General features: G+C 43.9%; 54 protein-coding genes, 1 other RNA gene and 1 riboswitch (2 of these 56 cut by a window edge). Of the genes, 24 read left to right on the top strand and 31 right to left on the bottom strand.

The genetic code is table 11. The features are described from left to right. The 5 genes from MSG35_RS18410 to MSG35_RS18430 all read left to right on the top strand — a co-directional run. Positions 1-712 carry the 3' portion of a LysR family transcriptional regulator gene (locus MSG35_RS18410; protein ID WP_048608012.1) on the top strand. Its footprint begins 185 nt before the window's first position, so only the last 712 of its 897 coding nucleotides appear in the window; the start codon falls outside the window, past its left edge; it ends in the stop codon at positions 710-712. A gap of 88 nt (positions 713-800) precedes the next feature. Beyond that, the gene (locus MSG35_RS18415; RefSeq protein ID WP_008223840.1) at positions 801-1094 is read left to right on the top strand and encodes a YebG family protein; all 294 of its coding nucleotides are present in this window, start codon (positions 801-803) and stop codon (positions 1092-1094) included. A gap of 155 nt (positions 1095-1249) precedes the next feature. Then, positions 1250-1334, top strand: a riboswitch (Fluoride riboswitch). A gap of 194 nt (positions 1335-1528) precedes the next feature. Then, entirely contained in the window at positions 1529-2221 is a 693-nt protein-coding gene (locus tag MSG35_RS18420) for a hypothetical protein (protein WP_248384709.1), read from the top strand. 23 nt (positions 2222-2244) lie between these two features. After that, on the top strand, positions 2245-3234 hold the full coding sequence (locus MSG35_RS18425; RefSeq protein ID WP_248384710.1) for a GGGtGRT protein: 990 nt from the start codon (positions 2245-2247) through the stop codon (positions 3232-3234). A 228-nt stretch (positions 3235-3462) separates the two neighbouring features. Continuing rightward, positions 3463-4104: a MarC family protein gene (locus MSG35_RS18430; protein ID WP_048614308.1), complete on the top strand. Its 642-nt coding sequence runs from the start codon at positions 3463-3465 to the stop codon at positions 4102-4104. Positions 4105-4187: 83 nt separating this feature from the next. Here MSG35_RS18430 and ushA read toward each other — a convergent pair whose 3' ends face one another. Continuing rightward, the gene (ushA, locus tag MSG35_RS18435; RefSeq protein WP_248384711.1) at positions 4188-5888 is read right to left on the bottom strand and encodes a bifunctional UDP-sugar hydrolase/5'-nucleotidase UshA; all 1701 of its coding nucleotides are present in this window, start codon (positions 5886-5888) and stop codon (positions 4188-4190) included. A 505-nt stretch (positions 5889-6393) separates the two neighbouring features. Between ushA and dapD the strand changes: the two genes are divergently transcribed. Further along, a complete protein-coding gene (gene dapD / locus MSG35_RS18440) occupies positions 6394-7425 on the top strand; it encodes a 2,3,4,5-tetrahydropyridine-2,6-dicarboxylate N-succinyltransferase (RefSeq protein ID WP_248384712.1) in 1032 nt (343 codons plus the stop codon). Positions 7426-7508: 83 nt separating this feature from the next. On the opposite strand, the gene MSG35_RS18445 is transcribed toward dapD, so the two are convergent. Together MSG35_RS18445 and purL are read right to left on the bottom strand one after the other, a co-directional pair. Further along, a complete protein-coding gene (locus MSG35_RS18445; RefSeq protein ID WP_048608024.1) occupies positions 7509-8042 on the bottom strand; it encodes a DUF3332 domain-containing protein in 534 nt (177 codons plus the stop codon). A gap of 254 nt (positions 8043-8296) precedes the next feature. Beyond that, complete coding sequence (gene purL / locus MSG35_RS18450) at positions 8297-12193, bottom strand: phosphoribosylformylglycinamidine synthase (RefSeq protein WP_248384713.1); 3897 nt, start codon at positions 12191-12193, stop codon at positions 8297-8299. 329 nt (positions 12194-12522) lie between these two features. On the opposite strand from purL, the gene mltF reads away from it, so the two are divergent. Both mltF and MSG35_RS24070 read left to right on the top strand, forming a co-directional pair. Continuing rightward, entirely contained in the window at positions 12523-14091 is a 1569-nt protein-coding gene (mltF, locus tag MSG35_RS18455) for a membrane-bound lytic murein transglycosylase MltF (protein ID WP_048614314.1), read from the top strand. Positions 14092-14407: 316 nt separating this feature from the next. Beyond that, positions 14408-14539, top strand: coding sequence for a hypothetical protein (locus MSG35_RS24070; RefSeq protein WP_017059878.1), 132 nt, complete (start codon positions 14408-14410; stop codon positions 14537-14539). Between the two features lie 61 nt (positions 14540-14600). Here the strand turns inward: MSG35_RS24070 and tadA are convergent, their stop codons facing one another. From tadA to MSG35_RS18490, 7 genes are all read right to left on the bottom strand, one after another. Beyond that, the gene (gene tadA / locus MSG35_RS18460; protein WP_248384714.1) at positions 14601-15152 is read right to left on the bottom strand and encodes a tRNA adenosine(34) deaminase TadA; all 552 of its coding nucleotides are present in this window, start codon (positions 15150-15152) and stop codon (positions 14601-14603) included. Positions 15153-15291: 139 nt separating this feature from the next. Beyond that, positions 15292-16581: a hemolysin family protein gene (locus MSG35_RS18465; RefSeq protein ID WP_248384715.1), complete on the bottom strand. Its 1290-nt coding sequence runs from the start codon at positions 16579-16581 to the stop codon at positions 15292-15294. A 222-nt stretch (positions 16582-16803) separates the two neighbouring features. Next, complete coding sequence (locus MSG35_RS18470; protein ID WP_019823905.1) at positions 16804-18366, bottom strand: AbgT family transporter; 1563 nt, start codon at positions 18364-18366, stop codon at positions 16804-16806. Positions 18367-18664: 298 nt separating this feature from the next. Beyond that, the gene (locus MSG35_RS18475) at positions 18665-19114 is read right to left on the bottom strand and encodes a prepilin-type N-terminal cleavage/methylation domain-containing protein (protein ID WP_172380643.1); all 450 of its coding nucleotides are present in this window, start codon (positions 19112-19114) and stop codon (positions 18665-18667) included. Beyond that, entirely contained in the window at positions 19104-20414 is a 1311-nt protein-coding gene (locus MSG35_RS18480; protein ID WP_248384716.1) for a hypothetical protein, read from the bottom strand. Before MSG35_RS18480 ends, MSG35_RS18475 begins: the two co-directional genes overlap by 11 nt. Continuing rightward, a complete protein-coding gene (locus MSG35_RS18485; RefSeq protein WP_248384762.1) occupies positions 20411-21037 on the bottom strand; it encodes a pilus assembly protein PilW in 627 nt (208 codons plus the stop codon). Before MSG35_RS18485 ends, MSG35_RS18480 begins: the two co-directional genes overlap by 4 nt. Continuing rightward, complete coding sequence (locus MSG35_RS18490; protein WP_248384717.1) at positions 21021-21569, bottom strand: GspH/FimT family pseudopilin; 549 nt, start codon at positions 21567-21569, stop codon at positions 21021-21023. The genes MSG35_RS18485 and MSG35_RS18490 overlap by 17 nt, the downstream gene beginning before the upstream one ends. 102 nt (positions 21570-21671) lie before the next feature. Between MSG35_RS18490 and MSG35_RS18495 the strand changes: the two genes are divergently transcribed. Continuing rightward, positions 21672-22109 carry a type IV pilin protein gene (locus MSG35_RS18495; protein ID WP_248384763.1) on the top strand — a complete coding sequence of 146 codons (438 nt, stop codon included), beginning with the start codon at positions 21672-21674 and terminating at the stop codon, positions 22107-22109. 118 nt (positions 22110-22227) lie between these two features. Here MSG35_RS18495 and dnaJ read toward each other — a convergent pair whose 3' ends face one another. The 5 genes from dnaJ to grpE form a co-directional block, all read right to left on the bottom strand. Next, complete coding sequence (gene dnaJ / locus MSG35_RS18500) at positions 22228-23376, bottom strand: molecular chaperone DnaJ (RefSeq protein WP_048608049.1); 1149 nt, start codon at positions 23374-23376, stop codon at positions 22228-22230. Positions 23377-23665: 289 nt separating this feature from the next. Continuing rightward, entirely contained in the window at positions 23666-25579 is a 1914-nt protein-coding gene (gene dnaK / locus MSG35_RS18505; RefSeq protein WP_248384718.1) for a molecular chaperone DnaK, read from the bottom strand. A gap of 388 nt (positions 25580-25967) precedes the next feature. After that, positions 25968-27005: a polysaccharide lyase family 7 protein gene (locus MSG35_RS18510; RefSeq protein ID WP_248384719.1), complete on the bottom strand. Its 1038-nt coding sequence runs from the start codon at positions 27003-27005 to the stop codon at positions 25968-25970. A gap of 256 nt (positions 27006-27261) precedes the next feature. Further along, positions 27262-28536, bottom strand: a complete 1275-nt coding sequence (locus MSG35_RS18515) for a dicarboxylate/amino acid:cation symporter (RefSeq protein ID WP_019823920.1) — start codon at positions 28534-28536, stop codon at positions 27262-27264. Between the two features lie 388 nt (positions 28537-28924). Next, a complete protein-coding gene (gene grpE, locus MSG35_RS18520) occupies positions 28925-29506 on the bottom strand; it encodes a nucleotide exchange factor GrpE (RefSeq protein WP_248384720.1) in 582 nt (193 codons plus the stop codon). A gap of 143 nt (positions 29507-29649) precedes the next feature. Between grpE and nadK the strand changes: the two genes are divergently transcribed. The 3 genes from nadK (at position 29650) to bamE (ending at position 33020) form a co-directional block, all read left to right on the top strand. Then, entirely contained in the window at positions 29650-30534 is an 885-nt protein-coding gene (gene nadK, locus MSG35_RS18525) for an NAD(+) kinase (protein ID WP_017066747.1), read from the top strand. Between the two features lie 294 nt (positions 30535-30828). Beyond that, the gene (gene recN / locus MSG35_RS18530) at positions 30829-32493 is read left to right on the top strand and encodes a DNA repair protein RecN (RefSeq protein WP_017059862.1); all 1665 of its coding nucleotides are present in this window, start codon (positions 30829-30831) and stop codon (positions 32491-32493) included. A 167-nt stretch (positions 32494-32660) separates the two neighbouring features. Continuing rightward, on the top strand, positions 32661-33020 hold the full coding sequence (bamE, locus tag MSG35_RS18535) for an outer membrane protein assembly factor BamE (RefSeq protein ID WP_004735159.1): 360 nt from the start codon (positions 32661-32663) through the stop codon (positions 33018-33020). Positions 33021-33203: 183 nt separating this feature from the next. On the opposite strand, the gene MSG35_RS18540 is transcribed toward bamE, so the two are convergent. Next, complete coding sequence (locus tag MSG35_RS18540; protein WP_017084430.1) at positions 33204-33515, bottom strand: RnfH family protein; 312 nt, start codon at positions 33513-33515, stop codon at positions 33204-33206. A gap of 3 nt (positions 33516-33518) precedes the next feature. Beyond that, positions 33519-33947 carry an SRPBCC family protein gene (locus MSG35_RS18545; protein WP_012603332.1) on the bottom strand — a complete coding sequence of 143 codons (429 nt, stop codon included), beginning with the start codon at positions 33945-33947 and terminating at the stop codon, positions 33519-33521. Positions 33948-34066: 119 nt separating this feature from the next. Here MSG35_RS18545 and smpB point away from each other — a divergent pair, with 119 nt between their 5' ends. The 3 genes from smpB (at position 34067) to MSG35_RS18560 (ending at position 36432) form a co-directional block, all read left to right on the top strand. Further along, positions 34067-34552, top strand: a complete 486-nt coding sequence (gene smpB, locus MSG35_RS18550; protein WP_004735156.1) for an SsrA-binding protein SmpB — start codon at positions 34067-34069, stop codon at positions 34550-34552. A 66-nt stretch (positions 34553-34618) separates the two neighbouring features. After that, positions 34619-34985, top strand: a transfer-messenger RNA (tmRNA) gene (ssrA, locus tag MSG35_RS18555). A gap of 196 nt (positions 34986-35181) precedes the next feature. Beyond that, positions 35182-36432, top strand: a complete 1251-nt coding sequence (locus MSG35_RS18560) for an integrase domain-containing protein (RefSeq protein ID WP_059021457.1) — start codon at positions 35182-35184, stop codon at positions 36430-36432. Between the two features lie 33 nt (positions 36433-36465). On the opposite strand, the gene MSG35_RS18565 is transcribed toward MSG35_RS18560, so the two are convergent. Then, positions 36466-37089, bottom strand: coding sequence for a hypothetical protein (locus MSG35_RS18565; protein ID WP_059021336.1), 624 nt, complete (start codon positions 37087-37089; stop codon positions 36466-36468). 169 nt (positions 37090-37258) lie between these two features. On the opposite strand from MSG35_RS18565, the gene MSG35_RS18570 reads away from it, so the two are divergent. Both MSG35_RS18570 and MSG35_RS18575 read left to right on the top strand, forming a co-directional pair. Further along, a complete protein-coding gene (locus MSG35_RS18570) occupies positions 37259-38686 on the top strand; it encodes a LysR family transcriptional regulator (RefSeq protein ID WP_059021338.1) in 1428 nt (475 codons plus the stop codon). Between the two features lie 339 nt (positions 38687-39025). Beyond that, on the top strand, positions 39026-39721 hold the full coding sequence (locus MSG35_RS18575) for an inovirus Gp2 family protein (RefSeq protein WP_248384721.1): 696 nt from the start codon (positions 39026-39028) through the stop codon (positions 39719-39721). Between the two features lie 897 nt (positions 39722-40618). On the opposite strand, the gene MSG35_RS18580 is transcribed toward MSG35_RS18575, so the two are convergent. The 4 genes from MSG35_RS18580 to radC form a co-directional block, all read right to left on the bottom strand. Next, positions 40619-41179: a tyrosine-type recombinase/integrase gene (locus MSG35_RS18580; protein ID WP_248384722.1), complete on the bottom strand. Its 561-nt coding sequence runs from the start codon at positions 41177-41179 to the stop codon at positions 40619-40621. 127 nt (positions 41180-41306) lie between these two features. After that, a complete protein-coding gene (locus MSG35_RS18585; protein ID WP_248384723.1) occupies positions 41307-41750 on the bottom strand; it encodes a DUF2787 family protein in 444 nt (147 codons plus the stop codon). Positions 41751-41760: 10 nt separating this feature from the next. Then, entirely contained in the window at positions 41761-42225 is a 465-nt protein-coding gene (locus tag MSG35_RS18590; protein WP_248384724.1) for a DUF2787 domain-containing protein, read from the bottom strand. Next, a complete protein-coding gene (radC, locus tag MSG35_RS18595; RefSeq protein WP_248384725.1) occupies positions 42222-42689 on the bottom strand; it encodes a DNA repair protein RadC in 468 nt (155 codons plus the stop codon). The genes MSG35_RS18590 and radC overlap by 4 nt, the downstream gene beginning before the upstream one ends. A gap of 455 nt (positions 42690-43144) precedes the next feature. On the opposite strand from radC, the gene MSG35_RS18600 reads away from it, so the two are divergent. Then, positions 43145-43333, top strand: a complete 189-nt coding sequence (locus tag MSG35_RS18600; RefSeq protein ID WP_098413491.1) for an AlpA family transcriptional regulator — start codon at positions 43145-43147, stop codon at positions 43331-43333. 166 nt (positions 43334-43499) lie between these two features. Here MSG35_RS18600 and MSG35_RS18605 read toward each other — a convergent pair whose 3' ends face one another. Both MSG35_RS18605 and MSG35_RS18610 read right to left on the bottom strand, forming a co-directional pair. Further along, positions 43500-44183, bottom strand: a complete 684-nt coding sequence (locus MSG35_RS18605; RefSeq protein WP_059021362.1) for a haloacid dehalogenase type II — start codon at positions 44181-44183, stop codon at positions 43500-43502. 61 nt (positions 44184-44244) lie between these two features. After that, the gene (locus MSG35_RS18610) at positions 44245-44832 is read right to left on the bottom strand and encodes a TetR/AcrR family transcriptional regulator (protein ID WP_059021364.1); all 588 of its coding nucleotides are present in this window, start codon (positions 44830-44832) and stop codon (positions 44245-44247) included. Between the two features lie 295 nt (positions 44833-45127). Here MSG35_RS18610 and MSG35_RS18615 point away from each other — a divergent pair, with 295 nt between their 5' ends. The 4 genes from MSG35_RS18615 to MSG35_RS18630 all read left to right on the top strand — a co-directional run bounded on the left by MSG35_RS18615 (position 45128) and on the right by MSG35_RS18630 (position 48065). Then, positions 45128-45682, top strand: coding sequence for a carboxymuconolactone decarboxylase family protein (locus MSG35_RS18615; protein ID WP_248384726.1), 555 nt, complete (start codon positions 45128-45130; stop codon positions 45680-45682). A 54-nt stretch (positions 45683-45736) separates the two neighbouring features. Beyond that, entirely contained in the window at positions 45737-46537 is an 801-nt protein-coding gene (locus MSG35_RS18620) for an SDR family NAD(P)-dependent oxidoreductase (protein WP_059021367.1), read from the top strand. 63 nt (positions 46538-46600) lie between these two features. After that, positions 46601-47263: a DsbA family oxidoreductase gene (locus tag MSG35_RS18625; RefSeq protein ID WP_059021369.1), complete on the top strand. Its 663-nt coding sequence runs from the start codon at positions 46601-46603 to the stop codon at positions 47261-47263. Then, the gene (locus MSG35_RS18630) at positions 47256-48065 is read left to right on the top strand and encodes a redoxin domain-containing protein (protein WP_248384727.1); all 810 of its coding nucleotides are present in this window, start codon (positions 47256-47258) and stop codon (positions 48063-48065) included. Before MSG35_RS18625 ends, MSG35_RS18630 begins: the two co-directional genes overlap by 8 nt. Here MSG35_RS18630 and MSG35_RS18635 read toward each other — a convergent pair. Next, positions 48062-48979, bottom strand: coding sequence for a LysR family transcriptional regulator (locus MSG35_RS18635; RefSeq protein WP_115896387.1), 918 nt, complete (start codon positions 48977-48979; stop codon positions 48062-48064). The genes MSG35_RS18630 and MSG35_RS18635 overlap by 4 nt on opposite strands. Before the next feature lie 146 nt (positions 48980-49125). Between MSG35_RS18635 and MSG35_RS18640 the strand changes: the two genes are divergently transcribed. Both MSG35_RS18640 and MSG35_RS18645 read left to right on the top strand, forming a co-directional pair. Further along, the gene (locus tag MSG35_RS18640; RefSeq protein ID WP_059021459.1) at positions 49126-49368 is read left to right on the top strand and encodes a DUF2798 domain-containing protein; all 243 of its coding nucleotides are present in this window, start codon (positions 49126-49128) and stop codon (positions 49366-49368) included. A gap of 42 nt (positions 49369-49410) precedes the next feature. Next, positions 49411-49911, top strand: a complete 501-nt coding sequence (locus tag MSG35_RS18645; RefSeq protein ID WP_240493362.1) for a hypothetical protein — start codon at positions 49411-49413, stop codon at positions 49909-49911. Positions 49912-50205: 294 nt separating this feature from the next. Here the strand turns inward: MSG35_RS18645 and MSG35_RS18650 are convergent, their stop codons facing one another. The 6 genes from MSG35_RS18650 to MSG35_RS18675 form a co-directional block, all read right to left on the bottom strand. Beyond that, complete coding sequence (locus MSG35_RS18650; RefSeq protein WP_248384728.1) at positions 50206-51687, bottom strand: hypothetical protein; 1482 nt, start codon at positions 51685-51687, stop codon at positions 50206-50208. A gap of 361 nt (positions 51688-52048) precedes the next feature. Further along, a complete protein-coding gene (locus MSG35_RS18655; RefSeq protein WP_248384729.1) occupies positions 52049-53050 on the bottom strand; it encodes a WYL domain-containing protein in 1002 nt (333 codons plus the stop codon). A gap of 672 nt (positions 53051-53722) precedes the next feature. Further along, positions 53723-55603 carry a RimK/LysX family protein gene (locus MSG35_RS18660; RefSeq protein ID WP_248384730.1) on the bottom strand — a complete coding sequence of 627 codons (1881 nt, stop codon included), beginning with the start codon at positions 55601-55603 and terminating at the stop codon, positions 53723-53725. A gap of 305 nt (positions 55604-55908) precedes the next feature. Continuing rightward, complete coding sequence (locus tag MSG35_RS18665) at positions 55909-56718, bottom strand: M15 family metallopeptidase (protein ID WP_248384731.1); 810 nt, start codon at positions 56716-56718, stop codon at positions 55909-55911. Positions 56719-56799: 81 nt separating this feature from the next. After that, entirely contained in the window at positions 56800-57528 is a 729-nt protein-coding gene (locus MSG35_RS18670) for a DUF429 domain-containing protein (protein WP_248384732.1), read from the bottom strand. Between the two features lie 58 nt (positions 57529-57586). Beyond that, on the bottom strand, positions 57587-57671 hold the 3' portion of the coding sequence (locus tag MSG35_RS18675) for a class I SAM-dependent methyltransferase (RefSeq protein WP_248384733.1). 1628 nt of this gene lie beyond the right edge of the window; 85 of the gene's 1713 nt are visible here — the last part of the coding sequence; its start codon lies off the right edge, out of view — the gene reads right to left on this strand; its stop codon occupies positions 57587-57589.

A 57671-nucleotide genomic window follows, 5' to 3' on the forward strand; every position in this document is an offset into this window, starting at 1 on the left:
GGAGGGACATAAGTTACTTCCATTGGCGGATGAGATATTACACCGTGCTGCTGGTATTGATGTCTTGTTCCGTGATGATCAACCTTTAAGTGGCAATCTAAAGGTCGGCGCGAGTGACACGATTGGTAATCAGGTCGCACCGTTTATTTTGTCAGGCTTTCGCGAACGAACTCAACATCAGGATCAAAGCTTGTTCATTTCAAACAGTGCACTGATCTGTCAAAAGTTGGTGGATTATGAACTTGATATCGCGCTAATTGAAGGAAAAACATTACACCCTGAACTCATTTCGAGTCAGTTTAGCAGCGATGAAATGTGTATTATTGTTAGTAATCAACATCCTCTCGTTTCAAAAGAAAAAGTAACTTTAAGCGATTTAGAAGACAGCCATTGGATTTTACGTGAATCAGGTTCAGGGACTCGTGAGTTTTTCCTACGAGCCGTCGCACCGCGTATCGAACATTGGTATGAATCCTTTGAACTCAACACCACAGAGGCGATCATCAATTCAGTTTCCGCCAATCTTGGATTCGCGTGTTTATCACGATTGGCAGCACAACGAGCGATTGATTCAGGCCGAGTAAAAGCGCTTGATGTGCCACTCGACATGAAACGACGTTTCTGGATGCTAGTACACAAAGACAAATACCAGAGCCCGCTGCTGAAATCTTTCATGAGTTATTGTGAAGACTGGGCTACACATCAAGATTGAGGCCGCATAGTTAGGGCTCCAACTGGACTTTTAGCATCAGAAACTGTATAAAAAGCCAGTAAAATTTATCAAACTTAGAGGATTAACCATGGCTGTTATCGTCAAGTACGTGGTGGAACGCAACGGAGAAGAGAAAATGACTTTTACCTCTAAAGCCGAAGCCGACGCATACGACAAAATGCTGGATATGGCTGATGAGCTTTTTGAACTTTTAGGCAAAAGCGATTTAGTTGAAGATGAAGGCAAGCAAGAAGAACTTGCAATGTACCTAGCGAAGAACAAAGAAGAAGTTCTTTACGCATTAGGTGCTAAGCGTAAACCAGCTCCGAAAAAAGCTAAGAAGCTTGAAGCTGTTGAAGACGCAGAAGAAGATGCAGCGTAACTAGCTGATCGCTTTCTAAAAAACGTCAATGACGCCTCTAATCAGAGTTCGTTATTGGCGTTTTTTTATACTTATCGAAATATAATGAAGCTTGTTTATAGTCGAAATTGCTCTAAACATTCGCTTGCATGAAAGTGTGATAAAGATCTAATCTATAGCCATCAGGTGATGGGGTTCCACCTAAGCTTTTGCTTCAACCGCCCGTTCTTTCCGAACAGTGCTAATGACTCCTACAGAATCGAAAACAGGTAATACTGTTGGATGTATCGCTATTCCTCCATTTTGAAATGGACTTAGTCTATTAAGACCAAGCTCCATGACGCCTTTGGATTATCGATACTCAAGATCTGTAGTGAATTAGCCGCACCTCTTCCAACACGTCCTGTTTTCTCAACGCCCTAGGTCTTCAATGACTCTAATAGTGAGAAAACATTATGCACTACTCTTCAGAAATTCAATCAATGTGCCCTATTCAAAGGGGTGATCTACACACTTCAGCACCAATTCCAGTTGAAGGCGCTATGGTTAGTCCAAAAGATGTCATCGCTATTTCTGGCTTAAGCCATGGCGTAGGCACTTGTGCACCACAACAAGGTGCAGCAAAACTAACGCTGAACGTAAAAAACGGCATCATCGAAGAAGCACTAATCGAAACGATTGGTTGTTCAGGCATGACTCAATCAGCCGCGATGGCAGCAGAAATCCTCACCGGAAGAACCATTCTTGAAGCCCTAAATACTGACTTAGTGTGTGACGCTATTAACGTAGCTATGCGTGAAATCTTCCTGCAGTTTGTTTACGGTCGAACTCAATCAGCTTTCTCTGAAGGCGGTCTAGAAATTGGCGCTGCATTAGAAGACTTAGGTCAAACGCAGCGCAGCCAAGTGGGTACCAGCTACTCAACCGCTGCAAAAGGCGTACGTTACCTGGAGCTTGCAGAAGGTTACGTGACCAAGCTTGCACTTGATGACCACAGTGAAGTGATTGGCTACGAGTATCTCAACCTCGGCAAAATGATGAAGGCGATTAACCAAGGCGTGCCAACGAATGAAGCGGCCGACCTTGCGACAGGGACCTATGGCCGCTTCGATGAAGCCGTGACCACTATTAACCCACGCCAACAGTAATTTTGCCAATTTAGAGGAAAGATATGATGAACACTCAATTTAATGAATCAGTAACTCGCGTATTGGCAGAAATGAACTTCGACTCTTTGGAGCAAGCTGAACAATACTGTAAAGCCCACAACGTTGATCCAAAAGCGTTAGTAATGGACACCCAACCTATCGCTTTTGAAAGCGCTGCCGACGCTTATATCCTTGGCTCAGCACTGGCGCTATTTCGTAAAGCTACCAGCGCAGAAAAAGCGGCAAACATTATTGGTGAAGGTCTTCAAGCATTCACCAAACCTGGCAGTGTTGCTGAACAACGCCAAGTTGGTATTGGACATGGCGCGCTAGCCGCTCGTCTTCTCAATGAAGAGAGCCACTGCTTCGCCTTTCTTGCTGGTCACGAGTCTTTTGCTGCAGCTGAAGGTGCGATTAAAATTGCGCTAAACGTCAACAAATCGCGTCAAAACCCATTGAAAGTGATCTTAAATGGTCTAGGTAAAGATGCGGCTTATCTCATATCTCGCATCAACGGCTTCACTTACGTACGCACTCAATACGATTACCAAACAGGTGAGCTTGTTGAAACAGAACGTCGCCGTTTCTCACAAGGTCCTCGTGGCGACATCTTTTGTTACGGCGCTGATGATGTACGTGAAGGCGTAGCGATTATGCACAGAGAAGAAGTGGATGTAAGTATTACGGGTAACTCAACCAACCCAACGCGCTTCCAACACCCTGTTGCGGGTATCTACAAAGCAGAACGTACTCGCCAAGGTTTACCTTACTTCTCAGTTGCTTCAGGCGGCGGTACAGGTCGAACATTGCACCCAGATAACGTGGCAGCAGGCCCAGCGTCTTACGGCATGACAGATACCATGGGCAGAATGCACGCTGATGCTCAGTTCGCAGGTAGCTCTTCTGTTCCGGCTCACGTGGCAATGATGGGCTTCATCGGTATGGGTAATAACCCAATGGTCGGCGCGACGGTTGCATTGGCTGTAGCAGTAAGCGAATCTCAAAACGCATAACGACAACGTTGGGCGCCACGATCTATCCATAGAATAGAGTCCGTTAACTGAGAAACAGCAATAACAGACGACCAAAACTCTACACCTATCACTAAAACCAAACAGCCAGCCTTATGCTGGCTGTTTTTTATTCACACTTGCTCTACTATCTATTTCTAATAATTATTTGTATCTAAGATTAAATACACAAACCATTTGTATTTAACTGCATCTTTTCAAAGGAATAATATGAAAGAGCTCATCATTCATACCATTACCGTGTTCATGGGCTTTTTTGCCATCATGAACCCTATCGCCAACACACCGATCTTTCTTGGATTAACGGGCGACAATGATAGGGAAACGGTCAAATCTATCGCTTTCCGCTCGGTGTTCATCGCCTTCATAATCGTCAGTACCTTTGCTGTGTCGGGTAAGCTCATCTTCGATCTATTTGGTATCACGCTTTACGCGCTTCGCATCACTGGCGGGATCCTCGTGTTCTTGATTGGATTTCATATGCTGCAAGGTGACTCAACGCACTCTAAAGCGAAAGAGAAGGTCAACTCAGACGCCCAACAAGATGCGGCGCTCAGTATCGCCGTCTCGCCACTGGCAATGCCAATATTAGCCGGCCCGGGAACCATTGCCACCGCGATGAACTTTGCCAGTACCGAAGGCATCTACGAAACCATCATCACCATCGTCGCCTTTGGTCTACTGTGCGCCTTAACCTACGTATTGTTTGTATTCGGCGAGCGCTTCGTTAAAGCCGTTGGACCAAGTGCATTGAATGTAATTACCCGAATGATGGGTTTGATACTCGCCGTTATCGGTATGCAGATGTTGATTGAAGGTATTGAACAAGCTCATAAGGCGCTGTTTGTTTAAGCCCAAACCACGAAATTCTGATACAAAAATAGCCAGCGTTTCGCTGGCTATTTTCTCTGGCGCTTTTGTTTACGAATTATAAATTAGTTCGCAGGGCAGCCTTTTACTTCTAAACCTTTACTCATGTAGATTAGATCACCATCCGCTGGTGCGTAATTCGCTGCAGTGACATCAGGGTTCTTAACAAAGAATTCACGCAGCACCGAGGCATCCGTTAACTGTGTAGATTCAACGTCAATTACTGGGTAGTCATCACCACCAGCAGCACTGAAACTTATCACGGAGAAAGTGTAGGTGTCTGCCAAGTCAAAGCCTTTGCCGTTGATGTCTCGAATGGTCACATCATTCAAATCGCAGTCAACCGTTAAGCTAATATTGTCGAGTTGGGCATAAGCACCTGATCCTGCAGTCTTCGTCGCAACAACGTCCAAATACGCTTTTACTTCAGCACCTGTCATCGTTGCTTTAGTCACGAAGTTCCCGAAAGGTTGAACCGTCAGTACATCACGATAAGCAATGTCTCCTGCCGCAATTGAGTCACGGACACCACCAGAGTTCATTACACCAAAGTCAGCATTCACCAATTCATAAGTGCGGTATGCTTCTCCTAACAAGTGACCAAGATTAGTTTGTTCTGAACGAACAACATCACGATCACCTTCCAGTTTTGCATCCGTCTTTGAGATGATGACATCGAGGAGGTCTTGTCCTTGTTGTTGATATGGGTAGAGAGTAGCTTTTACAGCTGCATCAGGCTTTATTTCAGATTGAATAAACTGATAATCACCGTTTTCATCCTTCTCTTTTAGGTTCACAGGAACCAGATCGTACTTCGCTAAGTGCAGTTTGCCGTCATAAAACTCAAAGTCAGCTCTACCGACATACTTACCCCACTCGTGAGCTTGCATGATGTAGGTACCATTTTGCTGATCAGGTTTACAGTCATCCCCTGGGTTGAAGTCAGCGTATTCATTGCCTTCCATACAAACAGGGTTTTGAGAGTGCCCACCAATAATTGCATCTAGCTGGCCTTCTTCTAGAGAGCGAGCAAGCAATACATCGCCAGGCGCTTCACTACCATGCTGACCATCTGCGTAATGCCCCATATGCGTGGTAGCAAAAATAAGATCAACAGTTTCATTGGCCTCAATTTCTTTTATGGCCTTTTTGATTTCAACTTGTGGGTCGGCAAAGTGAATTGTCGCGACGTTGTCAGGATTAACTAATTTAGCCGTGTCTTTGGTTGTTAGGCCAATAACAGCTACTTTTAACCCATTAATGGTGAATACTTTATATGGAGAGAAAAGGCGTTCATCAGTAACTGTGTCTCCATCTTTGATATAAATATTCGCCGCTAGCATTGGGAAGTCAGCTAATTCAGCCTGCATATCTAGCACATCCAAACTGTTATCGAATTCGTGATTGCCTAATGCCATCGCATCGTAACCAAGTAGGTTCATACCAACAAAATCGGGAACCGCATCCTGCATATCAGACTCTGGTACACCAGTGTTAATGTCACCACCTGACAGTAAGATCGTCCCACCACCGTTTTGAGTGACCTCTGCTCGAATGTTATCGATCAAAGTCTTGCGTGCAGCCATTCCATACTCACCGTTGCTGTTCTCCCAGAAGCGACCATGGTTATCGTTGGTATGCAAAACAGTAAACTTGGTACAAGAAGCAGCAGTGTCACATGTCACCGCGATATCGTCACTGTCCGAGCCACAGCCAACCATCGCTACGCCGATAGAGAGCACCAGTAAAGACTTAGTAAAATTCATAGAAGATCCTTTATTAATCGTTTTAATGTCGTTATGGCAGGCAATATACTGACATCTTGCAGGGTTTTAGTGATCGTTATCTTAATTACACGTCTGAAAAATTGAGTATTTACCCTAACTGTAGGCACAAACGATTAATCAACAGAAGTCGAACAATTCTGATAATAAACATGGATTTATAAAGAAAGTGTGACTCGCTCTATTGATACTGCTAACAAGAGGGTGGGCTAGAGATAAGTGTCAGGTGTGGAAATGAAATGGCACCGCGTTACTTAAGTAAGCACGCCCATATTTAAAAGCGAGGTATAATATCCGGATAATGAAAACTATCTCTCAAAAGACAAGCAATATCATTTTACAGACTTTATCCCAATGCGCCCTTTCATAACGAGGACGCTCTCTTTATGATGAACGCAATTAAATTAACTTTGCTAACGGCAGCGCTTGTTATTCGAGCCGTTGTTTTGGAATAGCAAAATCAAGACCCAACACATGGAGATTCAACATGGCTTACTTTTCACTAGCCTTCGGTACGGCAACCAAAAACCGCGACAATAAAATCATTGAAGCGTTCTTCCCTAACCCACTTCTAAACCCAAGCGATGCTCTTGTAGCGGCTGTTGCAGAAGTATCAGGTTACACTGAAGGCAACCAAGCTATCGAAATCTCTGCTGCACAAAGCGCAGAACTGGCGAAAGCATTCGCAGCAAACGATGATGCAGCTAACACATCTTTCGCAGAAAAAGCGGCAGCGTCTGAACAGTCACTTGTTCTTGTTGTTCTTGCAACTGACGAGAAGCCAGCATCGGTTGCTGAAGGCTTCCTTAAGCTACAACTTATCTCTAACCGCCTAGTACAACCACACGGTACGGTACTGGACGGCATCTTCGGTCTACTGCACAACATCGCATGGACAAACGAAGGCCCTATCGACCTTCCTGAGCTGGCTGAGCGTCAAATCGAAGCTCGCCTTGCAGGTCGCGCTTTGTCTGTAGATTGCGTAGACAAGTTCCCTAAAATGGTGGATTACGTGGTACCAACAGGTATTCGTATTGCTGATACTTCTCGTGTTCGTCTTGGCGCACATGTGGGTGAAGGCACTACAGTAATGCACGAAGGTTTCATCAACTTCAATGCTGGTACAACTGGCGTGAGCATGGTTGAAGGTCGTATCTCTGCAGGTGTTGTTGTAGGTAACGGTTCAGACATCGGCGGCGGCGCTTCTATCATGGGTACTCTGTCTGGTGGCGGTACTATGGTTATCTCTATCGGCGAAAACTGCCTACTAGGCGCAAACGCTGGTCTTGGCTTCCCTATGGGCGACCGTTGCACGGTTGAATCTGGTCTTTACGTGACTGCGGGTACTAAGGTTCGCATGCTAGATAAAGAAGGCAACGAAGTAGAAATCATTAAAGCTCGCGATCTAGCTGGCGTTTCTGATCTTCTGTTCCGTCGTAACTCAATCACTGGCCAAATTGAATGTCTTGCGAACAAGTCTGCTGTTGAACTAAACAGCGAGCTACACAGCAACAACTAATCTAAGCGCTAGATGCTAGAAATTACGAAGCCGTTGGGGTTAAATCCAACGGCTTTTCTTTTATATAGGCAGAACAGAGTGGGTTATGCTTTCTCTGCGGCTAGCTGCTCAAGAGCTTGAATAGAAGTCTCTGAAACTAGTGTCCCATCCATGTAGTAGCTGACCTTGTCACCATCACGAACGCCTGTCAGTACTGCTTTTTGACCATCGTTGTAAGTAATGTCCATACGAATGGTATTCTCGTCGATTTGCTGCATCTCACCCCATTCAATCTGACGATTGTTGAAGCCAAGTGGCGCATCTTTCAGTGAATCATCAAGGCTGTCGTTCACATCAATCATGGTATCGACTTTACTATCGAAGATGTGAGGCGCGCCAGTCAATGGGTTTTTACCCGCCCAGAATTCGATCGAGTTAAATACGATGTAATCGGCTGCGGTTGTTAGTGCATAAACCGGAGCAAGCAAGAAGTTGACCCCTGCACGAGCGTAACGGTTATCTACAACCTCAACGTTGAACTTCATTAATTTACCAGTAACGGCGTTACTACCGACACACCCAGCTAACGACATGACAATCGCTGCCACTGCAACTGCTTTTGTGATTGTTGTTTTCATAGTTCCCTCTTATGCCACGATGATTGATTCAGTTTTTGCATAGCCAAACCTGCACACATACAGAAATTCATGGCCTAACAAATTGATTCCATAACATTTAGCGTAGTGGAGATTTTTAGAACAGCAAACTGCAAACGTTAATTTTTTCGCTCTGGTTCCTAAATTTTGAAAATAAAAAAGCGCAGACCTTTCGATCTGCGCTTTTTTATTTTTGCATAACCTAGCCTAGATTAATGCGGCTAGTAAGAAAGTGATTAACCCACATTATTACGTGCGTTTTGGAACATACGCATCCAAGCGCCATTCTCGCCCCAACCTTCCGGAGACCAAGAGTTTGCAACCGTACGGAATACACGCTCTGGGTGCGGCATCATGATAGTCACACGGCCATCTGTCGTCGTTAAACCAGTGATAGCGTTTGGCGAACCGTTCGGGTTGTTCGGGTATTGCTGCGTTTGGTTACCGTTGTTATCAACGTAACGTAGTGCAACCGTACCTGAGTTTTCAATCGCGTTTAGATGGTCGTTGTCACGTACTTCTACGCGGCCTTCACCGTGAGAAACTGCGATTGGCATACGAGAGCCTTCCATGCCGTTGAAGAATACAGAATCTGACTTCTGAACCTCAACTAGGCTGAAACGCGCTTCAAAACGCTCTGATTCGTTGCGAACGAAACGTGGCCAGTACTCTGCACCAGGGATAAGTTCACGTAGGTTAGACAACATCTGACAACCGTTACACACACCTAGAGAGAAGGTATCTTCACGCTTGAAGAAGTTTTCAAACTGGTCACGAGTAGAGTCGTTAAACAGAACTGACTTAGCCCAACCTTCACCAGCGCCTAGTACGTCACCGTAAGAGAAGCCACCACAAGCCACAAGGCCGTTGTACTCTTCTAGAACCGCTTGACCCGTTAGGATGTCGCTCATGTGAATGTCAGTTGCTTCGAAGCCTGCACGGTCAAATGCTGCTGCCATTTCAACGTGAGAGTTAACACCCTGCTCACGCAGAATCGCCATCTTAGGCTTAGCACCTGTATTGATGAATGGCGCTGCAATATCTTCGTTTACATCAAAGCTTAGTTTTACGCTTAGACCTGGGTCTGAGTTGTCTTTCTTCGCTTCGTGTTCTTGGTCAGCACACACTGGGTTATCACGCAGACCTTGCATTTTATGCGTCGTCTCAGCCCAGATAGTACGTAGTTCAGTACGGTTACGTTCAATCACTACAGACTCGCCAGACTTAATCACTAGCTCATCAGAGGCTTCAACAGAACCGATTACGTGTGAACACGCTTCTAGACCGTTTGCTGCAAGAGTAGCAAGTACTGCGTCTAGGTCATCGTTGCGAACTTGGATTACAGCACCTAGCTCTTCGTTGAATAGTGCCGCAAGCGTATCTTCGCCTAACGCCGCAATATCAGCGTTAACACCACAGTGACCTGCGAACGCCATTTCAGCTAGCGTTACGAATAGACCACCATCGCCTTTATCGTGGTAAGCGACAACTTGGTCGTTAGCAACCAGAGCTTGAACGCCTTCGTAGAAACCTTTTAGCTGTGCTGCGTTGTCTACGTCTGCTGGTTTATCACCAAGCTGCTTGTATACCTGTGCAAGTGCTGTCGCACCCATACGGTTTTTGCCGTTACCTAGGTCGATAAGAACTAGGCTTGTATTACCTTTGTCAGTGCGCAGTTGAGGAGTGATTGTCTTACGAACATCTTCAACACGTGCGAACGCAGTGATAACAAGAGATAGCGGAGATGTGACTTCTTTCTGCTCGCCGTTCTCTTCCCACTTAGTCTTCATCGACATTGAGTCTTTACCCACTGGGATAGTTAGACCCAGAGCTGGACATAGTTCTTCACCCACCGCTTTCACCGCTTCGTAAAGACCTGCATCTTCACCTGGGTGACCCGCTGGAGACATCCAGTTAGCTGACAATTTAATGTGTTTGATATCGCCGATGTTAGTCGCTGCGATGTTAGTGATTGCTTCACCCACCGCTAGACGAGCTGACGCGCCGAAATCTAGTAGTGCTACTGGCGTACGCTCACCAAGAGACATAGCCTCACCGTGGTAAGAGTCGTAGCTTGCCGCTGTTACTGCGCAGTTAGCAACAGGAACCTGCCATGGACCAACCATTTGGTCACGAGCTACAAGGCCTGTTACCGAGCGGTCACCGATGGTGATAAGGAATGTTTTCTCAGCGACTGTTGGCAAGCGAAGAACACGGTCAACCGCTTCGTTCATCTCGATGCCAGAACGGTCAATCGCAGGGTTGTTAGCTTTTAGCGTTTTCGCGTCACGGTGCATCTTAGGTGTTTTACCTAATAGGATGTCCATTGGCATGTCGATTGGCGTGTTGTCGAAGTGTGAATCTTCTAATTTCAGATCACGTTCTTCAGTTGCTTTACCAACCACTGCGTACGGTGCACGCTCACGCTTACAAATCGCGTCGAATGTTGCCATGTCTTTATCAGCAACCGCCATTACGTAACGCTCTTGAGATTCGTTACACCAGATCTCAAGTGGGCTCATGCCCGGCTCATCGTTTGGTACGTCACGTAGGTTGAAGATACCGCCACGCTCACCGTCGTCTACTAGCTCAGGAAGCGCGTTCGAGATACCGCCCGCACCCACATCGTGGATGAATGCGATTGGGTTCGCATCACCTAGCTGCCAACAACGGTCAATAACTTCCTGACAACGACGCTCCATTTCTGGGTTTTCACGTTGTACAGAAGCGAAATCAAGATCTTCAGAAGAAGAACCAGAATCCATTGAAGATGCCGCACCGCCGCCAAGGCCGATGTTCATCGCAGGACCACCAAGAACGATTAGGCTTGCACCTACTGGGATCTCTTTCTTCTGAACGTGCTCGTCACGGATGTTACCAAGACCACCAGCTAGCATGATTGGTTTGTGGTAACCACGCACTTCTTCACCTGCGTGAGAGTTTACTTTCTCTTCGTAAGTACGGAAGTAGCCAAGTAAGTTTGGACGACCAAATTCGTTGTTGAATGCCGCGCCACCAAGAGGACCTTCAAGCATGATATCCAGAGCAGTCACGATACGGCTTGGCTTACCAAAGTCAGTTTCCCAAGGTTGAACGAAGTTCGGGATCTTAAGGTTAGATACAGAGAAAGCAACAAGACCCGCTTTTGGCTTACCACCAATACCGGTTGCGCCTTCATCACGGATTTCACCGCCTGAACCTGTCGATGCGCCCGGCCACGGAGAGATTGCCGTTGGGTGGTTGTGCGTTTCAACTTTCATCAAGATGTGTGTTTTCTCTTGGTGGTAGCTGTACTGGCGAGTTTCTGGATCTGGGAAGAAACGACCGACTTCAGAACCTGTCATTACCGCTGCGTTATCTTTATAAGCAGACAGAACGTGCTCTGGTGTCGTTTCAAAGGTGTTCTTAATCATCTTGAACAATGATTTTTCTTGTTTAACGCCATCGATAGTCCAATCAGCGTTAAAGATCTTGTGACGACAGTGCTCTGAGTTCGCTTGTGCAAACATCATTAGCTCGATGTCAGTCGGGTTACGACCTAGCTTCTCAGTGAAGCTTTCAAGAAGGTAATCAATCTCATCTTCTGCAAGTGCAAGACCTAGGGTAACGTTTGCTTTTTCAAGCGCTTTACGTCCGCCAGTTAGTAGGTCAACTTCCGCATAAGGAGCAGGCTCAGCAACGGTAAATAGTGCCGCCGCTGATTCAAAGTCAGTGAAAACCACTTCCATCATACGGTCGTGCAGGATTGCTTTCAGTTCAACAAGTTGAAGCTCAGAAAGTTCAGCAGAGGTTTCAATGTAGAAAGCAGTACCGCGCTCTAGACGTGACACTTTAGACAGTCCGCAGTTGTGTGCGATATCTGTTGATTTTGAAGACCAAGGCGAGATAGTGCCCGGGCGTGGCGTTGCAAGCAGCAGTAAACCTTCAGGTTCATGCTCTTCAATCGTTGGACCGTAAGTCAGTAGCTTTTCTAGCTTCTCAACTTCAGACTCATCTAGGTCTGCCGTTAGATCAGCAAAGTGGGCAAACTCAGCGTAAATACCTGTTACAGGTAAGCTTAATTCACGACAAAGCTCTAAAAGCTTGTTAACACGAAACTCAGATAGAGCTGGGGAGCCACGCAAAATTCTCATGTGCTTACGTCTCTTATGCAGTTGATTAAGGTAGTATTGGAATAAATTCAGTGGGTTATAGGAACAACCTAACTGTTTTCTTCGAAGCTATTCCCGAAGGTTGCCAAACCTATGCCGATTCCACCTCTTCAATGCGAGCGCATTATAAAGCATTTCTTTTTGTGACGTAACACCAAAAGCAACCGTTTGCGTGATTTTTTTTATCTTTCTGCGTAAATGGTACTTTTGCTGCATTTATCACCACTTTTACAACTGTTTAATTAAACCTGCTTTGCCAGCCTTGCGGGGTTTGGTATAAAGGGGCTTCCACTTTTCGAGATTTCATTTTGATGCCTAAATTTACGCTCATCTTTTCGTCTAAGTTCCTTCTGCTCGCCATCGCCCTATTTGGGTTGGCTGGATGTCAGATTGAATCTGAACCTAAAAGTGTCCTTGAGCAGATACGAGATCGTGGCGTTCTTCGTGTCGGCACCCTAAATAACCAACTCTCTTATTACATCGGTCCTGATGGTCCTGCTGGCTTGGATTACGAACTAGCTCGTGAATTTGCGCAGGAGCTTGGTGTAAAGCTTGAGGTTAAACCCGCTTACCGTTTGTCTGGCTTGTTCCCTGCACTGCAGAAAGGCGAAATCGATCTTATCGCGACTGGCTTAACGCAAAACAACAAACTGACACGCGCTTATCGCGCCGCGCCTGCTTATTACTATGTAAGCCAACAGGTCGTATACAAAAAGGGACAGTGGCGACCAAGAAACCTTGAACAACTGATCAATTTCGAGAATGAGCGTCAGGCTGACTTTGTTAAAGCACAAACTGAATCAGAAGAGGCGGCGTCTACTGACACATTAACGCCATCTTTGGTTGTGGTGAAAGACTCACATTTTGAGCCAACACTCAAACAACTGCAGAAAACACACGATGACTTTATCTATGATGCGGTCGGCAATGCTGATATCAACGACCTGTTAAAAGAAGTTTCGACTGGCGAGCGCTTATTCACTGTGGCTGACTCGATTGAGCTGTCACTAGCACAACGTTTATACCCAGACGTAGCTTTGGCTTTTGAATTGACAGAAGACCAACCTATCTCTTGGTATTTGCAGAAGTCTGAAGATGAAAGCCTGTATGCTCTGTTGATTGAGTTCTTCGGTAACCTAAAACAGTCTGGTGAACTGGCTTCACTGGAAGAGAAATACATCGGCCACATCGGCACTTTTGACTACGTTGATACTCGCGCCTTTATCCGCGCACTGGACAGCAAGTTGCCAAAATGGTCGCCGCTATTTCAAAAGTACTCTCAGGAATTTGATTGGCGTTTGATTGCCGCTTTGGCCTACCAAGAATCACACTGGAACCCTGTTGCGCGCTCACCAACGGGTGTTCGTGGCATGATGATGTTGACACTACCCACCGCGAAGAGTGTCGGGGTAACCAACCGTCTCGACCCGAAGCAGTCGGTACAAGGCGGGGTTGAGTACCTGCGTCGTATCGTTAATCGAGTACCTGATTCGATCACTCAGCACGAGAAGATTTGGTTTGCCTTAGCCTCATACAATGTAGGTTACGGACACATGATGGATGCTCGCCGCTTAACCAAAGCACAAGGTGGTGATCCTGACGCTTGGGGTGATGTGAAAGACCGATTGCCTCTATTGAGACAGAAGAAATACTACAGCCAAACTCGATATGGGTATGCGCGTGGTGATGAAGCGAGAAACTACGTTGAAAACATTCGCCGTTATTACCAAAGCATTATTGGCCATGTAAATAAGCGCAATAAAGAACAAGAAGCGACCCTTGAAGGTTTGGTGGTGATCCCACCTTTAGAAACCTCAGGTGCTGAATCGAGTATCAGCGCAGCTCAGTCGACAGTAAGCAGTTCTGAGCCTTCACAGTAAAACCCAAAAGAGCAATGCCATCTAGCATTGCTCTTTTTTATTGTCTTTTTTCGACTCTTCTTTCGTCGCTAAGGGATAAGGAAAGCAGGCAAGAAAATAATGATGAGATCTCGAGTGTCATATTGCAGTAACAATCGAACCTTATAACGGCACACCACAATCAAGATTATGCTCTGTTGCACTACGAGCCTGGCTTTAGACTAGAACTGCTCTTCTATTTAAGCCAAGCGTACGACAGGCCAAACAAACGAATAACACTATAATTAAATCGTTAGTCCAAACTAAAAAGTCAGACGACAAATAGGAAATCATTGAAATGATGAAGAAACTGAAATCGAAACGCCTTGATAAGACCGTTGCTGCAAACCGTCGTAAGCGTATGCTTTCAAATAATAAAAAGAAGATCATTTGGCGCAATCGCGCTTTCATGCAGATGATTGCTGAGTAAATGTAGTTACTCAGTCAGTTTGCTTGGCACTCTTGCGATTGAGAGTGCCGAAAGCACGCTGCTATTTCTTGTTGCTAGCCTTCATCTCTGCTTCTAAACGCTGCTCTTCCAACAGACGTTCTTGCTTTCGCTTCTCTTTTATCTCTTTTCTACGACGCTTGAAAAACGCCTGCAATTGTTCACGGCACTCTTCCTCTAACAAACCATGCTCGACGTCGGCATAGTGGTATGAGGCTTGGCTTTCAAACAAATTCAACACTGTACCTGCAGCGCCCGCTTTTAAGTCTGGAGCACCAAACACAATTCGCTTTACTCGGCTGTGTAGCAAGGCACCTGCGCACATTGGGCAAGGTTCTAGCGTGACGTATAAAGTGGTATCGAGTAGCCGATAGTTTTCTAAGGTTTGACCGGCTTTACGCAAGGTTTCAATTTCTGCGTGTGCCGTTGCATCATGGCTGCCAATCGAACGGTTCCATCCTTCAGAGATAATCTCCTCATCTTTCACTAATACAGCACCCACAGGAACCTCTCCCTCACTCTCTGCTTGCTTAGCTACCTCAATGGCGCGTCGCATGAAGATTTCATCTTGAGGGGTGAATTGATGGTCTGACAAAGGGAACTCCAGAAACAAAGGATAAAAACGAAAATAGGTATGCGGTGAAGCATACCTAATCTTCGTGATAATGAACAATAAAGAGATAATAGACAACAAGAGACAATGAACCATTGCCGCTTGCTGGTTGGTCGAACTGTTAGCTATTAGCGTCTTCTGTGTCATCGACTATTGGCGTCGCTTTGATACTCACAATGCGATTGTTCTCAACAGAGATGATTTCAAACTGCCACTGCTGGTATTGAACAACTTCGCCTGCATCAGGTAAACGCCCTATTAACCAAGTCACAAGGCCATTCAACGTTTGGAAGCTCTCGCTTTCGCCCTCAAAATCCGACAGCTCTAAACGGTTCTTCAGTTCACTGATAGGAATCAATCCATCCACCAGTAAACCGTCTTCCACTTGCTCGGTCCAAAGATCGTTCGGGTTATTCGATAGCTCGCCAGCAATCGCCTCAAGAATATCGTAATGAGTCACAAGTCCTTGAACATCGCCATACTCGTCGACAATGAATGCCATCTCGGTACCCGACTCTTTAAAGTAGCCAAGTAAACGCAGAGCTTTCATCGATTCTGGAACATAGATCGGCGAGCGAGACAGCCCCATGATCACTTGAATGCTCAAATTGCCCGCCTGATTCAGCAAAGCTTTGGCTGACACTGTACCCACCACTTTATTGAGGTGATCTTGGCACAATGGAAACACACTGTGTTTTGATGAACGTAGTTTCTTTAATATCTGCTCAACGGGTTGGTCGACATCCAGAAAATCGATGTCTCGACGCGGAGTCATCAATGAGCTCACAAGGCGATCATCAAGCTGCAAGATATTACGAATCATCTCTTGTTCGCCGCGTTCAATCACCCCCGATTCAGAGCCCTCTTTCACAAGTGCATGGATATCATCTTCAGTAACGCTATCTTCTTCACCGCCTCGGCCCATCAACTTAAGAATACCTTCCGTTGAAGCCGACAACGCAAACACAAACGGCGTAGCGATTTTAGATAACCAGAAGATTGGCAGCGCGACTAACACAGCAATGTTTTCAGCTTGAGACTGAGCAAAACGCTTTGGTACCAACTCACCGACAACGATGGCGAAATAAGTAATACCCACCACCACAACCGCAGTAGACAATATGTTCGCTTGTGTTGGGTCTAATCCCCACAATTCAAGTTGAACGGCCAGTGGAGCCGATAGCGTCGCCTCGCCAACAATACCGCTGAGTAGGCCGATTACCGTGATACCGATTTGGATTGTAGAAAGGAAGCGGGTTGGGTTTTCTTTGAGCTCTAGAGCAACCTGAGCGGAGCGGTGTTTTTCGGCTAAGCGTTTCAGCCGACTATTTTTTGCTGCTACCAATGCAATCTCTGACATGGCAAACAGACCATTTAAAACAATTAACCCTACTAAAAGCAGAATCTTCATGTGGCTTGGATTTCCTAAATTTACCGGCCAACAATTAGCCGTAATCCGGAGTATAAGCTGAGTGCCATTATTTTGAATATAAAAATTTTTGGATATAGAAAGTTTTGGATATAAAAACCTTGGATATAAAAAAACAGAAAAAATAGCGAAAAAAAAGCCCGCACATTTCGGTGCGGGCTTCGATGATTTTTATGTTACTTACTTTTGCTTTTCTTACTTCGCTTACATTGTGTAAGTGTAAGGTGCTTGGATACCTAGTGGGATACCAAGAGCCCAGTAAGCTAGCAAGAAGATAGACCAACCGATTAGCATAGCAATCGAGAATGGCATCATTAGAGAAGCTAGAGTACCGATACCTGTCGACTTAACGTAGCGCTGACAGTAAACAACAACCAGTGGGAAGAACACCATTAGTGGAGAGATGATGTTAGACACTGAGTCACCTACACGGTAAGCCGCTTGAGATAGCTCAGGAGAGATACCCACAACCATTAGCATTGGAACTAGGATAGGACCAATCAGTGCCCACTTAGCTGAAGCAGAACCAACAAGAAGGTTAACTGCAGCCGTTAGTAGAATCATACCAACAACCGTTGCTTCACCTGGAAGGTCCATCGCTTTCAAGCCTTCAGCACCGTAAAGTGCCAGCATAGTACCGATGTTTGATTGAGCGAATGCAGATAGGAACTGAGCACAGAAGAACGACATTACAATGTATGCGCCCATCGTTGCCATCGTCTCAGACATTGCTTTGATAACATCATTACTATTCTTGAATGTACCCGCTACACGGCCGTAGACGATACCCGGAATAATAAACAGGATGAAGATCAGAGGAACAATAGACTTCATCACTGGTGCTGAGAACGCCGTTAGTTCGCCTTCAGGTGAACGAAGTGCTGAGTTTTCAGGCATTAGAGCCGCGATAAGCAGACCAATACCGGCAACCATTGCCCAACCAGCGAATTTGAATGCTTTAGATTCAATGGCTGTGAACGTACCTAGATCAGGTGCTTGTTCTGCATCTTCATCTACAGGCGTATTAGCAAGACGAGGCTCGATAATTTTCTCTGTAACGTACCAACCAATTGCCACAATTAGAATTGAAGACAAACCAGTAAAGAAGATGTTCGCTAGAGGGTTGATCACATATGCAGGGTCAAGAACGTTTGCCGCTGTTTGAGTGAAACCAGCTAGTAGCGGGTCAATACCTGAAGGGATGAAGTTTGCAGAGAAACCACCTGATACACCAGCAAACGCTGCTGCAATACCCGCAAGAGGGTGACGACCCGCAGCGTGGAAGATGATACCGCCAAGAGGGATTACTAGAACGTAACCTGCATCTGCTGCTGTGTGAGACACGATAGCAACGAGGATTAGCATTGGCGTTAGTAGCTTAGCTGGCGTGAAGTTAAGCATCTTCTTAAGGCCAGTCGTAATGAAGCCTGAAGAGTCAGCAACGCCTACACCTAGCATAGCAACAAGTACGATGCCTAGAGGTGCGAAGCCTGTGAACGTGGTAACCATATTCGCTAGGAAGCTAGCAAGCGCTTCACCAGTTAGTAGGTTGTTTACTTCAAGAGCAGCACCCGTTTGAGGGTTGATTAAGTCGAATGAAAGATTCGATAAAAGTGCAGATGCTACCCATACAATAACTAGAGCCCAGAAGAACAGGATTGCTGGATCTGGAATTTTGTTGCCGGCGCGTTCAATGAAGTTTAGAAAGCGGTCCATACCACTGATCTTGTCAGTCGATGGTGCTTTTTTTACGGCTTGGTTACTCATGGTAACTCCATATGTGATGTTGTTTTGTTTAGGCCTAATATAAGTTTTGACCACGGCCTATTGGTACAGCACATATTCTATTAAAGTCGTTGTTAAAAAGCACAAGATTCCACCTGATTTTCCATAAATGGAGACATATTTTGCAAAAATACCATACAACCACAACAATATAAAAACACAAAAAACACCATTCCATATACAGAGTTTTAACTAGCACGTAAACAATGTCCGAGGAGTGAAAATTATCAGTAAAAGGAGTGGCATGAGCCTTGGCATGTAGTAAACGTTTGCTTGAGGGTCAATCAAACTCACTGTATTTGGAGAGCATAGTTTCGAGGTAAATACGTTGTGCGTGGTTCATACGATCTTGCCATGCAATTGTGACAGTAATGCTTTTTAACGCACTAGACAAAGCACCGTTTGCATCAGTCACTTCACAAGTCATGGCATAGGCAGAACCCGACAAACCAGATAAAGGATCTGAACTTGCTGTGTTGAGACAATGACTCGCCTGATTTAGTTCCGAAAAAGGAATTAAACCTACTGCCCCACTCGCATTAGACGCCCGAGTTCGATAATACTCCATCTGCCTTTCTGCAAAATGCAGCGCTTCGATACTCTGAATCGCATAGTCGGCTTTCTGCTCAGTGTAGGTCTGCAGCTTGACCATGCCTAACGCGGCCACGCCCACCAGTAGAAAAGAGATAAGTACTTCAAGTAAACTAAAACCACGCTGGTTAGAAATCACTCCATGAGCCCTTTTTCCACTGTATTTCGACAGGTTCATCATGCGGATTGTATTCTCCTCGATAATCTAGATTCATCGAGCCTTTAATCGTAGAAAGCCCCCCGATTGAATCCAAAAATATGCCTCCTTTAGGGAAGAAGGAAGCGTTAGCTATATAGGTACTATTTTCTTTAACCAATGAAGAGTAATCCATCGTTGCTGGTAACTTATCCCAACTATCAGCAAGAAAGTCCGTGTTGTTTTCAGCACCTGAAGCATCCTTGAAGACACTCATGTCATTCAAGTGATAAAAAGCACCATCAAGTACACTGGCGTTTCCATTTGCGAAAATCCCATTTTCGACCACTAAAGATCGTGGTGTGATCGTTCCTGCACTATCCACAATATTAATGGCTGGGTGCCAAACTACACAGTCCCCAATGACCCACACCTTAGTTTTACCAGCTGAAAAGGCATCATTGATTCGAGTACTGCACTCCTTGCCCACGTATTTATTTGTGTTTGAATCGAAATCTACATGCACGGTATTCCCGTGAGAATCCGTCTCTAATAGGTTTATCACCTCATATTCATTACTTTTAAGGGCGTTGATATTGTCCGTTGTTTTCTTTACCCCGAAGTAGTTTTCGAAACCATTTAGATTGGTGTCATGAACGTAATCACTCATAAAAGCACCGCTAGGATCACTACCCGATGCGGTAATCGTTGCGCTCTCACTCAAGTCAGTTACCGCATCTTTACAAGCGCTAAAATCTGCAGGTGCATTCTCAGGATGAGAAACGGTGGTTAAGCTCCCCCCTGTACCTTTAGTGTGTATAACAGAGTCGAAAAACCGAACTGCCACACACTCATATACACCGTTGTTACTGGTTTCACTGAGTTCAGGGTCGATATCCATGATGTCCTCGGAAATAATTTCGAGAGCCGATATTGCTTGTATGGCCCCCAAACCCGAATCATTAGAAAATCGAATTTCTTTATTAATCGATGTTCTGTTGGCGGTTGAGACAAGGATATTGGCGTTATAGGATGATTTATCTAATGAAGAAAGCTTGTTGCTACAGGAATCCAGGAGATCACCTGGGATCGCGGTACTGCTGTTTTCAATAATAACGCTTAGACCACACTCCAATCCCCCCTCGGCGGTCCAGTGTTCTTTGCGAGCTTGAACCTCGTTTTGAGCACGCTTTATTTGGTAAAAAGTGGTTTTAAAGCTACCAAGAGAAACGATCAGCACACCAATCAATAGAATACTGACTAGAAGTAGTGTTACCGCTCCATTTTGCTTTAATCGCATCATTGCCAATTCCTTTGTACCACTGAAGTCACTACTCTCTGACTTTCATCTGCATTCACAAGAGAAGCTTCTAGAGCGATATCGACTCTTTGCGAGGTTGCCAGACTGTTAGATAACTCAGTTACAGAAACCAAAAAATCGTCTACTTCTATTTGCTTTTCGAAAAACAAACTTTCACATGTCATTGCTCCCAAACCAGATGACGTAATCTGAGTGATATCTAATAAATAAGAAGATTCTTCTTGGCAGTAGTTCAGCTTATTACCCTTAAATTGATAGACAATGTTTCGATAGGCCGAAGATGCGCTGTTTTGTCGATAAACAAAACCAACGTAAGATTCACTGGCACTGGATTGAAAGGTATAAATCGTATTGGCAGCGCCCGATAGCTTCACTGATTGTCCAGAGTCTGCATCATAACCGGCTCGCCAGAGCTCCTCTTTCATCATTTGAGTAGTAGCGAATAGGTTCTGAGATAAGAGCAGCTCCAAGCTCTTTTCTGAACTCAAACGTTGGTTGGTAACAAATACCGAGCCGATAGTACCGATAACAATCACACCGATCACAGAGGCCACTAACATTTCGACCAAGGTACTACCTTGAACACTCCTAGCCACAGATCTCATAACCATAATGACCTATGCTATTGCGCCCATCACTGTTTGGGTCACTGCTGCAAATTCGGATCCGCCCTGTCGTTTTCGATGCGATGATTGAAAGTACATCCGACAGCGCATTCGTGGAGGCGAGTGAAACATTACCGTCTCGAAAACGTCCCCTGACGTTATCGATCGCAATTGAAGTACTATTGGAGAAATTAAAGTCTACTTGTATACCTCTATATGCCGAACCATCAAGATGCATAAGTACATTATCAGAAACGTAAGATGTTGAACTGCTCAACACCATATCCCAATCACCATCAGAACTTTCGGTTCCACCTAAGGCACCTGAAACCAAGAACAAAACATAAAGCTCTTGGTTACGAGTGACCGCTTCTGATCGGGCAGTAATAAGAAAACTATGAACCTCAGGGGCTAAGCGCTGCAGTTTAGAAGAAGCCAACAAAGAACTAAAACTAGGGGCAGCCGCAGCCAGTAGCACTGAAAGCACCACGACAGTAATCAGCAGCTCTAATAGCGTAAACCCGCGAGTCATTTCCCAAATTCCTATGTAATAACTTGAGCAACCGTACTCAATCTTGCGCATATGCTAACACTAAGGAAAAATAGCCAGATAAGTGAAAAGGAAGTCCTCGTGATGATTCGAAAAAATATATGCAACAGTAACAACACGCGCGTAAAAGGGATGACATTGATCGAGTTATTGATTGTGGTTGCCATCATTGGGATTTTGGGGGCTATCGCCTATCCGAGCTATACCAACCACGTAGTGACTGGACATCGAACTAGCGCACTCGCTGACATCGCTCGAATTCAATTAGAACTAGAAGCAGCCTATGACAGCGGTTATGACTGGAGTGGTATTGTTTCGGGAAGCGATTGTTTGATCTGCGATACCGAAGCGAGCCGTTTTGTTTTCAGTGTCACCAGTTCGGCTTCTACTGCCTATACGATTACAGCAACACCTCAGTCGGGAGTAGGTCAAGATAAAGACAACTGCTTCGATGGACAAAACCAGAAAGTGCTCACTCTCGACAGCGCTAATGTCGAATACCCAGAAGCCTGCTGGATGTAGTGTGATGAGGGTTTCAGGTGAAGAGAAAGAGAAAGAACCAGATTTGAGATACAAAAAAACCTGCTACATGAGCAGGTTTTTTTAATTTCATCAACAACTTAAAGTATCAACAACCTAATTACTTAGTTAGGTCATCGAAGAAGTTTTTAACGCCACTGAAGAAACCTTCAGACTTTGGCTTGTGCTTGCTTGCCGCTTCGCCACAACATGTTTCTTCGAATTCACGCAGTAGTTCTTTCTGGCGAGAGCTTAGCTTCACTGGAGTCTCAACCACTAGTTTAACGATTAGGTCACCCACACCGCCGCCACGAACACCTTTCACGCCTTTGCCACGCATACGGAACATACGGCCCGTTTGTGTTTCTTCTGGCACTTTAAGGTTTACACGACCATCCAGTGTTGGAACTTCAACTTCACCGCCTAAAGCAGCCATAGAGAAGCTTACTGGAACTTCACAGTAAAGGTTATTGCCGTCACGCTCAAAGATGTTGTGCTCTTTTACGTGTACTTGTACGTACAGGTCGCCAGCTGGAGCACCTTGCTCTCCCGCTTCGCCTTCGCCTGATAGACGAATACGATCGCCAGTATCAACACCTGCAGGGATCTTAACGTTAAGTGTTTTCGTCTTCTGTTTGCGACCTTGACCATGACATGAGTTACATGGGTCTTTGATGATCTTGCCTTTACCATTACAAGTAGGACAAGTCTGTTGAACCGCAAAGAAACCTTGGCGCATTTGTACTTGGCCGTGGCCATGACAAGTGCCACACGTTTGTGCAGAAGAACCCGCTTTCGCGCCGCTGCCGTCACAAGTATCACACTCTACAAGTGTTGGTACTTCAATTTCTTTAGAAACACCACGAACCGCTTCTTCTAGAGAAAGTTCCATGTTGTAACGTAGATCTGAACCGCGTTGTGCACGCTGTTGACCGCCACCACGACGACCGCCGCCGAAGATGTCACCAAATACGTCACCGAAGATATCGCCGAAGTCACCTTGGCCACCGCCGCCGAAACCACCGCCGCCGCCCATGCCACCTTGTTCAAAGGCTGCGTGACCGTATTGGTCGTAAGCTGCTTTCTTTTGAGAATCGGTTAGGATCTCGTACGCTACTTTTACTTCTTTAAACTTATCTGCTGCGGTCTCATCACCCTGGTTACGGTCCGGGTGGAATTTCATCGCTAAGCGTTTGTACGCTTTTTTAATATCGCGCTCTGATGCATCGCGGCTTACGCCTAATACTTCGTAAAAATCACGTTTTGACATGTTCTAGGTCACCAAAATAATTGCTACTACCGAATGATCACTTCAGTAGTCTGTGTATCAATCTAGATAAAAGTTCTGCCGGCTGAAATGCCGAATAAAGCTATTATCTAGATCGACAAGTCTAAATACAAATTTACGGGCGTGAGAGTTACCTCTGACGCCCGTATATTTAGAAATCGAAAAACGACTTTTCTAAGCTAAAACACGTTAGTTCAAGGAGAAGGCACGGAGCTTACGGATGTAAGTGAGTACCTTCGACGTAGAAATCACGTGTTATAGCGACGAAAAATTACTTTTTGTCGTCTTTAACTTCTTCAAACTCAGCATCAACAACATCGTCGTCTTGCTTAGGCTGTTCACCAGCGTCAGCACCAGCTTGTTCAGCTTGAGCTTTCTGTTGAGCGATTTCCATTAGCTTTTGAGCTGCTTGCATAAGTTCTTGAACTTTAGCGTCGATAGCTTCTTTGTCGTCACCAGACTTAACTGATTCTAGCGCTTCGATAGCTGCTTCGATTTTAGCTTTCTCGTCTGCAGGTAGAGCTTCACCAGCTTCTTCTACTTGCTTCTTAGTGCCGTGAATCATTTGGTCAGCTTGGTTACGTGCAGTTACTAGCTCTTCGAACTTTTTGTCCGCTTCTTTGTTAGCTTCTGCTTCTTGTACCATTGCTTCGATCTCTTCCTCAGACAGACCGCCTGATGCTTGGATAGTGATCTTCTGCTCTTTACCTGTTGCTTTATCTTTAGCAGATACGTTCAGGATACCATCAGCATCTAGGTCGAATGTTACTTCGATTTGTGGCATGCCACGTGGTGCTGGTTGGATACCTTCTAGGTTGAACTGACCAAGAGACTTGTTGTAAGTCGCTTGCTTACGCTCACCTTGAAGAACGTGGATAGTTACTGCGTTTTGGTTGTCTTCAGCTGTAGAGAACACTTGATCCGCTTTAGTAGGGATAGTGGTGTTTTTCTCGATAAGCTTAGTCATCACGCCGCCCATCGTTTCGATACCGAAAGATAGAGGAGTAACGTCTAGTAGTAGAACGTCTTTCACGTCACCAGCTAGTACACCACCTTGAACAGCAGCACCCATTGCAACAGCTTCGTCAGGGTTCACGTCTTTACGTGGCTCTTTACCGAAGAATTCAGTTACTTTAGCTTGAACCATAGGCATACGAGTTTGACCACCAACTAGGATAACGTCAGTGATTTCGCCTACAGATAGGTCAGCATCTGCTAGAGCAACTTTTAGTGGCTCAAGAGAACGTTGAACTAGGTCTTCAACTAGAGACTCAAGCTTCGCACGAGTCACTTTGATGTTCATGTGCTTAGGACCAGTCGCATCAGCAGTAACGTAAGGTAGGTTTACGTCAGTTTGAGTAGTAGAAGAAAGCTCGATTTTCGCTTTTTCTGCTGCTTCTTTAACACGCTGCATTGCTAGTGGATCAGCTTTAAGGTCGATACCTTGCTCTTTCTTGAACTCATCTACTAGGTAGTTGATCATGCGGTTATCGAAATCTTCACCACCAAGGTGAGTGTCACCGTTAGTTGAAAGAACTTCGAAAGTCTTCTCGCCTTCTACTTCATCGATTTCGATGATAGAGATATCGAATGTACCACCACCAAGGTCGTATACAGCGATAGTGCGATCACCACCTTGCTTGTCTAGGCCGTAAGCTAGAGCAGCAGCAGTTGGTTCGTTGATGATACGTTTAACATCTAGACCAGCGATACGGCCAGCATCTTTCGTTGCTTGACGTTGAGCATCGTTGAAGTAAGCAGGAACAGTAACAACTGCGCCAGTTACTTCTTCGCCTAGGAAGTCTTCAGCTGTTTTCTTCATTTTCTTAAGAACTTCAGCAGATACTTGAGGAGCAGCCATTTTTTGGCCTTGCGCTTCAACCCATGCATCACCGTTATCAGCTTTAACAATGTTAAAAGGCATGATTTCGATATCGCGTTGAACTTCTTCATCTTCAAAACGACGACCGATTAGACGCTTAATTGCGTATAGCGTGTTTTGAGGGTTAGTAACTGCTTGACGTTTCGCAGGTTGACCAACTAGCGTCTCGCCGTCAGTGTATGCGATTACCGATGCTGTTGTGCGTTCGCCTTCAGCATTTTCTAGTACGCGTGGTTTGTCGCCGTCTAAAACAGCAACACAAGAGTTAGTAGTACCTAAATCAATACCAATGATTCGACCCATCAGGCTATCTCCGAAATATAATCTATATTAGTTTTTGCTATACCCACATATGTGGGGGGCGGTAATCAGGGATTCAACCCTAATACACAAAATTTAAGTGCAAATGTAATTTGCTTTCGTATGCACCATAGATAAGGGCTGCAAACTGGTTTTCAAGGGAATAAGTAAAAAAAATCTATTTTTTCCCGTATCTTTTTACATAAAGGTAAAAAGTGACCGATCCCTTGCCAATTAAGGGTCCGATGTTGAGAAACTCTCGCATTTGTCGCCACATTGAAACTTCAACCCTATTCCAGATGCCATAAAAAAAGACCTTCATGTGGAAGGTCTTTTTCAAATAGATATTAATCAGTTAAATATCGTTCAAATGGTGACTGATTCAGCCATATTATTGGTTGAGCACTAACTGGTAGAAGCTCGCTTGAGTGTAATCACCCGCTTCCATACCACGCCATTCACAGGCTGAGCTCGACTTCTTGGTGTTGCATTGATTGTATGCGCCCGCCTTGAAGTACATCCAGTCCTGTCCATAACCAAGGTCGATATCATGCCCCTGATACTTACCCTTAGCCAAATCAACATCATACGTCTTCACAATAGGATCGGCTGAGTTTGGATTCTTAGTAAAGGTTAAGTGCATGATGTTATCTTTGATATTCACATCGTATGAGAACACTTCACCTAGCTTGATGCCATCAGCAGGGTCCGAGCTGCCTTTTTTCAGATTGTATTGACCAAATACATCATGGCGAATGTCTTTACGAAGTTTCTTTCCGTTTTCATCCTTCGCGTTTTTCATCTCTGTCGGCGGGTTTAACTCATAGTTCCACGTTAACGAACCATGCTCATGTTCTGGCAACTTGCGGTAAACAATTTTCAGTGGCTCATTGTCTGAACCATGAATTTGGCCAATAACTACCGAGAATGCGCCTGTTTTTTTGTAGCTACCGCTGGTACTTACTTGATCAACAGAAAGTGTTGCGGTCATTTGACCACCGATAGAACCAAACTCTTCTGCACTTTCATGGCTTGAAATCGCGAAGTTGTTGCTCGGCGCAGAGTAACTGTCTGCCAGCATCGCTCTTAGCTCACTACGCGTATTCTTACTGTTTGGTGTCGTTGGTGCTGTATTCGGAGCCACAAATACCATCGCGCCAGATTCTGCATCAGTGTAGAACCATTTAGGATGAACGTAAGGCGTGTCTACATTCGACAATTCTTGCTTACCGATCTCCAATGTTTTGCCTTTTCTAGAGCCTTCTGTTGTTAGCTCCGGTAGGTTAATTTTCCATTTAGATAAATCGAAGTTTTGTGCTGGCGCTTTTGCTGGATCAAGATTGAACTGCTGACCAATATCGTGATTAGAAGCAAGAGCGGGAGCTGCTAATAGGCTAGCAGTCAGTAGGCTAAGGTAAGACAACTTCATTATTTGGTTTCCTTTATGTCGTCATAATGTAGGTTGTCAGAACAATAAAATAATATTGTATTATTATATGTGATCTATATTAAATATTGAAAACTGATGACCCATTCAGCGCGAGTAAAAAGAAAAAATGAGACTTCGCACCAACACAGCCCCTCTTTTAACTCAGCAGCAGACAGCCCAAAGTACCCAACAGCAGAAATAAAAAAGCCCCGCTCTGGTTGAGCGGGGCTTCTAATTATCGAATCTTAATTAAGAATTAAGCTTCTGCTTTTTGTAGCTCAGCTTCTTCGTTAGCTTCAACGCCAATTTCGTTTTCAGATTTAGCAACGATAGTGTTCACCGCTGTATCACCGACTACGTTTGAAGAAGTACAGAACATGTCACAGATACGGTCAACAGCAGCGACAATCGCTAGACCTTCTGGTGGTAAACCTAGTTGGTGTAGTAGAACACCTACCATCACAACACCGCCACCAGGAACACCACCAGCACCGATAGACAGTAGCAGGATAGTTAGACCAAGAGTGAAGATATCAGCAGTGTTGATTGGCTGACCAAACGCGTTTGCTACGAACATAGTTGCTAGTGCGATGTAGATAGATACACCAGACATGTTCATTGTTGCACCTAGTGGTACACCGAAACCTGCTACTGACTTAGATACGTTTAGTTTGTCAGTAAGAGTACGCATTGTTACTGGGATTGTTGCATTCGAACTTGCTGTAGATAGTGAGAATAGAACTTGCTCACGCGTTGCACGTAGGAACTGCTTTGGAGAAATACCAGTGAATGAACCAACCATCATTGGGTAGAAGAAGAAAATCCAGAACACAAGCATTGCAACCACAAGCGCCACATAGCCAGCAACTGACATTAGCGTGTCTGCATCCAGTGTTGCGCCCAGTTGAATCATCAGAGCAAATACACCGTAAGGCGCCAAGCTCATTACTAGGCCGATAAGCTTCATCATGATTTCGTTAGCCATCTTGAATGTCTTGATAGCTGGGCCACCACGAGAATCAAGCGCTTGAATAGCAAGACCTGTCAAAATTGCCATGAAGATAATTTGTAGCATGTCGCCGCTTGCAAACGCTTCTACAGGGTTGCTAGGAACGATGTTAACAACAAGAGAGAAGATGTCTGGTGTTTCAGTTGTTGTAAGCGCAATTGTCTCAGAAACCGTACCCGCAAGGTTCGCACCTGCACCTGGTTGGAAAATAAGACCAATCGTTAGCGCTGCTGAAATCGCGATGATGGTGTTAATAATGTAAAGACCAAAGGTTTTACCACCAAGACGACCAAATGAACGAATATCTTTTAGCTCAACAATACCGCAAACAATAGATACGTACACAAGAGGAACTACAAGCAATTTGATAAGTGATACGAACATACCACCAGCACCTTCGGCAGCGCCAAGTAGATACGTATCAAAAATAGCAATACCGCTGAATAGGTACTGAATAGCAGTACCAATAAGTAGACCGGCGAACAAGCCTACAAAAATTTTACTTGAGAGCGATTTATCCATCGTTCTTCTCCAGTTTGTTGTGTTTAAAATTTGTACTTTTATAGTTATATATGCGACCAAAATCGCTATATGGCAGTGGATTTTACATACAAAGATAACAATTAAAAGTATTTATTTACAAAAACATCACAAATGTGACATCAAAACATTTACTCAATCACAACAAGTTTCATAACACAAAACTCTAAATTGCTGATCTGAATGAAATAAAAAGAACGACATTCTTAATGCGGTTTTGATGCTTATTTACGTGGACTCTCAAGTTATAGGCACAAAAAAAGAGAGGCCTATGCCTCTCTTTTTATTTTACGTAAACCAGTGATTTATTTTGTCGCTGTGACCAACTCAGTCAATGCGCCAGTCAATCACTTGGCAACGTAATTCGTCATTACTTAGCAACCATAACCATCGCTGGGCGAACCACACGACCGTTTAGTTCATAGCCTTTTTGCATCACAAACATAACCGTGTTTGATTCGTGATCTGGGCTTTCTTGAATAGACATCGCTTGGTGGAATTCAGGGTTGAACGCTTCACCTTCAGGGTTGATCTCTTTAAGACCAAACTTAGCAACTGTGTCTACGAACGTTTTGTGCGTTAGCTCAACACCTTCATACAGTGGCTTAACCACTTCGTTTTCAGAGTCTGCTGCTTGCATTGCACGCTCTAGGTTGTCGATTACAGGAAGCAGACCTTCAGCAAACTTGTTCAAAGCGAATTTACGCGCTTTATCAATTTCTTGTTCGCTACGGCGACGCATGTTTTCAACTTCAGCTTTCGCGCGAAGAACAGAATCTTGCTGCTCTTTCACTTTAGATTCGCTAGAAAGCAGTGCAGCTTCCAGTTGAGCGATTTTTGCTTCCTGCTCATCAGCAGCGTCTTCATTCAGTTCAGCTTCTTCAACTTTCTCAGCTTCAGCGATGATCTGATCTAGCTCTGCTTCGGTTACTTTGTTTTCTTCGTTGCTCATGATATCTCCAGAATTCGTTTTCAATGCAAGTGACAGGCGTGTTTGCGCCCCAAATTGATATAAAACACTCGCATAGACGTTCAACTTGCCTTTATTATGGGGATGAAGAATTTTGATTCAAGCCTAATTCGTTTGGAAACGTTATGAAAAAGCCATTTGAAGTCATCGCCATTATCGGTAAACCTCGAGATCAGCAAGCAATTCAGACTCATAGAGAGCTCTATCAGTGGTTAAGTGCTGAGGGTTATCAAGTGTTTGTTGATGACAGACTCGCCACTATTTTAGACGACATCCCAAAAGAACATTTTTCTAGCCTGATTGAGTTAGGTAAACGCGCCGATCTCGCCATTGTGGTCGGTGGTGACGGAAACATGCTCGGTGCCGCTAGAATCTTGTCACGTTTCGACATTTCAGTGATTGGTGTTAACCGAGGTAATCTTGGTTTCCTAACCGATCTCAACCCTGAAAACTTCCAGAGCGCGCTGACTGATGTTCTCAAAGGCGAGTTCATGGAAGAAGAGCGCTTCTTACTTGAAACGGAAATTCATCGTCACGGCCAGATAAAAAGCCACAATGCGGCACTTAATGAGGCAGTACTGCACCCCGGACAAGTTGCTCACATGATCGAGTTCGAAGTGTATATCGATGACAGTTTCGCCTTCTCACAGCGTTCTGATGGCTTAATCGTCTCAACACCGACAGGCTCTACCGCCTACTCGCTTTCTGGCGGCGGCCCTATCCTGTCATCAAGCCTAAATGCTATCTCACTCGTGCCAATGTTCCCGCACACCCTTTCAAGCCGCCCACTTGTGGTGGATGGAAAACGTCGTATCAAGCTGATTGTATCGCCTGATAACCGCGGAACTCAGGAAGTGAGCTGCGATGGTCAAATCTCACTGCCTGTTTCTCCTGGCGATGAGATCCACATTTACCAAAGCCCAAATGTGCTCAAACTGATCCACCCTAAAGACTACAATTACTACCATGTTCTACGTAACAAACTAGGCTGGTCGAGTAAGCTGTTCTAAGAGAATAAACGCTCCAGTGGTAACCGAAAATTTGAAAGGCTGACGACATTCGTCAGCCTTTTTTATTGCCGATTAAAAGCCCACCACCTCTATCTTTACGCCAATCCACTACATCGTCATTCCCAAGAAGGAGGGACGACTGAGTTGGGAATCTATAGCGGTTTCAGTGATCTACGGACGCACTCAATTCTGAGATCGGTCACAAAAAATTTTCACCTGTCGACTTTACTGTATAAAGAAACAGTATATACTGAGCTTATATACAGTATTGTTCAGTTATACAGGTAAATAAAAATGCTGGCTCATCTAAGTGTTAATAATTTCGCTATTGTTAAGTCTTTACAGCTAGAACTCTCTAAAGGCATGACAACAATCACCGGAGAAACGGGTGCGGGTAAATCTATCGCTATCGATGCTTTAGGCTTATGCCTTGGAGGAAGATCCGATGCAGGAATGGTTCGACAAGGTGAAGAAAAAACCGAAGTCAGTGCCGCTTTTTTACTTGAGAACAATCTGCATGCTACCCGCTGGTTAGAAGACAACGAACTACTTGATGGCAGTGAGTGCATCCTGCGCAGAACCATCTCAAAAGAAGGTCGTTCTCGTGCATTCATCAACGGTAGCCCTGTCCCTCTTTCGCAATTGAAATCGCTAGGACAACTGCTGATCAACATCCATGGTCAACACGCGCATCACCAGTTGATGAAAAGCGATTACCAAATGGCCATGCTTGATCAATACGCAGGCCACTTGAACCTATTGAAATCGACACGTAATGCTTATCAAGCGTGGCGACAAGCGGATAACCACTTAAAAGAGTTACGTGAAAATAGCCAGCAAAACCAAGCTCAAAAACAACTTCTTGAATACCAAATCAAAGAGTTAAATGAGCTGTCTATTGGGGAGGAAGAATATGAAGACCTCGAACAAGAGCATAAGCGCCTCTCCAATAGCGGAGAACTGGCCACAACCTGTCAGCAAGCTATCGAGCTTATTTATGAAGGCGAAGAAGTTAATGCGCTTGGTATTCTGCAATCGGCCAATAACTCCTTAATTCAGTTAGCTGAGCTAGATGAAAGGCTGGCTGAGTTACCGAACTTGCTTTCTGAAGCCATTATTCAGATCGAAGAGACCAACAACGAGTTAAGAACATACCTAGACAGCATTGATGTTGATCCCGGTCGTATGGCTTACGTTGAGGAGCGCTTCTCTAAAGTGATGTCGATGTCTCGTAAACACCACGTGTTACCTGAAGAACTGTATAAGCACCATCAAGACTTGCTACAACAAGTTGAAGCGCTTGATTGCTCTGATGAAAAATTGGAAGAACTGGCAAACGAGGTAGAAAACCAATACCAGTCGTTCGTTGCGAAATCCGAGAAGCTTCATAAATCTCGAACTCGTTACGCAAAAGAGCTCAACAAGCTGATCACGCAAAGCATGCACGAACTGAGCATGGAAAAAGCGCAGTTTGCCATTGAAGTGAACAACACCAACACACACCCTTCTCCATTGGGTATGGATAACGTGACCTTCATTGTTTCGACCAACCCAGGCCAACCAATGCAGCCGATTGCGAAAGTGGCCTCTGGTGGTGAGTTATCACGAATTTCATTAGCGATTCAGGTGATCACAGCGCAAAAAGTGGACACACCAAGCCTGATTTTCGATGAAGTCGATGTAGGTATCAGTGGACCAACCGCTGCGGTTGTCGGAAAAATGCTACGTAAGCTAGGCGAGTCTACGCAAGTGATGTGTGTGACGCACTTACCTCAAGTTGCCGGTTGCGGTCACCAACAGCTGTTTGTAGCGAAGAACACGAAATCAGGTAAAACCGAGACTCAAATGCACACGCTTGATGAACAACAACGCGTTTCAGAGCTTGCTCGATTGCTTGGTGGCAGCCAGATTACCGAATCAACGCTTGCCAACGCAAAAGAGTTATTAATCGCAGCTTAGGTTACATATTCAGCAACTTTCTGATAATTTACCGAAAAATCTTGGCAATTTTGCAACTTAATTCAAAATTGCCAGTCATAACAAGCTCAAAGCGCAAGGAGCTTTTTACTTCTTGCTGGAGCTTGTTTATTATCAGGCAGTATTTTAGCGAAGAAAGATCTCAAACTATGCGAATTAAAAAGTGGTTAGTTGCAGTTCCACTTGCACTAACAATGTTGACCGGTTGCTCTCTATTAGAGAAGTTGGTTTATCGAATTGACATCAATCAGGGTAACTATGTTGAACAAGAAGCTGTCGACCAGCTCAAGTTTGGCATGACAAAAACACAAGTTCGTTACGTTATGGGCTCACCTATGCTTATCGAAAATGGCTACCCAGATACGTGGTACTACATTTACCACCACCAAAAAGGCCATGAAGACCCGATTCAGAAAAACCTAGTCGTTAACTTTGATGCCACTGGCACTCTAGTAACGATCAATGGTGATTTTGAAGCCAGTGATGAGTTCTTCGAAAGCCTTCGCTAGCTTTCCAGTCAACAAAGCTCTCGGCCGATAAAGCTATCAGTCGACGGAACCAGAATTGCAAAAGCCTGCTCAATGAGCAGGCTTTTTAATATCTGCTAACAAATTAGGTCAGTTGTCTAACCCGCAGGCACAAAAAAGCTCGCCAATATAGCGAGCTCTCTTCTTAGTCAAACTTGTTTAGCACTACGATTTAGCTGCGGCCGCTTTTGCTTGTTCAGCACGCTTACGGCGAATTTCTTTGGGATCAGCCAACAATGCGCGGTAGATTTCGATACGGTCTTTATCGCGAACCGTCGCATCAAGCTTAACGTTACGACTGAACACGCCAACCTTATTTTTCGCTAAGTCAATTTCTGGATACAGCTCCAAAACGCCAGACTGCGCAATAATCTCTTCAACGGTTGCGTTCTTGTTCACTATCAAGGTAAACACACGCTGCTCGTGCGGAAGTGCAAACACAACCTCTACGTGGATCATATCTGATTCAATAGTCATGGCTTAGTAAACCTGTTTCGCGCGTTGAGTAAAAGCACTGACCATATTGCTCGTCAGCTCATTGAAAACCTTACCAAATGCCATTTCAATCATTCGGCTAGAGAATTCAAACTCCAACTTAAGTTCAACCTTACACGCTTGATCGTCGAGCGGAGTGAAATACCAACCACCCTGCAGTTTCTTAAATGGGCCATCCACCAGCTCCATCAAGATCTCAGCGCCATCCGCTAAGCGGTTAGACGTAGTAAATGTTTTGCTGATACCGGCTTTAGATACATCAACCGAAGCCACCATAGCTGAATCTGAAGATTCGATCACACGTGAACCAGAACACCCTGGCAAAAACTCGTGATAACGAGCAACATCATTGACCAAGCTGAACATCTGGTCGGCACTAAACGACACTAATGCTGAACGAGTAACCTTTGGCATATAGACTCCTGTTAAAGACAGCGTTACATTAACACAAACTGCAATTTTAATTGTATTGGGCCAGAGCGCAAATAAAAAGGATTCCCCAACTAGGGCGCAATCCGTATAATGAGGCCATTATGGCAAAGAATAAATCAAAATCAAAAGCCGGTAGTAATACCATTGCGCTTAATAAGAAAGCTCGCCACGAATATTTCATCGATGATGAGATAGAAGCGGGGCTTGAGCTACAAGGCTGGGAAGTAAAATCCCTACGTGAAGGCAAAACCAATATCGCAGAAAGCTACGTCTACATCCGAGATGGCGAAGCATTCATCAGTGGTATGACGATCACTCCGCTGACTCAAGCGAGTACTCATATCGTGGCGAACCCAACACGTATCCGTAAACTCCTGATGTCGAGAAAAGAACTCGATAACCTTATCGGTCGTATTAACCGTGAAGGCATGACACTTGTCGCAACCGCACTTTACTGGTCTCGCTCTTGGGCGAAGATTAAAGTTGGCGTAGCGAAAGGTAAAAAGCTGCACGATAAACGTACTGATATGAAAGAAAAAGATTGGGCGAGAGATAAAGCACGAATTATGAAGAGTAATTTGCGTTAATTTTAAGCACTTAAACGCACAGTGCTAGACAGGGTAAGCTTTTCTGGTACTATGCAAATAACACTTGGGGCTGATTTAGGATTCGACAGGAATTTTGAAGTCTGAGGTGCATGCCGTGGGGCGGTTGGCCACGTTAAAAGCCGCAAAAAAATAGTCGCAAACGACGAAAACTACGCACTAGCAGCTTAATAACCTGCTCAGAGCTCTCTTACCCTAGCTTCCGCTCGTAAGACGGGGACCAATAAGAGATCAAACCCAAACTAGCTAGCGTGGCTTCTCCCACCTGAGAGGAAAAGCGCGAATTATAATTCAGGTTAGCCTTTAACTAGCGTGTCGGTTCGCAGGTTGCTGGTGAAATTAAAGATCGACTAAGCATGTAGTACCAATGATGAATGATTTTTGGACGCGGGTTCAACTCCCGCCAGCTCCACCAATTCAACATTTAAAGACGTCCTAGGGCGTCTTTTTTTGTGCCTTTAACTTATTAAAATCAACAACTTACAATCCACCACTATCCACTGAGGTTTACTTTTGTTCGGTAACAGCTCAAGATAATAAACACCCAGATAGACACCCAAAGCAAAAAGGTGCCATTCTTGGGTGTCTATTTTTGTATGGGGATGTTGATTATGGCAAGAAGAGTTACACAACTAACTGCAACAGAAGTAAAACAAGCCAAACCGAAAGATAAAGATTACGACCTTTACGATGGTAACGGCTTACAGCTACGAGTGAGGAAGAACGCCAATAAAGTCTGGTGCCTGATCTATAAACACCCCGTCTCACTAAAACGAGTTCGTATGACTCTTGGCAACTATCCGGATCTATCACTTGCGATAGTAAGAAAAATTGCAGCAGAACATCGTGAATTGATTAGCCAAGGGATCGACCCCAAAGAACATAGGCAAAAGAAACAAGAAGAAAATATTGCCATCACTGTTCATACATTACGCAATGTATCTGAGAGCTGGTTTGACAAGAAAAAGAAGAAAGTCACTCCGGATCACGCTGATGATATTTGGCGCTCATTCGAGCTGCACCTTTTCCCGTCTTTGGGAAAAACTCCGATATCCCAAATATCTGCACCAATGGTGATAAAAGTACTACGCCCGCTAGAAATAAAAGGCAACTTAGAAACACTAAAAAGAGTCGCTCAACGACTCAATGAAGTGATGGTTTTTTCTGTGAACACTGGCCTTGTGCACGCTAACCCTCTTGCTGGAATTCGCGCAGCTTTCGATACACCATCCAAAAAGAACATGGCTACCATCGAACCTGCTGAGCTTCCAGACTTAATGAGCGCATTAAATCAAGCGAGTATTAAAATCCAAACACGCTGCCTTATTGAATGGCAACTACATACTTTAGCGCGACCAAGTGAAGCCAGTGGTACACGTTGGGACGAAATTGATTTTGAAAACAATCTCTGGATTATCCCTGCTGAAAGAATGAAAAAGCGCAAAGAACATAGAATACCACTAACAGACCAAACGTTGGCAATCCTAACAATCATGCAGGCATTATCTGGTCACTCCGTCTACGTGTTCTCTAGTGCTAGTGACCCCAAGAAAGCGATGAATAGCCAAACTGCAAACATGGCACTTAAACGTATGGGTTATGCAGGAAAACTTCACGCTCATGGACTAAGAGCCCTCGCTTCTACAACTCTTAATGAACAAAGCTTTGAGTCCGACTTAATTGAAGCCGCTTTGGCTCATATCGATAAAAATGAAGTACGCGCTACGTACAATCGAACTGATTACCTAGAACGTCGCCGTCCTATGATGGACTGGTGGAGTGAACATATCGAAACAGCAGCTCAAGGAACTGGCTCACTAACGGGTAGGAAAGCCATTAAAGTTGTTGGTGGAAACTTTTAGCTTTAAAGCTTCAATCACAGTTTAATAAACTGATTAAAACTGACCGACAGCCTTTCTATGTTTGCTTACATAGATAGCTTTCGGCTCTTCAGCATCTAACGATTGATTCCCATTCTTCATTTTTTCTATTGCTAACTGTAGCTCGTTAATCTCAGAATTTTTAACAATAATTTCTTCTGCATGTTTTGTTTCTAACTTTTCAACAAGTTTATCCAATCGCTCAATTTCTTGATTCATATTGTCAAACTTATCTTTAATCGATTCCGCTTGTTGAATCATGTGCACGTCATTTACCGACCTATTTAATAGATTCTCAACCACGTTTTTTATTGATGAATTACGACTTCTTGACATTACCTCTACTAATGAGTAGGTCTCATTTGATATAGATACAGACTTTGGTTTTATCTTCTTCCTTGCTACTTTCGTGCGCCACGCACTTCGAGCACTTCTCAATAGCTCTCGATGAGATATATCACTAACACTCAAACCTTTAAGGAACTCCTGCGCACTCGTTCCTTCTAACCACGATCTAGCAACATCAACCCCATATACGCCAGAGAGCCCTTTGGCCTTTTTTAGCAAGTATCCCTTAGCCCACTGCTCTTGAGTCTTAGATTTGGTTAACCAAGATTGTAAGTCATCTTTACCATTCATACTCATTCCTCAATTATTCATATCACATCATCTTAACTTACTTAAGAAATTTTAACGTGACATTATCATCAGATTTGTTGAATACTACTTTAAATACCATGTGAAGTACGTAGTATTCGATCTCTATTTAATACCTATCATAGTCCCTTTATATTAATAGGTTTACCTAATGAACAACCTAAAACTGATACTGAACTTCTTATTAAGTCTTGATAATATTCCTAACGTCACAGCCTTATCACCTGAAGCTAAAATGGTTTGGATTAAGCTGCTTCTATACTCAAACACCTCCTCCTTTGAGCTAAAGAGCACAACTAAAGAAATAAGACTTTCATTGGGGCTAAGCCAGAGCACGTTAAGTAAAGCCATCGAGGAACTTGAGCATGGAGAACTTCTGGTAAGGAGAGATAGGAAGACACCAAAGGGTAGTCACAGTTATCATTATAAAGTAACGCCGCCTATCGATAGAGTTAACAACATCGATAAAAGCTCACCATTCTGCAAACTAGCACCTCAGATCATATCGGGCACAAATTTACCAAGCAAAATTAACCTCGCTAATAGATTAGTTTTACTATTGCTAATTCATCACTCTAATGACTTTGGCTACGTTGATACACTCAGTAGAAAAAAGATTGGAAGACTCGCAGGAATGAGCCCGGTTCGAGTAAGGAGCCATCAAAAAAAATTATATAATTTTGGCTTTCTAGATTTAGTCATAAATGGCTCAGTAATGAATGGAATGGCTAAAAAGATTTGTAGCCAATACTATTTGAACCTTTGGCATCCAGCCTTTACTCAACGAGTTCAATGCACTCACCTATGGGCAATCGACAGCATAAAAGATCTCTATCATTTTGAAATCGATGTCATCAATGGGCTTAAGAATAGTAAAAAAAGGAGTGCCTATAATCTAGCTATGAGCGTGAGCTTTGATCATGCAGGCATTAAAAGCACCCAAATAGAATCAAGCGATACAAAGTTAGCTCAGTTTCTTTCTAACTACTCACCTGTGCACTTAGCTACGAAAACAGATCACTTAGCCAACCATCTATTGAATAATCACAGACAGGAATTAAGCGCCATAGGTAATGAATTGGATTCTTTGCCAATACCACTTGATAGCAATCTGATTTTTCGGGCACTTATTGAAAGCGAACACTTTTTTCCTGAAGTATTTAAGTATTCTGAAATCGCTGAGCGAGCTTCAAATAAGCAGCGCCAGCTAGAGTCACATTGGGCGAGTGAAGCACTAGGGTATGAAGTCAGCCTTGATGAAGAGGTAAACAATAAGGGTAAGAAAAATAACCCATTACTTTTAGCTATCGCCTATATTTCTTGGGCTAAAGCTGCGGAAGCGTATAAGTTCATAGAGCAACATTTTGGTGCTCCTATTGAGCAGCCTTGGAGATACAGTATCCGTCCTAGAACAATGACTGATGGGATACTGGGATACTATGTCATTGGTATTCCCTTCAGTGATTCTGTTCTAACAGAAGAACCGATAAAAGAGAGCCTCATTATATGTGGTGAAGAAACAATACAATTCGATCAGCCAAGACCAGTTAATTACTTTTCGATAATGGCATTGCAGTAACATAACTTCAGAGTGACTACGATTAAGAACACACTAGCTAGGCCCAATCTTTGATTATCCATAGGCATGACTCCGGTACTACAGCCTAGAAAGAAACAATGCCCTCGGTGGATTAGTAATATAGCTACTTAACAAACACTCTTTATAAGAGCATGATTATCAGTACAACACTCAGTAGCCACACTACTGATGAATACAGTACATGTTGTTGTGTCGGTTAAGATCTCTAGCCATAGGCAATAGAGATTCACTCATTGCTGCGGCAGAACGGTTTTATGTAAATTGTTATGCATCATTCCCTTTCTATGTGAAATCAAATAACACATAGGAGAGATTTTCATGAACATGTTTCAATTAGCTCAAATCCCAGCTCAGTATGGTTCTTTAAACCAACGTCACCTTGGCCGTATGAACGACACTGTTATGGGAGCCCTAGCACTCCATCCTAGGGTTCTAATTGCTCGAATTGATCTACGCATACCTAACAATGGCTTGAACTCTGACAACCCTTTAGAGCGTGATGTGCCGACCTGCTATGTGAATACCGATGTTGATTTGATGAAACGGTTTATAGCCTCTTTGAAAACTCAGATGAATTTCGACCAGAGAAATAAAGCCAGACAAGGGAAGCGTATCTACCCGTGTTCGTTAAATTACGTTTGGGTAAGGGAACGTAACACCAGTCACAATGAACATTACCATGTGGCATTAGCGGTCAATCAGGATGCTTACTATCCATTTGGTAGGCTTCATTATGAGGGGACTCTTGCTTGTATGGTAAACAGAGCATGGGCTAGTGCATTAGGGCTTACCGTAGATGAGATTGAAGGGCTAGTTCATATCCCCGAGCGTCCAATGTATACCTTGAACCGTAATCACCCACCAGCACGATTTCAGAAAGATTTAGGGGAAGTAGCGGTTAGGCTGGCTTACTTGGCAAAGAATGAGACGAAGATACTTGGTGATGGTCGCCGTAATTTTGGATGCAATACCATCGTACGACTGGAGCATTTGACGGGACTCGGAGTCGGTTAGTGTTGATAGTTACTCAGGCATGACCTTGAGTTTTGAACCTCGATGACTTTGACTAAAGTTGGTTGGTACATTTTTGAGCATTCACTAAACGGACTGTGCGTCAACAATCTCAACAATCACTTAGCATACGCTGGTTGTTTCTATCGGCTGAGTTCTGTAGCGAAGCCAGAGTTGAAGAAAGGGCTTATAGCCCTTTACTTTAAACTAGAATTACTATTAGTAACGAAATGAGAATATTTGAAGCCACCATCATTTTTAATATGGTGAAATCTTTTATTATGGAATCAATCATATCTTCTAGTTTCTAGAATTTCGACAGGTAAGCGATGCGCCAGATGTTGTATAACTTCGAGCGAGGAGTGTAGCCGTCTGTACTTTGCTGTATCACCTGCTTTCGGACCATACGAAGCTTTCTTGCCAAGAAGGATATGATAAAATTTATCTGGCTTGCTAGTATTCTCAGCGAGTATACGTTTTGGATCACCAGTATCCCTTAGGACGAAGACAGTGCATGAGGGTACTTTATCGAGTTCCTTGTTGAAACTCTCCTCTGTGCCTGTAGTGAGAGTGATTAATCTTAAATACTCTAGAGTGACGGTTGTAACGTTAGATTTCATTTCCATGTAGCTATCCTTATGATAACAATTTAGCCTCACCAACGATTTTGAGTCTGTGGTTTCCACCCCAAAGATGGGCTTAGATGCTAGCAATATATTTTCGAGACATATTGCTTCATGGGTGCTGCTTTCATGAACTGAAACTCAAGGTAAACCTAACCTATTTGTTCAAAAAAATAAAGAGGGAGCTTCCCCCTCTTGAAACTAAGATTGATGCAACTGAATTCTATTTGCGCTCCAATTTACACCTCCTAAATTCAATCGACAGTTTGTTGTTTGCTCATAACACTAACCCCCTAAAGTCATTATCAATATCATCTTGTGTCACACCAATGTAGCGCAGTGTTACACCTTCTGAGCTATGGCGAAGCATTCGCATCACTCGTGCAATATCTTTGGTGCTTTTGTAGAGGTGGTAGCCTCTGGTCTTTCGCATCGAGTGCGTCCCCAACGGAAAACTAATCTCTTCACCAATCGATGAAAACGCTTGGCTAACAGCCCGACGGCTCAATGGATTGGCAGCTTTGTTGATCGCTTGTTGGTTTCGGTAAGATTGAAATAGATAGATGTGGTGTGGATTCTCCTTTTTAATGCGGAGGATGATTTCTAAACTTCTTGGGTTTAGTGCTATCTGGGCCACTTTGCCCGTCTTTGACTCACGGATAGTTAAACGGTCTTCTTCAATGTCGCTAAACTTAATCGCCAGTAAATCAGAAATCCTCAAAGCGAGATTGATACCGACATTCCAGATGTCGGACATTTGCTTACTATGCCGTATTTCTAATAAGTGGCCGATGAGCTGGATTGTGTCACGGTTTTTCACCGCTTGAACTTCTGCCATAACGCAGCTTCCTTTTTTCGATGAAAATGATGATTAGAGGAACTTCAAAGCAAGCCAGAAACGAAAAGCCTTGTTCCATAAGGGTTGGCAAGTTCCCAAATTGCTAAAATGGGAACTTGGGTGCTTTTCAGCTCTTGGTGACTTTAATTTGGTCAAACACACCATCAGATAAATACTCCAAAAAGTTACCTTCCCATGTCCGATAGAAAGATTTCACTTCTCGATGTGCTAAAGCGCAAGGTGCTAAAAACATCTGTCTGAATATGTTGCTCTCAATATTGAAATCAAGCTCGATGGCTAACTCTGGATAAACCCCTCCAGAATAGGCAAAGTCGGTGATGTAACAGAGTCGCCACTTATCAGCCTCATTGCGGATCATGATTTCTACTGGATGATATCCACCAGCTTCAGCGTTATAGCTCGTGTCACGAAAGTTAATGGTTAAGGTATCTGAATAGTAATCAAGACTCGCTTCCTGAATCTGCTTAGTGATTGCGTTATGAAAGCGAGTAGAGATAGGCAGCACACAAGGGTGAAACTGCATCGTTTGAATTTTGGTTGCGGCTGGCATGGTATGCCTCCTAGGTTAGTGGTGATGCGATAGATGATTTAGTGGGCATCTCGATATTGACAAGTGTTGCTTGGATATCGTCAAAGGAGCCTTGTTGAATTTGTTTGAGGAAAGACCGTTCATAGCTTTCATACAGACTGGTTACTTGTAGCTGGTGGAGTTCGCAACGTTCAATATCTGGCTGGTAGAACCATCCACGCAGAAAATTGAAGTAAAGCTCGACCTCCATCTTTTCGGTTTGCGCGTCTGGGTAAGCAAAGCTAGTCACAAAGACGATGCTCCAATGAGTGTTGTCTGATTGGTTTGTCGATCTATTGAGTTGGATCTCTACAGGATGAAAACCACTACGATCTTGGTAGTAGCTCGACACTCGAAAGTTCAGGGCGATACGTGTAGCAAAGGCAGGGATATCTAATCGCTCAGTAAGAGCATTGAGGTATTCCACCAGCAGTCGATGGGGTGTGGTTTGGCTCATAACAAACCTCGTTCAGCAAAAGACACGCATTGCTCACCTACGACGACATGATCCAATACTCGGATATCAACTAGCGCTAATGCATCAGACAGACGTTGAGTGATCCTACGATCTGCTTGTGATGGCTCAGGTAATCCAGATGGATGATTATGACCAAAGATCACCGCAGCCGAGTTGAGTAGTAATCCTTCTTTGACGACTTCTCTTGGATAGACGCTAGCGGCATCGATGGTGCCAAAGAACATCTCTTTGTATTCAATCAATTGGTTTTGATTATCAAGAAACATTACGGCAAACACTTCTCTGTCGTAATGCGCCAATTTCATCTGTAGATATTGCTTAGTGTTTTCTGGACTGGTGAATGACCCTGCCCGAGCATACTTCGCTGCGAGCATAGTCGCTGCGGTCTCTAGGATTTGACGAAGCTCTGTAGGCTCGTTTGGCGTGTAATGATTTGAATGCATGTACTTTCCTTCTGTGCGCTAAAGGTATGTGCATCCATGTAATATGTGGCTAAAAAATAATGGAATCCTTCCCCATAGAAGCAGCCCAACAACGCTGGGCCGCTTTAGGTTATGGGCGCTGTTTATCTTGTCGTTTAGCCCAGTTGTAACCACTCACAACGCCATAGATGAACAATTCGATTAGCGTCTTAGTTGGTTGGTGGGGATTCACCATTCGCCTCCTTGTTGATGTGGTACAAGCCAGCGCCAACGATAAAGCCAGCAATGAAAACAAATGGCATAAGTGCCTCCTGATTAGTTTGATTTAAGAAAAGTGCATAAATGGAAGCCTGCGATTCACTGGCTCCAGAAAGGTAATGTGTGGCTAAAAAAAGTTGGAGTGTGGTGATTTACGCAGTGGAGTAATTAAATGCACATTCTCGTTATCTCATGAGTTGAACTAACCGGAATTCATCATGAGATTAATCAAACTAAAAGAAGTAATGACCTTAACTAGCCTCGCGCGTTCTACCATCTACAAGTACATGAGCGAAGGCCAATTTCCCAAAGCAGTGTCATTAGGTTGTCGTTCAGTAGCATGGGTAGAAGAAGAGGTGACAGATTGGGTGTTGGAAAGGATTGGTGAGCGCGATAACGCTGATTGACAGATAATGGATGGAAGCTATTACAGCTTCCTTCTATGCCATGTTGTTTCTAACAAACTTTTGCCCCATTATGAGTTTCAGGTACAGCAAGGCCCATAACTAAATCTAATGCTAAGTAACAAAAATTATCTGAATGTTAATAAATCCACTGGCTCTGCTACGTTCGCTAGGGCTGTCGATTTTCCTTTTCCATTATTTGTTGGGCAATCTCAATCATGCTGTTACTTACGATATCAGGCATCAAATAATATGAGTTATAGGGTGCACCAGAACGATTAATATAAGCCGCTTTTAAACCGGCACTAAGTGCACCGTGGGTATCCCAATCATGGGTTGCAACAAGTCGTGCTTGAGAGGGGGCAATTTGTAGTTGTTGCAGTGCAAATAGATAAGCAGATTTGGATGGTTTAAACGTGTTGGCCTGCTCAACCGAAATGGTGTCGTCAAAATAATCCTTTAATCCTGCGAAAGACAACTGCGAGTTGAGAAGTTTAGTCGAAGAGTTTGATAGCGCCACTAACCTAAAGCCAGACAGTTTTAGCATATCCATCGCCGGTTTAACATCTTCATGAGCAGGTAATGCCGCAAGCGTGCTCAAAATATCTTGGTAGCCTTCATCTGAAATGGATTTATCTAGGCGACCAGCAAGAGCCTTTAATGCCGTCAATGCAAGGCTTTTGAAATCACTATGGACCGTGGTAACTAGGCATACTGTTGATGAATGTAATAGCATAGAAAACCAAGTGGTCATATAGTCTTCGCTGCCAAAGTAATGATTAAACTTTGGCTTAAGCCGATTTAAGTCGAGTACGGTCTCATTGATATCGAATAAAATAGTTTGTACTGGCATAACATTTTCCTAGCAATTATGGATTAGCTCTTAGTTACCTGACCTCAGTCGCTCAATGAATTTAGGTAAATGGGTAATGGGTGAAAATATCGTCTATCTTGGCGTTGAGTAGCGCTTTATCATTGTTCAATTTAGCGAAGGTACGCAAGCCTGTTATTTGAATTTGCACGTGACTCGCTAAGTCTTCAGCGTCTTTTGTTTGATCAATTAGGCCTAGTGCTTGAGCTTCTTTAATCAACACCACGAATTCACGAGAAATTTCAGCAAGATGATCTTTAGTCACCTCAATTAAATCTTGATTCTCCGAGGTTAATTCCCCCATCGTTTTTGCTAGCATGCACACCCCGTTTGGAGCATCGGTTTGAGTATCGATAACCTGTGCTTTAACAAATGCCTTTATGGCGTTAACTGGCGTGTCGCATTCTTCTTTTAAAGCTTCTAATTGCGCAAGCCCCATATCGGTATAGTTGCGAAGTGTCTCTTTAAACAAGCCCTCTTTACTGCCAAAGGCTGAATAAATACTCCCCGGCCGCATATCGATCTCGTCTTGTAGATTGCGCATTGAGGTGGCATGAAAGCCTTTCTTCCAATAAAGGTTAGTGGCTTTGTTCACCACTTCTCGCCGATCAAATTTTGCTGTCTTTGCCATAGCTTTACTTAGTAATCAATTATATGAACAGTCGTTCAATTATAACTATGGAGGTTACGTAGGTAAAGAGAGTATGTTCAGTTCTATGACAGTACGGTTAAAGAAGAAAAAATTAAACTTAATAAAATCATAAGCATAATCGCCAATTAGCAATCTTTTGAACGATCGCTCAAATAAATACTTGAGCGATCGTTCAAGTTTAAGTATAGTTCTCCTCATCGACAGGGAATACAGCTTCCCACAATGGGGATAACAATAGATGTCCCTTTATCTTAAAAAGATTGGAGTATACAAAATGAGCAAATTTACCTTTCACACAGTAGAAACAGCACCAGAAAAAAGTAAACCAATGTTAGAAGGCGCGGTTAAGCAAATGGGCGCTGCACCGGGTTTATATGCTGTCATGGCTGAGTCTCCTGAAACCTTGAAAGCGTACCAACAGCTTCACCAGTTATTCATGAGCACTTCATTTGATGCCGAAGAGTTAACGGTAGTGTGGCAAACCATCAATGTTGAGCACGAATGCACTTTCTGCGTACCTGCACATACGGCAATTGCACACTCTATGAAAGTCGATCCTGCATTAACCGAAGCACTGCGTAACGAAGAAGCCATGCCAACAGCAAAACTTCAGGCATTGCATGACTTTACCTTAGCAATGGTGCGTGAGCGCGGTAACGTGTCTGACCAACAAATGGACACCTTTTTTGCCGCAGGTTACGGCCAGCAGCAAGTGCTTGAGATTATCCTAGGTCTATCGCAAAAGGTGATCAGCAACTACACCAACCACGTAGCCAAAACACCTGCTGGCCCAATGTTTGAAAAATTTGCTTGGTCTAAAAAAGCATAATCAATTCGGTATCTCAGCTTAATTTAAATCTGGCTTAGCCAGTGGAGTATTTATATGTCTTTTAACTTTAAACAAAAATATGGCGGTTGGGCATTGGTCACAGGTGCTACCTCTGGGATCGGCGAACAAATGGCGCAACAGTTAGCCGAAGACGGCATGAATATTGTTTTGGTGGCTCGTCGCGAACAAGAGTTAAAGGAATATGCTCAAACACTAGCAAGTCAGTATTCGGTTGAGACAGACGTGATTGTGGCGGATCTGTCGACGCAAGATGGTGTTGATAAGATCAAAGCTACTGAACATGACATTGGATTAATTGCTTTGTCTGCTGGTCTTGAAACCAATGGTGCTTTTGAAAAGTTGGATTTAGATGCCGAGCGTCGCTTGTTGCATGTGAATGTGAATTCGGTGATGGAGTTAAGCCACCACTTTAGTAACACCATGATCGCTCGAGGAAAAGGCGGTATTTTGTTGGTTGCGAGTATGTTTGGCCAAATGGCATCCCCTTATTTTTCAACCTATGCTGGCTCTAAATCGTTTGTGATTAATTTTGGTCAATCGCTTTATGCAGAACTTAAATCTAAGGGGGTTGATGTGAGTGTCTTGTCACCGGGGTTAACCAAAACACCGATGGCGGTGAGCACTGGCGTAAACTGGAAAAAAGTCCCTATGGCAGCAAGAGCGCCAGAGAAAGTGGCAAAAGTTGGTTTGCAAGGTGTTGGTAAACGTGTACTGACCGTACCGGGCCTGCGTAACAACATCATGGCATTTATGGCGGATTTAACGCCCCGTAAGATAATGGCACTTTCAATGCAAAAAATCTTGAACGGTGCACTGGATGCTAAGCGCCTATAAACCTGTTAAATCTTAAGTTTTAAAGGCTTGCGTGTTGCAAGCTTTTTTTATTGGAATTGAATGATGAACAATAGAATAAAACTCGACATTATTTCTGATGTAGTTTGCCCTTGGTGTATTGTAGGTTATAAGCACCTTGAAACTGCCATCGAAGAATTAGGCATCAAAGATCGAATAGATATTGAATGGCAGCCCTTTGAATTGAATCCTGATATGACTGAAAAAGGTGAAAACCTTCGTGATCACGTAGCCCGCAAGTATGGGTCATCACGTGAAGATAGCGACAGAGCACGTGAAAACATAACGAAACAGGGGGCGCAATACGGTTTTAAGTTTGATTACTTTGAAGATATGAAAATGGTCAACACGCTTAATGCCCACGTGTTATTAGAGCATGCCAAACCATTGGGTTTGCAACATCAGCTAAAAATGCGCCTATTTTCAGCATTTTTTACTGAGCACAAAGATGTATCTAACCGTGAAGTCTTGCTTAATGAGGCAGAAGCGGTAGGTATTGAGAGAAAGCCCGCTGAGCTTGCTTTGGATAATCCACAGCTCAAACGTGAGATCCAAGAAATTGAATCTCAGTGGCACCAAATGGGCATCAGTGGTGTACCAACAGTAGTATTTAACCGAGAGAGTGCACTTACCGGTGCTCACCCTCAAGAGTCTTTCAAACAAGCTTTGCAACAGCTAGTGGCTGAGAATGGTAGAGCAGATGATTGATATCTATATTTCGTTAGTGGCGGCATTGAGCACTATAGCAGGAGCGTTCAGTTACTTCTCCAAAGTGAAAAATCGTCAAACACCGAAGATGCCCCTGCTTTTTATTATGAGCCTTATTGTTGGGTCAGTATTCGGTGTAGCAGCTTTATATGTAACGGCTCAATCCCCGTCTTGGAGCACGATTGTGGTCATATTGCTCGCAACTATGCCTGTCATGATGAGTGCGGTGTTCTATAAAACCTTTAAAGAGTCAAAATCACCCCTTGGAGATATTCAAGTTCAGGTCGGAGATAAGGTGTTACCTTTTGCTGCAACAAGGGAAAATGGTAGTGAATTTACCCATGAGGAACTAAAAGGCCAGCGTATATTGTTGAAGTTTTTTAGAGGCTCTTGGTGCCCATATTGCAGTATGGAGCTTAAAATGTTTGAGGAAATGAAGCCTATCTTTGACCGTTTTAATGTCAAAATTGTGGCTTTATCTAATGATGAAGTCGCAGCGGCTCAGAAACATCAACAACGTGACCACTTAACCCACGAATTGCTGTCTGATCCCGACTTGAAGGTGATAAAAAAGTATGGTGTAGAACATCATAAAGCACTCGGTGGTGATGGCGTATCAAGTATGACTTTATTTGGGTTACCCTTTCCGACCAAAATGAAGTACAAACCCATGGCGATACCCACATCTATCTTAATCGATGAGTATGGTGTCATACAGTGGATTGACCAAGCGGAAGATGTTCGGTTGCGGGCGAGTGAAGAGAAGTTACTGGCTGCCCTTAACGCCTCTTTTGCTAATTAACTGAACATATCTTGCCACAATGACTCCGCATTGTGGCTCATGCTATCAAAGATGAGATCTCTAAATGCGACCACGCGTGAGGCGATCATCTTTCTATCTGTCCATACCAAATACGCTGTGCCTTTTGGGCACTCAACGCCGGGTAATACCGGCTCCAGTTTATCCTGTGAAGCTAGGTGCTCTAGTGCCACTTTTGGCATCAAACAAATCCCCGCACCGCCTATCGCTGCTTGAATATTCAACCTTAAGCTATTAATCGAGTATTTGGGTTTTATTGGTATTTTGATTGTCTCAAGGTTCTCTTTTAGTAACCAGTAAGGGAAATTGTTACCGGCCAATACATTGTGTTCGAGTAAATCTCTCGCCCTTTCTGGCTTACCTCTTTGGGCTAAATAGCTTTTTGAAGCAGCTAATGCCAATTCAGTTTCAAATAGTTTACGTTGTACCAAGTGAGAGTCTGTCGCTGACATAGTGACAATTGCTAAATCGATTTGTTCAGAAATGAACGCTTCAGCATCGGATGCAAAATGGACATGAATATTCACTTTAGGGTGCAGGGTCATAAACTCCAAAGCAAGCTTTTGTAAGAAAAAATCAGCAAAGGGTTCTGGGCACGATATATGAATATCTCCAGTGAGTACTCCTTGAGCATTTGAAAGGCTTAGCCATTGTTGGTCAAGTCCATGAAACAAGCTTGAGAACTTGTTATATATCTCTTCACCAGCATTGGTCAGCTGGAATTTTTTGGAATCACGGTGAAGCAGTTTCTCATTGAGCTGCCCTTCCAAATTTGACACCGAACGCGACACGGTAGGGGCTGAGGTGTTGGCTTTTACACTCGCTGCTGCAAAGCCTCCACATTCAACAGAGAGGCAGAACCAATAGAGGTTTGTCATGTTTTTTGTACTGATCATCGCGATTACTCTCTTAATCAAGAGTACATAAATGTACTTTTAAAAAACACTATTGTCTATTTTTGAATTCATTGTATCTGCGTATACTTCCCTTATCGAACGGCCTAACGGCCTAACGGCCTAAAAAATACTGGATGAAAATGACAATGAAAAAATTCGACCGCAAATATCAATACCCACTCATGATGTCTATGGTACTGCCAACAATGCTTCTTGGTATGTCAGGCATTATGGCGTTCCGCAATCTTCCTGTAGGCGCTGACTTTTTCTCTGCATGGGGAGGAGCAATTGCTCAAGTTGTGCCTTCAGCGTTATTGCTGCTTGCAGTTGTTGCACCGATTGTGCGCTTGTTTGTCACCAAGGTACTTCTTAAGCCAGAACAAGCTTAACCCAATTGCTTTCTTTAAATTAACGTTACTTTGGAGTACATGATGAACCAACAAATATTATTAGAAGCGACAATGATTGGTACAATGTTTCTCATTACCGCTGGCTATTTTATCCGATCTAAAGAAAGTGCGAGTAAAAAAGCAATAAACTTCGTTACAGCACTACTTGGTGGCTTTATGGTGATGGCAGGAACTGCCAAATTTTTCTTACCCTTCGCTGATATCTTTGCTGCGCAAATTGAGCTAAGTGGTTTGCCGTTCCCTGTTTTGTCAAAGTTTGCAGGGCAAATGGGTGAGATTTTTGCTGGAGCCCTGTTCTTACTTGTTCTGACGGAAGGTAAACTCATCTCATCTAAAGTTGCAGATGTAATCATTAACCTAGCAACGCTACTTACGGTGGTTATTATGAGCGTAGCAGTTTATGTACACCTGTCGCCAAATGTGCCAGCTGAAGTATTACCGTTGCAATCTAAACCACCGGTGCTGACTTTAATTGTGATGCTTGTCGCTTTGGGGTTGTGGTGGAGAAAAAAGAAAGCGTAAATTTGATTGATAGTAATTGTAGGGCTCTTTTCATTGTCTGATACAGAGAACACTAGTCAGTATAAGAGCCGCTACTTAGTTTGGGACGGGTATGTCATAAATTGGTAAATTTGCCTGTGATTAAGGTATTGAACAATACCTCAGTTAATCCGCCAACTGCTAAATTAGCAAAACCTATAACTCACTCCTGTCCAGAACCTTATTGGCGGGGGTGACGTAATGACAGGGGTGACGTAACTCATCAATGAAAGAGGGGAGCAATTGCTCCCTTCTATGCCGCCAGCTTAAACGTTACTACTTCGTACAGTCGTACCATCCATCACCACGGTCACACTCATACTTGAATGTCCCATTAGGGTAAGATATGAATCGGTGATGTAACACCATATCCCCATTAGGCATTTCAGTCGCCACGTTAGTTCTGTGCTCAGATATCTTGTTATCGCCTTCTTTATAGCGTTTAGTGTACTCCCACCAATCAGCTCCAACAGAATCTTGATCACCATAGGTCTGCGGTAGTGCCGTGATATCAGCATTGAGTGCACCAATATCTATACCCTCCACATCAGCACTGAAACCTAACCAGTGAGCATATTCACTTGGCACTGTGTTCCACTTATAACGGCTCCCTTCTTCATCGTACACACCACTCACTCTCGCAGTCGAAAGCGTCATGTTTTGGCTATCAGCAGCATCACTCAAACTAACCTCATTACACTCTAATTCACTCAGATCGTAGAACGATGACTTGTTCTCCATACCGTATTGGTTGTCAGTGTCAGCCACCTTTGAAAGTAAGGTTTCTGACTTACTGCAAATGTAATCGTCAAAGCTTGGATCTGAGCTCATGTTACGGTATTCATTCACATAACCCACCGTACCAAAATCAGTAACACTGTCTTCTTGCAGGTAGTTTCTAATCAAACGCTCAGGTAGCCAGTTATCATCTACCGCATAGACAGATTCAGACCAGAAGCTACCTTGACGTATGGAAATTGATTTGTACCACAACTGTTCATCATCTTGGCGTTGCCAGTCCGTTGGATCGTTAAGGTAATGAGCCACGTTGATATGTGCATATGGGTACTGAAGCGACAATTCATAAGTCTCTTCAAATGAAAGTTGAATGGATGCCATAAGCTGCTCAGCAATATCGTAGACCGCACTGTTACCATCCGCTATGTAATCACTCCACAGATCTTCCTCTGAGATATTGAAATGCCAAACTAAATCACCCGCTACGTTACGCATGGCATCTTTTATGGCATTACGGACTGGTTCATTGTCTTTCACTAATTCACAGCTATATGTAGCTCCTTGCTCTCTTTCAACCGTCTGTTTCGCTGACTCCCACAACATTGTGGTGAGTGGCGTAATGTTAACGGAGCCATTCGCTACCTCTTCAGGCAACGTGAACGCTGGTGGCAGGTTAAGTACATAAGCTTGAGTCACTTCCCCTAAGTCTTCATCAATAGCTCCGACAGGCACATCTACGATCACTGGGACGTATTCAAGACAGGCTTGCTGCTCTTCGGTTATGTCACCTTCAATAGTGAACACGCCACCAGCCTCGGTGATAGCTGATGGCTCATCAGGATCGACAACACCATTTGAATTAAAATCATAATGAACAGTGGCACCAACGATATAGCCGTCAATAGCACGACCGGATAACAATGTAGTGTTCGATGGTGATGAAGGCTCAGATGAGCCACCACCGCCGCAACCAGCAAGGGTTGCACTAGCAATAAGCGCAGAAACTAACGTCTTTTTCATAGGATATTCCTTTTTATTAATAGATTGGTTTGCAGGGATAAATGCATAGAAAACAAAAGCGGCTTACTTTCGTAAACCGCTAGTGGTGGGTATTAAACGTGTGGCATTAGCAAGAACATCGGCATGGAGGCATATCGCAAATGTCACAGGTTGAACTGTGGCTACCCCCGCAATATTCACAGCTGAATGAAGCTAGGCAACGGTGCTTGTTAAGTAATGGTCGAATCGCTTTAATTGTCATGAACTTCTCTCCCCGTCTATGTCGTAGTGGATCACATAGAAAGACGGCAACCCTATGTGACATCCCTGTTTGTTGTCAGGTTATCAATAGGTTGGGCATCTGGTGTCGCATAGGGCTGTACTAAGTGGGACCGCTATCGCTATTTAGAGAAGTGGTTTGAAGTTGGGGGCTTTTGACTGACGGTGGTATAGGTTGTTGTTCTACAAAAGTAATGTGGGTTTTATGTGCTTCTAGCCACGCCACTAATGGAGGTGTATTAGAAACCGTAACAGTGATGTGTAAATACGTATCGAACTCAGAGATACGTTGGTCGTTGGAAAGTGGTGTTTGGTAGAGATGTTCACCAGCTTGTTTAGTAATGGTGAATTCGAGTGTATAACGTTCATGCGGTGTATTGGAGTATTCCGATGCTGAATGTTGCAAGTCAAAGTCTTGTGGGTAAGCAAACGTGAAGGTTGATAATGTGACTTTATGAATATGACTGACATCAACAAAAGTAGCACCTTTATCTCCCTTCTGGCGGTACACCAATATCAATGTATTGCTTTGATGTGAAAGGCCTAATGGCATGACATCTTTTCTGTGTTGCCCCCCTTCAGAGTAATAGTGCAAGCTTAACCAACGATTATGGTAGAGCCCTTGGCTGATCTTAGCGTAAATATCAGAGCTGACATTTTCACTTAGTTGGTAAGCACTCTGAAATACAACTTTTCTCAGCCATTGAGATTCTTTCGTGTTCTGACTGAGAGATTTTAGGTGGTAACTAGCATCTTCAAATAACGACTGAAGAGTATTAGAGATATGGGTAGGGATTAAATAGTGGAAGTGAGACTCAGCCAGACACAACAGTAGTGCTTCTTGAGTACCAGAGCCAACAAGAGATTTGGCTTGCTTTCGTTGGTATCCATAAGGTTTATCACGAGTATCTCGGTCAATATCAAAATATTCAAGTAACACATCTAGGTTACGTTGAATCGTTCGAATATCTCTATCAATACCTATCTCTTGAAGCTGTACTTTGAGCTCAGAAGCTGTGACTTTATGCCAATACGGTATGCGCTTGTATAGCTCAAGCGCCAATACCATATGCTGGCGAGTGCTCACATGAGTATTTTTACTCATCGTGTACACCTTTAACTAAGCGGATCAAAATAGAGGTGACGGTATAACGATCTTGGAACAAGTCACTCTCACTCTCTTTGATAGCAAGAGACGAAACTCTACACGCTAGGCTTTAAGGTGAGTCGATTGTATGAGTTGCTTGGGCATCTGGTGTCGGATGAAAGCGGATAAGTAAAATTAATTGAATAGGTGAGATGGGCATAACGAGTTCCTATGCTGGTGGATACATAGGAGTGATATGTATGTGAAATATATTAGATTGATTGACCCAAGCAATTAATACTAATGATAATCATTTAATAAGTAATGGACGGGAGTTCAACTCCTCAAAAAGATAGTAGCAGCTATCAATCGATAACAAATAAAAATAAACACCCAATTAGCACCTTTTGCAAAGATGAACCTAGATTTAAATATAAAAATCAAATATTTAAGATTCAAATTACGATGACGCCAGCCCACCAAACGTTTGGAAAGGGCCAACTCGAAAGAGTTGGCCCTTTTTGTTTGTCTGAACCTTACGAACCAGTAGATAAAGCCTTTGATAACATACACTTAACTATAAATGCATCAATATCAAAAACAGCCACTCAACAAAAAGCCACACATCCCAATACTGAAATGTGTGGCTGTTTAGAGCTGTTCTGATACGAACTTAGATAAGTTTAGGCGTTACTCCATATCACCGAGTAAGTAATCTTCATCGCTACTCACTACTGCGCCGTGCTTCAAGAAGTTCTTACCTAGGATCATGCTGTATTCGAAGCGAGATCGGTCTTGAAGGTTTACCCTCACCTCTTTCTCTAGGTCTCCGAGCTTAACCTTCATTTCTACTACAGGGCGAATGTTCACCTTCTCGCCTTTCTTAGCTTTAATGCGCATTACATCAATCACTGGCTTGGTGAAATCTTGCTTATCACCTTGGTTGTTTTGATAGGTAAAGCTCACCATGTCTTGGCCATCTTTCTTAAATCGTTTGATGTTGACTGCGTTCATTGAGCTTACATCGGCACCGGTGTCGAGCTTGGCCGGGAACTTCATGCCGTTCACTTCAACGACTTCGATGTGCCCAACTTTAAACAGTGGTTCAGCCTTCAGAAGATAATCAGAACGTGTATTAACGTAAACGCCTTCTTTTGCCATCTTCTTACCTAAAATAAAGTACGCTTCTTTCTCATTCGTATTGAGCACGTCGATGGCAAACTCTTGCGTACGCACTTTTCCAGACACCGCAAACTCACCACTTACAACCGGGCGAGTATCATCCCCGACTTTAAGCTTCTTAATAATTGGCTTGGTCACCTTCTGCTTCTCACCATTTACATCCGTAAGATAAAATTCGACGGAAGCATCTTTGCCTTTACCTGTCATTTCAAAACTGTCGACCTTCAGCAAAGGCGTATTGACAGTGAAAGAAGCCACCGCCTTAAGAGGGAAGTCATCTAGTGTGATGTCCTCTTCCGGCGAGATAATCATAGGCTCACCAGACTCAGCCACATCACTAAAGTTCTCTGAACCTTCTGATAAAATATTCTCAGCACTGGTGTCAATCATGAAGAGTTCGCTGGCGGTGTTGGTTCCAAATCTCAACTGCGACTCACTACTCGAGCGCTCACGTAGGTACACCAGAACGTCTTTTGTGGTGTTTTCATCGAGTTGAACAGGCACATACACCAAAGGTCTCTTCTTACCGCTCACGCTTAACATACGAACCAACGGCAACGTCATCTCTTTTGGCTTGCCGTCGTTGTCGAACATATCAAACGTCACTTCTTTGTTCTTTTTGTCTATGTCGATGTCTTTTGCATGCAAAATGCTGTAGCGGTTCTTTAAAGAGAAGGTCGCATTCATCGCCATTCCCGAGATAGAAACCACTTCTTTACGGCCAACCACCGTTGCGTTCTCTTGCTCTTGTAAGTAGTCGTAGCCCGCAAACACCAGCGCGTTGTCCGCAAGGAAGGTTTTTCCGATCAATACTGGCGCAGAGAAGTGACTTCTATCGGTCAGGTTAACGTCTGTTTTTAGCTCTTGGTCTGCAATGGTAAGCGACATTTTTACGGTAGGACGAAGTAAAGGCGTGCTGCTAGTGCGGCTGCGTATCATGCTGACACGCTCTAAAGGCGCTTCGATTAATACCATGTCTCCCGTGCGTGGATTTTGAACCTTAAAAGAGACCACAGCTTCATATTTCGCAAAGGTGCTGCCATCCCAATCATCGTAATCAACATCGGAATTGTTCAACAGGTCTTCGGTTAACGCCGCCATCAACTCTTTGTCTTTGAGGTTTTGGTAGTCGGGATTAGAGCTCTTCACATGAATGTCTTCAGCATGCATAGAAGTGGTTTCCGCACCGGTATCAATTTTACCAATGAAAGGAACGTCTTTTAGCCCTTTAACGCTTGATAGGTACACGTTCTCAGTGCGACCTAATACCGACTTACCATCGAGTTCGTAAGTGGGATTTTGAGTGGTAGGTGAAGTGTCAGTAGCCAAAGTGTATTGTGAAAAAAGTAGAGTGCTTAAAAGAGTTAGAGCCAAAGGTATCTTTTTCATTAGTTGGTCCGTTGTGATCAGTTCACTAATAATACTGGCGTTTCAGCGAAGAGTTCCCCCACCAGCAATGGTTCTCACATAACGTTAACGCTATGAGTTTTTAAATGACAAACCGATGACTTTGCGCTGCATTCGCTTATCGATTATTGACTAATGGATACCCAATAACCTTTTCAATGCTCGGTGTTCTATTGAAGAAATGAATACAAAAAAGGCCAACGACGAGCGCTGACCTTAGCGATTCAAAACACACCTGAAGCGAGTTTAACTTGCTAAAACACAAACGGTTCTAGATAAACATAGCACTAAAAAGTCCCGACTGTTTTCTTTGCGCAGATAGCTCGAGCTTTTTCTGCGTCCTCACCTTTATTTTTGAGATAGCACTGTCGATAAGATTCGACGTAGCGCTCAAATAACACCTTGGCTTCAGGTTGTGGTTTAGAGAGCAGTTGGTTAACAAATTTTCTTGAGCCGACCTCAAAATGCTGAGTATCGATTGGGCTATTCCAATCCCCTCCCCAGATCATAAATCCGTGATGGGCAAACAGCTCCACCACATCTTCAGCCATGCCGCGGCGTTCTATTTCATCACGCGCACGAAAGCGAGTACGGTTCACATAGCTTGTCGCAGATTGTGAAGGCTTTACCGTTATTCTTCCGTTGCTATCGAACTCTAAGAAAGGGTTTTGAACTGGGTTGATGTCTATCGCCACACCATAGGCATGCTTCGACCAACCTCCTCCTCCGGTAATAGGCCGAGCGTTAAACGCGCTGCTGTTGTTCGCATCCATTGAGGCGTTGTCGTCCCCTCTGAATTCACGCATAAGGCGAGCAGAATGAAGAGGAAAATTGCGCTGTTTAAGCTCTGAAAAGATTTGTTCAACAGCAGGCGCAACCACATCAAGCACGATCATATTGCCCTGTCGCGTTTCCCCTTTGAAATTAATGAAATCGAAGTCCACTTTGGATAGTCGCTCACAACCAACAGGCGCACCACTACTCAAGACATTGTTCTTTTTCATCATGTCGCATTGCCATTGAGATATAGGGGCAACTTGGGCATAACTCGCAGCACTAAGCACAGTGGCCAGCCAGCCGACAATAAAACGTTTCATATCAAAGACTCAAAAATAGTAAGAGTGAAAAGTAACAGAGTTGGAAAATAACATATTAAGCCAAGTCGAGCGCACGCTTTGTCAGCGCGTTTTGTCCCAATAGACAATCTCTCGAACTCGTCCATTCTGATCGACATCCACTTCTCCACCAACATCAGAAAGCTCAGGTAAGGTCGATAATTGCGGAGCGTAATAGGCAACCAACATAAGTACGAATGCATCGTAAATATCGTCTATCGCGACGTCTTTGCGTTTAGTGTTTGAAATGGCCAACGACAAGCCGTCACACCATTTGGGAGCAAGTTGCTGAATAATAGAAAGCCGTTCCACTTTACCCTCTTGCGTTCGTTTTGAAAGCGCCAGCGGTTCGCCTTTCAAAGCTGCAAAAACCACCTCAGGATGTGATTCCCTGATGGAAAGATTGGGATGAGATTCAATGAGCTCATCAAGCTCGCGGATCTTGGGCACAATTCCCCAAGTCTGTTTAGAAAACTTCTTATCAAGCTGCCCCACATTGGCACTGCACGCCGCAACGTAATCGGTTTGGTAAACCGCCTCTCGACACGGAACAGGAAACACGGAAGAGCCACGCTTGCTGGTTAGAAAACGTCTTGCCGCTTTATCGCATAATCTATCTGGAGTAAGCGAATCGCTAAAGCCAATTGGCATATCGATTAACGTTGTTGCTCCCGTAAGATCATCGACCAACTCATCAAGCGTATTTACCACCTTAAACTCAGGAACCTCACTGTCAGAGACAATCCAAGCGATCCAACCCGCCTTGCAGCCATCAATTCCGATGTATTTCATTATGTTCTCGATGATTAGTTTGTTGAGGGTTATTTGGGATAACTAGCCTACTTAATGATCAGTGCCACTCATTAATCAGCAGTCTGCTTTTTACACCACGTACCTGCAAGCCCATTGCATCGAACACCTCTTCAAAGTCTCGA

This window comes from Vibrio sp. 1CM23M, assembly GCF_023161755.1.
In the GTDB taxonomy this organism is placed as follows: Bacteria; Pseudomonadota; Gammaproteobacteria; order Enterobacterales; family Vibrionaceae; genus Vibrio; species Vibrio coralliirubri.

Bases quoted from the DNA above. Each gene is read 5' to 3' on its own strand.
- MSG35_RS18415 (WP_008223840.1), top strand. From the start codon at position 801: ATGGCTGTTATCGTCAAGTACGTGGTGGAACGCAACGGAGAAGAGAAA.
- MSG35_RS18420 (WP_248384709.1), top strand. From the start codon at position 1,529: ATGCACTACTCTTCAGAAATTCAATCAATGTGCCCTATTCAAAGGGGT.
- MSG35_RS18425 (WP_248384710.1), top strand. From the start codon at position 2,245: ATGATGAACACTCAATTTAATGAATCAGTAACTCGCGTATTGGCAGAA.
- MSG35_RS18430 (WP_048614308.1), top strand. From the start codon at position 3,463: ATGAAAGAGCTCATCATTCATACCATTACCGTGTTCATGGGCTTTTTT.
- ushA (WP_248384711.1), bottom strand. From the start codon at position 5,888: ATGAATTTTACTAAGTCTTTACTGGTGCTCTCTATCGGCGTAGCGATG.
- dapD (WP_248384712.1), top strand. From the start codon at position 6,394: ATGGCTTACTTTTCACTAGCCTTCGGTACGGCAACCAAAAACCGCGAC.
- MSG35_RS18445 (WP_048608024.1), bottom strand. From the start codon at position 8,042: ATGAAAACAACAATCACAAAAGCAGTTGCAGTGGCAGCGATTGTCATG.
- purL (WP_248384713.1), bottom strand. From the start codon at position 12,193: ATGAGAATTTTGCGTGGCTCCCCAGCTCTATCTGAGTTTCGTGTTAAC.
- mltF (WP_048614314.1), top strand. From the start codon at position 12,523: ATGCCTAAATTTACGCTCATCTTTTCGTCTAAGTTCCTTCTGCTCGCC.
- MSG35_RS24070 (WP_017059878.1), top strand. From the start codon at position 14,408: ATGATGAAGAAACTGAAATCGAAACGCCTTGATAAGACCGTTGCTGCA.
- MSG35_RS18465 (WP_248384715.1), bottom strand. From the start codon at position 16,581: ATGAAGATTCTGCTTTTAGTAGGGTTAATTGTTTTAAATGGTCTGTTT.
- MSG35_RS18470 (WP_019823905.1), bottom strand. From the start codon at position 18,366: ATGAGTAACCAAGCCGTAAAAAAAGCACCATCGACTGACAAGATCAGT.
- MSG35_RS18480 (WP_248384716.1), bottom strand. From the start codon at position 20,414: ATGATGCGATTAAAGCAAAATGGAGCGGTAACACTACTTCTAGTCAGT.
- MSG35_RS18485 (WP_248384762.1), bottom strand. From the start codon at position 21,037: ATGAGATCTGTGGCTAGGAGTGTTCAAGGTAGTACCTTGGTCGAAATG.
- MSG35_RS18490 (WP_248384717.1), bottom strand. From the start codon at position 21,569: ATGACTCGCGGGTTTACGCTATTAGAGCTGCTGATTACTGTCGTGGTG.
- MSG35_RS18495 (WP_248384763.1), top strand. From the start codon at position 21,672: ATGATTCGAAAAAATATATGCAACAGTAACAACACGCGCGTAAAAGGG.
- dnaJ (WP_048608049.1), bottom strand. From the start codon at position 23,376: ATGTCAAAACGTGATTTTTACGAAGTATTAGGCGTAAGCCGCGATGCA.
- dnaK (WP_248384718.1), bottom strand. From the start codon at position 25,579: ATGGGTCGAATCATTGGTATTGATTTAGGTACTACTAACTCTTGTGTT.
- MSG35_RS18510 (WP_248384719.1), bottom strand. From the start codon at position 27,005: ATGAAGTTGTCTTACCTTAGCCTACTGACTGCTAGCCTATTAGCAGCT.
- MSG35_RS18515 (WP_019823920.1), bottom strand. From the start codon at position 28,536: ATGGATAAATCGCTCTCAAGTAAAATTTTTGTAGGCTTGTTCGCCGGT.
- grpE (WP_248384720.1), bottom strand. From the start codon at position 29,506: ATGAGCAACGAAGAAAACAAAGTAACCGAAGCAGAGCTAGATCAGATC.
- nadK (WP_017066747.1), top strand. From the start codon at position 29,650: ATGAAAAAGCCATTTGAAGTCATCGCCATTATCGGTAAACCTCGAGAT.
- recN (WP_017059862.1), top strand. From the start codon at position 30,829: ATGCTGGCTCATCTAAGTGTTAATAATTTCGCTATTGTTAAGTCTTTA.
- bamE (WP_004735159.1), top strand. From the start codon at position 32,661: ATGCGAATTAAAAAGTGGTTAGTTGCAGTTCCACTTGCACTAACAATG.
- MSG35_RS18540 (WP_017084430.1), bottom strand. From the start codon at position 33,515: ATGACTATTGAATCAGATATGATCCACGTAGAGGTTGTGTTTGCACTT.
- MSG35_RS18545 (WP_012603332.1), bottom strand. From the start codon at position 33,947: ATGCCAAAGGTTACTCGTTCAGCATTAGTGTCGTTTAGTGCCGACCAG.
- smpB (WP_004735156.1), top strand. From the start codon at position 34,067: ATGGCAAAGAATAAATCAAAATCAAAAGCCGGTAGTAATACCATTGCG.
- MSG35_RS18560 (WP_059021457.1), top strand. From the start codon at position 35,182: ATGGCAAGAAGAGTTACACAACTAACTGCAACAGAAGTAAAACAAGCC.
- MSG35_RS18565 (WP_059021336.1), bottom strand. From the start codon at position 37,089: ATGAATGGTAAAGATGACTTACAATCTTGGTTAACCAAATCTAAGACT.
- MSG35_RS18570 (WP_059021338.1), top strand. From the start codon at position 37,259: ATGAACAACCTAAAACTGATACTGAACTTCTTATTAAGTCTTGATAAT.
- MSG35_RS18575 (WP_248384721.1), top strand. From the start codon at position 39,026: ATGAACATGTTTCAATTAGCTCAAATCCCAGCTCAGTATGGTTCTTTA.
- MSG35_RS18580 (WP_248384722.1), bottom strand. From the start codon at position 41,179: ATGGCAGAAGTTCAAGCGGTGAAAAACCGTGACACAATCCAGCTCATC.
- MSG35_RS18585 (WP_248384723.1), bottom strand. From the start codon at position 41,750: ATGCCAGCCGCAACCAAAATTCAAACGATGCAGTTTCACCCTTGTGTG.
- MSG35_RS18590 (WP_248384724.1), bottom strand. From the start codon at position 42,225: ATGAGCCAAACCACACCCCATCGACTGCTGGTGGAATACCTCAATGCT.
- radC (WP_248384725.1), bottom strand. From the start codon at position 42,689: ATGCATTCAAATCATTACACGCCAAACGAGCCTACAGAGCTTCGTCAA.
- MSG35_RS18600 (WP_098413491.1), top strand. From the start codon at position 43,145: ATGAGATTAATCAAACTAAAAGAAGTAATGACCTTAACTAGCCTCGCG.
- MSG35_RS18605 (WP_059021362.1), bottom strand. From the start codon at position 44,183: ATGCCAGTACAAACTATTTTATTCGATATCAATGAGACCGTACTCGAC.
- MSG35_RS18610 (WP_059021364.1), bottom strand. From the start codon at position 44,832: ATGGCAAAGACAGCAAAATTTGATCGGCGAGAAGTGGTGAACAAAGCC.
- MSG35_RS18615 (WP_248384726.1), top strand. From the start codon at position 45,128: ATGAGCAAATTTACCTTTCACACAGTAGAAACAGCACCAGAAAAAAGT.
- MSG35_RS18620 (WP_059021367.1), top strand. From the start codon at position 45,737: ATGTCTTTTAACTTTAAACAAAAATATGGCGGTTGGGCATTGGTCACA.
- MSG35_RS18625 (WP_059021369.1), top strand. From the start codon at position 46,601: ATGAACAATAGAATAAAACTCGACATTATTTCTGATGTAGTTTGCCCT.
- MSG35_RS18630 (WP_248384727.1), top strand. From the start codon at position 47,256: ATGATTGATATCTATATTTCGTTAGTGGCGGCATTGAGCACTATAGCA.
- MSG35_RS18635 (WP_115896387.1), bottom strand. From the start codon at position 48,979: ATGATCAGTACAAAAAACATGACAAACCTCTATTGGTTCTGCCTCTCT.
- MSG35_RS18640 (WP_059021459.1), top strand. From the start codon at position 49,126: ATGAAAAAATTCGACCGCAAATATCAATACCCACTCATGATGTCTATG.
- MSG35_RS18645 (WP_240493362.1), top strand. From the start codon at position 49,411: ATGAACCAACAAATATTATTAGAAGCGACAATGATTGGTACAATGTTT.
- MSG35_RS18650 (WP_248384728.1), bottom strand. From the start codon at position 51,687: ATGAAAAAGACGTTAGTTTCTGCGCTTATTGCTAGTGCAACCCTTGCT.
- MSG35_RS18655 (WP_248384729.1), bottom strand. From the start codon at position 53,050: ATGAGTAAAAATACTCATGTGAGCACTCGCCAGCATATGGTATTGGCG.
- MSG35_RS18660 (WP_248384730.1), bottom strand. From the start codon at position 55,603: ATGAAAAAGATACCTTTGGCTCTAACTCTTTTAAGCACTCTACTTTTT.
- MSG35_RS18665 (WP_248384731.1), bottom strand. From the start codon at position 56,718: ATGAAACGTTTTATTGTCGGCTGGCTGGCCACTGTGCTTAGTGCTGCG.
- MSG35_RS18670 (WP_248384732.1), bottom strand. From the start codon at position 57,528: ATGAAATACATCGGAATTGATGGCTGCAAGGCGGGTTGGATCGCTTGG.